This is a genomic window from Glutamicibacter soli, from assembly GCF_052322135.1.
GTDB classification, from domain to species: domain Bacteria; phylum Actinomycetota; class Actinomycetes; order Actinomycetales; family Micrococcaceae; genus Glutamicibacter; species Glutamicibacter soli.
Genome location: NZ_CM125969.1, coordinates 1 through 56,595 on the forward strand (window position 1 = coordinate 1; position 56,595 = coordinate 56,595).

General features: G+C 64.3%; 53 protein-coding genes, 4 tRNA genes and 1 riboswitch (1 of these 58 only partly in view). Of the genes, 38 read left to right on the forward strand and 19 right to left on the reverse strand.

The annotated features are described in order from the left end of the window. The 11 genes from dnaA to ACTX90_RS00055 all read left to right on the forward strand — a co-directional run bounded on the left by dnaA (position 1) and on the right by ACTX90_RS00055 (position 10,988). Positions 1-1,437: a chromosomal replication initiator protein DnaA gene (gene dnaA, locus ACTX90_RS00005; protein WP_047120570.1), complete on the forward strand. Its 1,437-nt coding sequence runs from the start codon at positions 1-3 to the stop codon at positions 1,435-1,437. Positions 1,438-1,903: 466 nt separating this feature from the next. Continuing rightward, positions 1,904-3,031 (forward strand): DNA polymerase III subunit beta, encoded by a 1,128-nt coding sequence (dnaN, locus tag ACTX90_RS00010; RefSeq protein WP_047120571.1) that lies wholly within the window; start codon positions 1,904-1,906, stop codon positions 3,029-3,031. Between the two features lie 55 nt (positions 3,032-3,086). Beyond that, entirely contained in the window at positions 3,087-4,250 is a 1,164-nt protein-coding gene (gene recF, locus ACTX90_RS00015; RefSeq protein ID WP_047120572.1) for a DNA replication/repair protein RecF, read from the forward strand. Beyond that, positions 4,243-4,800 (forward strand): DciA family protein, encoded by a 558-nt coding sequence (locus tag ACTX90_RS00020; RefSeq protein ID WP_082124088.1) that lies wholly within the window; start codon positions 4,243-4,245, stop codon positions 4,798-4,800. The genes recF and ACTX90_RS00020 overlap by 8 nt, the downstream gene beginning before the upstream one ends. A 343-nt stretch (positions 4,801-5,143) precedes the next feature. Then, the gene (gene gyrB / locus ACTX90_RS00025; protein WP_443444054.1) at positions 5,144-7,147 is read left to right on the forward strand and encodes a DNA topoisomerase (ATP-hydrolyzing) subunit B; all 2,004 of its coding nucleotides are present in this window, start codon (positions 5,144-5,146) and stop codon (positions 7,145-7,147) included. Positions 7,148-7,196: 49 nt separating this feature from the next. Next, positions 7,197-9,818, forward strand: coding sequence for a DNA gyrase subunit A (gene gyrA, locus ACTX90_RS00030; protein WP_047120574.1), 2,622 nt, complete (start codon positions 7,197-7,199; stop codon positions 9,816-9,818). Then, positions 9,815-10,411, forward strand: a complete 597-nt coding sequence (locus ACTX90_RS00035) for a DUF3566 domain-containing protein (protein WP_047120575.1) — start codon at positions 9,815-9,817, stop codon at positions 10,409-10,411. Before gyrA ends, ACTX90_RS00035 begins: the two co-directional genes overlap by 4 nt. A gap of 120 nt (positions 10,412-10,531) precedes the next feature. After that, positions 10,532-10,605: transfer RNA gene (locus ACTX90_RS00040), tRNA-Ile, on the forward strand. 31 nt (positions 10,606-10,636) lie between these two features. After that, positions 10,637-10,756: a DLW-39 family protein gene (locus tag ACTX90_RS00045; RefSeq protein WP_209550362.1), complete on the forward strand. Its 120-nt coding sequence runs from the start codon at positions 10,637-10,639 to the stop codon at positions 10,754-10,756. Between the two features lie 7 nt (positions 10,757-10,763). After that, positions 10,764-10,836, forward strand: a tRNA-Ala gene (locus ACTX90_RS00050). Between the two features lie 79 nt (positions 10,837-10,915). Next, positions 10,916-10,988 (forward strand) — tRNA-Ala (locus tag ACTX90_RS00055). Between the two features lie 44 nt (positions 10,989-11,032). On the opposite strand, the gene ACTX90_RS00060 is transcribed toward ACTX90_RS00055, so the two are convergent. Beyond that, positions 11,033-12,223 (reverse strand): glycosyltransferase family 4 protein, encoded by a 1,191-nt coding sequence (locus ACTX90_RS00060; RefSeq protein WP_443442661.1) that lies wholly within the window; start codon positions 12,221-12,223, stop codon positions 11,033-11,035. 143 nt (positions 12,224-12,366) lie between these two features. Between ACTX90_RS00060 and ACTX90_RS00065 the strand changes: the two genes are divergently transcribed. Together ACTX90_RS00065 and ACTX90_RS00070 are read left to right on the forward strand one after the other, a co-directional pair. Further along, on the forward strand, positions 12,367-13,335 hold the full coding sequence (locus tag ACTX90_RS00065; protein ID WP_047121025.1) for a bile acid:sodium symporter family protein: 969 nt from the start codon (positions 12,367-12,369) through the stop codon (positions 13,333-13,335). A 117-nt stretch (positions 13,336-13,452) separates the two neighbouring features. After that, entirely contained in the window at positions 13,453-14,322 is an 870-nt protein-coding gene (locus ACTX90_RS00070) for a DMT family transporter (RefSeq protein WP_047120576.1), read from the forward strand. Between the two features lie 5 nt (positions 14,323-14,327). On the opposite strand, the gene ACTX90_RS00075 is transcribed toward ACTX90_RS00070, so the two are convergent. Next, the gene (locus ACTX90_RS00075; protein WP_047120577.1) at positions 14,328-14,534 is read right to left on the reverse strand and encodes a hypothetical protein; all 207 of its coding nucleotides are present in this window, start codon (positions 14,532-14,534) and stop codon (positions 14,328-14,330) included. A 170-nt stretch (positions 14,535-14,704) separates the two neighbouring features. Here ACTX90_RS00075 and ACTX90_RS00080 point away from each other — a divergent pair, with 170 nt between their 5' ends. Then, positions 14,705-15,250, forward strand: a complete 546-nt coding sequence (locus tag ACTX90_RS00080) for a peptidylprolyl isomerase (protein ID WP_047120578.1) — start codon at positions 14,705-14,707, stop codon at positions 15,248-15,250. A gap of 263 nt (positions 15,251-15,513) precedes the next feature. After that, complete coding sequence (locus tag ACTX90_RS00085) at positions 15,514-16,215, forward strand: rhomboid family intramembrane serine protease (RefSeq protein WP_052772560.1); 702 nt, start codon at positions 15,514-15,516, stop codon at positions 16,213-16,215. 481 nt (positions 16,216-16,696) lie between these two features. Here the strand turns inward: ACTX90_RS00085 and ACTX90_RS00090 are convergent, their stop codons facing one another. After that, positions 16,697-17,314, reverse strand: coding sequence for a LysE/ArgO family amino acid transporter (locus ACTX90_RS00090; protein WP_443442662.1), 618 nt, complete (start codon positions 17,312-17,314; stop codon positions 16,697-16,699). 71 nt (positions 17,315-17,385) lie between these two features. Here ACTX90_RS00090 and ACTX90_RS00095 point away from each other — a divergent pair, with 71 nt between their 5' ends. Both ACTX90_RS00095 and ACTX90_RS00100 read left to right on the forward strand, forming a co-directional pair. Continuing rightward, positions 17,386-18,270: an ArgP/LysG family DNA-binding transcriptional regulator gene (locus ACTX90_RS00095; protein WP_047120581.1), complete on the forward strand. Its 885-nt coding sequence runs from the start codon at positions 17,386-17,388 to the stop codon at positions 18,268-18,270. Between the two features lie 2 nt (positions 18,271-18,272). Beyond that, positions 18,273-18,341: riboswitch (guanidine-III (ykkC-III) riboswitch) on the forward strand. A 14-nt stretch (positions 18,342-18,355) separates the two neighbouring features. Further along, positions 18,356-18,673: a DMT family transporter gene (locus ACTX90_RS00100; protein ID WP_047120582.1), complete on the forward strand. Its 318-nt coding sequence runs from the start codon at positions 18,356-18,358 to the stop codon at positions 18,671-18,673. Between the two features lie 7 nt (positions 18,674-18,680). Here ACTX90_RS00100 and ACTX90_RS00105 read toward each other — a convergent pair whose 3' ends face one another. Continuing rightward, positions 18,681-18,935, reverse strand: coding sequence for a cell division protein CrgA (locus ACTX90_RS00105; protein WP_047120583.1), 255 nt, complete (start codon positions 18,933-18,935; stop codon positions 18,681-18,683). A 212-nt stretch (positions 18,936-19,147) separates the two neighbouring features. Between ACTX90_RS00105 and ACTX90_RS00110 the strand changes: the two genes are divergently transcribed. The 3 genes from ACTX90_RS00110 to ACTX90_RS00120 are packed head-to-tail and all read left to right on the forward strand — an operon-like array spanning position 19,148 to position 20,745. Further along, positions 19,148-19,924, forward strand: coding sequence for a class E sortase (locus tag ACTX90_RS00110; RefSeq protein WP_235359958.1), 777 nt, complete (start codon positions 19,148-19,150; stop codon positions 19,922-19,924). A 9-nt stretch (positions 19,925-19,933) separates the two neighbouring features. After that, a complete protein-coding gene (locus tag ACTX90_RS00115; protein ID WP_047120584.1) occupies positions 19,934-20,104 on the forward strand; it encodes a hypothetical protein in 171 nt (56 codons plus the stop codon). After that, the gene (locus tag ACTX90_RS00120) at positions 20,101-20,745 is read left to right on the forward strand and encodes an anthranilate synthase component II (protein ID WP_047120585.1); all 645 of its coding nucleotides are present in this window, start codon (positions 20,101-20,103) and stop codon (positions 20,743-20,745) included. Before ACTX90_RS00115 ends, ACTX90_RS00120 begins: the two co-directional genes overlap by 4 nt. Positions 20,746-20,802: 57 nt before the next feature. Here ACTX90_RS00120 and pknB read toward each other — a convergent pair whose 3' ends face one another. The 7 genes from pknB to ACTX90_RS00155 are packed head-to-tail and all read right to left on the reverse strand — an operon-like array spanning position 20,803 to position 30,115. Further along, entirely contained in the window at positions 20,803-22,737 is a 1,935-nt protein-coding gene (gene pknB / locus ACTX90_RS00125; protein WP_047120586.1) for a Stk1 family PASTA domain-containing Ser/Thr kinase, read from the reverse strand. Then, positions 22,737-24,554 (reverse strand): protein kinase domain-containing protein, encoded by a 1,818-nt coding sequence (locus ACTX90_RS00130; RefSeq protein ID WP_047120587.1) that lies wholly within the window; start codon positions 24,552-24,554, stop codon positions 22,737-22,739. Before ACTX90_RS00130 ends, pknB begins: the two co-directional genes overlap by 1 nt. Beyond that, entirely contained in the window at positions 24,551-26,014 is a 1,464-nt protein-coding gene (locus tag ACTX90_RS00135; protein WP_047120588.1) for a peptidoglycan D,D-transpeptidase FtsI family protein, read from the reverse strand. The genes ACTX90_RS00130 and ACTX90_RS00135 overlap by 4 nt, the downstream gene beginning before the upstream one ends. Then, the gene (locus ACTX90_RS00140) at positions 26,011-27,408 is read right to left on the reverse strand and encodes an FtsW/RodA/SpoVE family cell cycle protein (protein WP_443442663.1); all 1,398 of its coding nucleotides are present in this window, start codon (positions 27,406-27,408) and stop codon (positions 26,011-26,013) included. Before ACTX90_RS00140 ends, ACTX90_RS00135 begins: the two co-directional genes overlap by 4 nt. Next, positions 27,405-28,802, reverse strand: coding sequence for a PP2C family protein-serine/threonine phosphatase (locus ACTX90_RS00145; RefSeq protein ID WP_443442664.1), 1,398 nt, complete (start codon positions 28,800-28,802; stop codon positions 27,405-27,407). The genes ACTX90_RS00140 and ACTX90_RS00145 overlap by 4 nt, the downstream gene beginning before the upstream one ends. Before the next feature lie 3 nt (positions 28,803-28,805). Continuing rightward, on the reverse strand, positions 28,806-29,285 hold the full coding sequence (locus ACTX90_RS00150) for an FHA domain-containing protein FhaB/FipA (protein ID WP_047120591.1): 480 nt from the start codon (positions 29,283-29,285) through the stop codon (positions 28,806-28,808). Further along, positions 29,282-30,115, reverse strand: coding sequence for an FHA domain-containing protein (locus ACTX90_RS00155; protein WP_047120592.1), 834 nt, complete (start codon positions 30,113-30,115; stop codon positions 29,282-29,284). Before ACTX90_RS00155 ends, ACTX90_RS00150 begins: the two co-directional genes overlap by 4 nt. 282 nt (positions 30,116-30,397) lie before the next feature. On the opposite strand from ACTX90_RS00155, the gene ACTX90_RS00160 reads away from it, so the two are divergent. After that, a tRNA-Leu gene (locus tag ACTX90_RS00160) sits at positions 30,398-30,481 on the forward strand. Between the two features lie 315 nt (positions 30,482-30,796). On the opposite strand, the gene ACTX90_RS00165 is transcribed toward ACTX90_RS00160, so the two are convergent. Then, positions 30,797-31,054: a Pr6Pr family membrane protein gene (locus ACTX90_RS00165; RefSeq protein WP_052772561.1), complete on the reverse strand. Its 258-nt coding sequence runs from the start codon at positions 31,052-31,054 to the stop codon at positions 30,797-30,799. Between the two features lie 422 nt (positions 31,055-31,476). Between ACTX90_RS00165 and ACTX90_RS00170 the strand changes: the two genes are divergently transcribed. Next, positions 31,477-32,013, forward strand: coding sequence for a YdeI/OmpD-associated family protein (locus ACTX90_RS00170; protein ID WP_120991615.1), 537 nt, complete (start codon positions 31,477-31,479; stop codon positions 32,011-32,013). Here ACTX90_RS00170 and ACTX90_RS00175 read toward each other — a convergent pair. Continuing rightward, positions 32,010-32,174, reverse strand: coding sequence for a hypothetical protein (locus ACTX90_RS00175; protein ID WP_157359268.1), 165 nt, complete (start codon positions 32,172-32,174; stop codon positions 32,010-32,012). The two genes, ACTX90_RS00170 and ACTX90_RS00175, sit on opposite strands and share 4 nt — an antisense overlap. A 2-nt stretch (positions 32,175-32,176) precedes the next feature. After that, positions 32,177-33,226: a LacI family DNA-binding transcriptional regulator gene (locus ACTX90_RS00180; protein WP_047120594.1), complete on the reverse strand. Its 1,050-nt coding sequence runs from the start codon at positions 33,224-33,226 to the stop codon at positions 32,177-32,179. 139 nt (positions 33,227-33,365) lie between these two features. On the opposite strand from ACTX90_RS00180, the gene uriH reads away from it, so the two are divergent. The 9 genes from uriH to ACTX90_RS00225 all read left to right on the forward strand — a co-directional run bounded on the left by uriH (position 33,366) and on the right by ACTX90_RS00225 (position 40,429). Then, the gene (gene uriH / locus ACTX90_RS00185; RefSeq protein ID WP_443442665.1) at positions 33,366-34,349 is read left to right on the forward strand and encodes a uridine-preferring nucleoside hydrolase UriH; all 984 of its coding nucleotides are present in this window, start codon (positions 33,366-33,368) and stop codon (positions 34,347-34,349) included. Positions 34,350-34,484: 135 nt separating this feature from the next. Then, the gene (locus tag ACTX90_RS00190; protein WP_424573416.1) at positions 34,485-35,183 is read left to right on the forward strand and encodes a dienelactone hydrolase family protein; all 699 of its coding nucleotides are present in this window, start codon (positions 34,485-34,487) and stop codon (positions 35,181-35,183) included. Between the two features lie 56 nt (positions 35,184-35,239). Beyond that, complete coding sequence (locus tag ACTX90_RS00195; protein ID WP_443442666.1) at positions 35,240-35,671, forward strand: universal stress protein; 432 nt, start codon at positions 35,240-35,242, stop codon at positions 35,669-35,671. Positions 35,672-35,770: 99 nt separating this feature from the next. After that, positions 35,771-36,493, forward strand: a complete 723-nt coding sequence (locus ACTX90_RS00200; protein WP_443442667.1) for a LysR family transcriptional regulator substrate-binding protein — start codon at positions 35,771-35,773, stop codon at positions 36,491-36,493. A 53-nt stretch (positions 36,494-36,546) separates the two neighbouring features. Next, a complete protein-coding gene (locus tag ACTX90_RS00205) occupies positions 36,547-37,335 on the forward strand; it encodes an enoyl-CoA hydratase/isomerase family protein (RefSeq protein ID WP_047120597.1) in 789 nt (262 codons plus the stop codon). 2 nt (positions 37,336-37,337) lie between these two features. Then, the gene (locus tag ACTX90_RS00210) at positions 37,338-38,003 is read left to right on the forward strand and encodes an alpha/beta hydrolase (RefSeq protein ID WP_113607264.1); all 666 of its coding nucleotides are present in this window, start codon (positions 37,338-37,340) and stop codon (positions 38,001-38,003) included. A 9-nt stretch (positions 38,004-38,012) separates the two neighbouring features. Next, entirely contained in the window at positions 38,013-38,912 is a 900-nt protein-coding gene (locus ACTX90_RS00215; protein ID WP_443442668.1) for a carbohydrate kinase family protein, read from the forward strand. Then, a complete protein-coding gene (locus ACTX90_RS00220; protein ID WP_053797116.1) occupies positions 38,913-39,707 on the forward strand; it encodes a Cof-type HAD-IIB family hydrolase in 795 nt (264 codons plus the stop codon). Beyond that, the gene (locus tag ACTX90_RS00225) at positions 39,704-40,429 is read left to right on the forward strand and encodes a glycerophosphodiester phosphodiesterase family protein (RefSeq protein ID WP_047120600.1); all 726 of its coding nucleotides are present in this window, start codon (positions 39,704-39,706) and stop codon (positions 40,427-40,429) included. The genes ACTX90_RS00220 and ACTX90_RS00225 overlap by 4 nt, the downstream gene beginning before the upstream one ends. On the opposite strand, the gene ACTX90_RS00230 is transcribed toward ACTX90_RS00225, so the two are convergent. Beyond that, a complete protein-coding gene (locus tag ACTX90_RS00230; RefSeq protein ID WP_443442669.1) occupies positions 40,426-41,385 on the reverse strand; it encodes a hypothetical protein in 960 nt (319 codons plus the stop codon). The genes ACTX90_RS00225 and ACTX90_RS00230 overlap by 4 nt on opposite strands. Before the next feature lie 114 nt (positions 41,386-41,499). Between ACTX90_RS00230 and ACTX90_RS00235 the strand changes: the two genes are divergently transcribed. Then, a complete protein-coding gene (locus ACTX90_RS00235; RefSeq protein ID WP_052772563.1) occupies positions 41,500-44,688 on the forward strand; it encodes an HAD-IA family hydrolase in 3,189 nt (1,062 codons plus the stop codon). A gap of 7 nt (positions 44,689-44,695) precedes the next feature. On the opposite strand, the gene chcB1 is transcribed toward ACTX90_RS00235, so the two are convergent. Next, complete coding sequence (gene chcB1, locus ACTX90_RS00240) at positions 44,696-45,472, reverse strand: trans-4-hydroxycyclohexanecarboxylate dehydrogenase (protein ID WP_047120602.1); 777 nt, start codon at positions 45,470-45,472, stop codon at positions 44,696-44,698. A gap of 94 nt (positions 45,473-45,566) precedes the next feature. On the opposite strand from chcB1, the gene ACTX90_RS00245 reads away from it, so the two are divergent. From ACTX90_RS00245 to chcB2, 6 genes are all read left to right on the forward strand, one after another. Then, positions 45,567-46,364, forward strand: a complete 798-nt coding sequence (locus ACTX90_RS00245) for an IclR family transcriptional regulator (protein ID WP_047120603.1) — start codon at positions 45,567-45,569, stop codon at positions 46,362-46,364. Positions 46,365-46,485: 121 nt separating this feature from the next. After that, positions 46,486-48,156, forward strand: coding sequence for a 4-oxocyclohexanecarboxylate 2-dehydrogenase (gene chcC1 / locus ACTX90_RS00250; protein WP_443442670.1), 1,671 nt, complete (start codon positions 46,486-46,488; stop codon positions 48,154-48,156). Then, positions 48,153-48,470 carry a Dabb family protein gene (locus ACTX90_RS00255; RefSeq protein ID WP_047120605.1) on the forward strand — a complete coding sequence of 106 codons (318 nt, stop codon included), beginning with the start codon at positions 48,153-48,155 and terminating at the stop codon, positions 48,468-48,470. The genes chcC1 and ACTX90_RS00255 overlap by 4 nt, the downstream gene beginning before the upstream one ends. 9 nt (positions 48,471-48,479) lie before the next feature. Continuing rightward, positions 48,480-49,844 carry an MFS transporter gene (locus tag ACTX90_RS00260; protein WP_047120606.1) on the forward strand — a complete coding sequence of 455 codons (1,365 nt, stop codon included), beginning with the start codon at positions 48,480-48,482 and terminating at the stop codon, positions 49,842-49,844. A gap of 9 nt (positions 49,845-49,853) precedes the next feature. Further along, positions 49,854-51,572, forward strand: a complete 1,719-nt coding sequence (gene chcC2 / locus ACTX90_RS00265) for a 4-oxocyclohex-2-ene-1-carboxylate 5-dehydrogenase (protein WP_113607259.1) — start codon at positions 49,854-49,856, stop codon at positions 51,570-51,572. After that, entirely contained in the window at positions 51,569-52,303 is a 735-nt protein-coding gene (chcB2, locus tag ACTX90_RS00270) for a cis-4-hydroxycyclohexanecarboxylate dehydrogenase (RefSeq protein ID WP_443442672.1), read from the forward strand. The genes chcC2 and chcB2 overlap by 4 nt, the downstream gene beginning before the upstream one ends. A gap of 71 nt (positions 52,304-52,374) precedes the next feature. Here chcB2 and ACTX90_RS00275 read toward each other — a convergent pair whose 3' ends face one another. The 3 genes from ACTX90_RS00275 to thiD form a co-directional block, all read right to left on the reverse strand. Further along, entirely contained in the window at positions 52,375-53,781 is a 1,407-nt protein-coding gene (locus tag ACTX90_RS00275; protein WP_047120609.1) for a sugar porter family MFS transporter, read from the reverse strand. Positions 53,782-53,926: 145 nt separating this feature from the next. Beyond that, on the reverse strand, positions 53,927-55,198 hold the full coding sequence (locus ACTX90_RS00280; RefSeq protein ID WP_120991606.1) for a uracil-xanthine permease family protein: 1,272 nt from the start codon (positions 55,196-55,198) through the stop codon (positions 53,927-53,929). Between the two features lie 33 nt (positions 55,199-55,231). After that, on the reverse strand, positions 55,232-56,595 hold the 3' portion of the coding sequence (thiD, locus tag ACTX90_RS00285) for a bifunctional hydroxymethylpyrimidine kinase/phosphomethylpyrimidine kinase (protein ID WP_047120611.1). The gene runs 61 nt beyond the window's last position; 1,364 of the gene's 1,425 nt are visible here — the last part of the coding sequence; the start codon falls outside the window, past its right edge — the gene reads right to left on this strand; the stop codon is at positions 55,232-55,234.

A 56,595-nucleotide genomic window follows, 5' to 3' on the forward strand; every position in this document is an offset into this window, starting at 1 on the left:
GTGAGCAGCGACGAAACCAATAGCATTGGTAGCTCATGGCGCCAGGTAATCCGGAAGATCGAGGACGACGACCGAGTCAAGGCCCGCCACCGCGCCTTCGTCTCCTTGGCCAAGCCTCAAGGATTGATCGGGACCACCCTGCTGGTCGCTGTGCCCAACGACTTGACCCGAGACATGCTGCAGACCCAGCTCCGAGAGCCGCTGGATGATGCACTGCGGGCAGTCTTCCAGGACGATATCCGCTGCGCCGTCAGCGTCGATCTGTCGTTGTCCGATGAATTGGAAGCCGAAGAGCCCGAAGTTCAAACAGCTCCGGCAACACCACCAGCGGTGACTGAAGCCCCAGGTCCGCGCCCGCAGCCGGCACCGCAGCCCACTCCCCCATCGAACTCGCAGGAATTCGGCCGTCTGAACCCGAAGTACATTTTCGACACTTTTGTCATCGGCTCATCGAACCGATTCGCCCATGCTGCCGCCGTCGCAGTAGCCGAGGCACCGGCCAAGGCGTACAACCCCTTGTTCATCTACGGCGACTCCGGACTGGGCAAAACCCACCTGCTGCATGCAATTGGGCATTACGCTCGCCACCTCTACAAGGGCATTCGTGTGCGCTACGTGAATTCAGAGGAGTTCACCAACGACTTCATCAACTCCATCCGCGATGACGAAGGCGCCAGCTTCAAGCAGACTTACCGCAACGTCGACATCCTGCTGATCGACGATATCCAGTTCTTGGCAAACAAGGACGCCACCCAGGAAGAGTTCTTCCATACGTTCAACGCCCTGCACAACCACAACAAGCAGGTTGTGATCACGTCGGACCTTCCGCCCAAGCAACTTCAGGGCTTCGAAGACCGCATGCGTTCGCGTTTCGAGTGGGGCCTGCTGACCGATATCCAACCGCCTGAGTTGGAAACCCGTATTGCGATTCTGCGCAAGAAGGCCGATGCGGAGAATCTATCCGCGCCCAGCGATGTCATGGAATACATTGCTTCGCGCATCTCAACCAATATCCGCGAGCTCGAAGGCGCCCTCATCCGTGTCACCGCCTTCGCGTCGCTGAACAATCAGCCGGTCGACCTGGCCCTAGCGGAAACCGTGCTCAAGGATCTGATCAGCGACGACGGCGCGCAGGAAATTACGCCCTCGACCATCATCAAGCAGACCGCTGAGTACTTCGGGCTGAGCATTGAAGAACTGAACAGCAAGTCGCGTACCCGCACGCTGGTCACCGCGCGGCAGATCGCCATGTACCTGCTGCGTGAACTGACCGAGATGTCCTTGCCGAAGATCGGTGCGGAACTTGGCGGGCGCGACCACACCACCGTGATCCACGCTGACCGCAAAATCCGTGAATTGATGGCCGAGAGACGCGCGATCTTCAACCAGGTGACGGAATTGACAAACCGTATTAAGCAGAGCCAGCGGGAGCATTAAAAGCTGAAATCACAGGTGTGGATAAATCTGTGGAAGATCTGGTGACGATCTGCGCATAAGTACGGCATCGCATGTGGACGACAGAAATCATGGAACTGAGTTTCAACAAGCGCATGGAACTCAGTGTCAGCTTCAATCACATCTTGTTCACATGCACAATCTGCACCAGATCTGACGCTATGGCGGTTATCCACAGTATCCACAAGGGTTATTAACACTTCTACCTTTAAGACCTATTCATCCAAATAACGAGTCCACTCCCCGCCCAGGACTTCGGAACTGTGCAGAACCCAAATTTTTGTTGGCTGTTCCACACTTTGACCCCTTCGCTGCGACAGCGTCGGAGGGACGTGGCAAAATTATTTGCAGAGAACGTGCAACTACCTGATCTATGCTTAAGAACTTGGCGGGAAACTACCTTCTTGGCCTGACTTAAGACTTATGGGTTTCGAAAGGCGGATTTTTCGTGAAGTTCAGCGTTGAAAAGGATGTTTTGGCAGACGCCGTATCTTGGACCGCCCGGTCCTTGGCGCAGCGGCCCCCTTCGCCTGTATTGGCTGGCATTCTGATCACTACCCACGAGGGCATCGTTCGCCTTGAGGGATTCGATTACGAAATTTCGTCCCACATCGAGATTCCAGCGGACATCTCCGAGCAGGGATCTATCCTGGTCTCCGGCAAGCTGCTGGCAGAGATCACTCGTTCACTTCCGAATTCCACGGTCACCCTCGAAACCGAGGGTTCGAAGATTTCCCTGACCTGCGGCCGTTCGCGCTTCCATCTGGCAACCATGCCAGTTGATGAATACCCGACCTTGCCGGCCTTGCCTGAAATCGCAGGCACCATCGACGGACAGGCATTCGCCGAAGCCGTTTCGCAGGTCATCGTGGCCGCATCGAAGGATGACACCCTCCCGGTGCTGACCGGTATCAAGGTTGAAATCGAAAACGATCTCATCACCTTCCTAGCCACCGACCGCTACCGTCTGGCCATGCGCGAGCTGAACTGGACTCCAAACCAGTCGGAAATCTCGACTTCGTTCCTGATCAAGGCCAAAACCCTCAGCGAGGTTGCCAAGACCCTCTCAAGCTCAGGTGAGCTCAAGCTGGCCATCAGCCAGAATGGCGAAATGATCGGCTTTGAAAGCACGAACCGTCGCACCACGTCGCTGTTGATTAACGGCGAATACCCGAAGATCCGTTCGCTGTTCCCTAGCGACACCCCAATCCATGCCACCGTGCGAACCAGTGAATTGATCGAGGCCGTACGCCGTGTCTCCGTCGTTGCCGAACGCAATACCCCGGTACGCATGGCATTCACCGACGGCCAGCTGACCTTGGACGCCGGCACCGGAGAGGATGCACAGGCGGAAGAAGCCATTGTCGCCGCCCTGCGGGGTGAAGACATTGTGGTGGCGTTCAACCCGACCTTCCTTTCCGAGGGCCTGAACTCCTTCAACACTGATTTCGTTCGTTTCTCCTTCACCAGCGCACCCAAGCCGGCCATGTTGACAGGCCAGGAAAAGCTGGACGAAGAGGATCAGGACCAGTACCGCTACCTGGTCATGCCAGTTCGACTGCCGAACTCCAACTAGCAAATTCTCGGTGGGCGGCAACTGCCGCCCACCGCTTCTTCCTGTCAGGATTCCGGTGTATATCTCGCAGCTTTCCCTCACGAGCTTCCGCTCGTATGCGCAAGCCGACGTGCACCTTGTTCCCGGAATCAACGTCCTGGTGGGGCCGAACGGCGTGGGCAAGACCAACATCGTCGAATCCATCGGTTATCTGGCAAATCTTGCTTCCCATCGGGTCAGCAACGATGCTCCGCTCTTGAATTTCGGCGCCGACCGCGCGTTGATCCGAGGCACGTTGCATCGCGGAAACCAGCAAACGCAGCTCGAGGTGGAGATCACCAGCGGGAAGATCAACCGCGCGCGCATCAACCGGGCGAATCCGGTGCGTGCCCGGGAAATCCTTGGCATGGTTCGCACGGTGCTGTTCGCACCGGAAGATCTTGCGTTGATCAAGGGCGACCCATCGAACCGCCGCCGTTTCCTCGATGAACTGCTGGTGGCCCTGCGCCCGGTCGAGGCCGGAACCAAAAACGACTACGAACGCATCGTGAAACAGCGCAACGCGCTGCTCAAGTCGATCCGCGGCAAGTCCAAGCTGACTGCCTCGCAGGAAAATACGCTGCAGGCGTGGGATCTGCAACTGGCAGCCTGCGGAGCGCGGCTGATCCGCGGAAGGCTGAACGTCCTGTCGCTGTTGCGCCCCTACATGCAGGCCGCCTATGCGGATCTTGCAGACGGCGCGAAGGAAGCCAGCGCGGTATACCGTTCGTCGCTCGAAGGCGAAGTGGAAGATGCCAGCCTGCCGGCCCGGGACCTCGAATCCCTGGACCAAGAGGAAATCCAGGATCTGCTGCTGTCTGCGATCGAAGCGAACCGCTCCCGCGAGCTGGACCGCGGCATTTCCCTGTTCGGACCGCACCGAGACGATCTGGTCCTCACCCTCGGCGCGGCGCCGGCCAAGGGGTACGCCTCGCACGGTGAAACCTGGTCCTTTGCGTTGTCGCTGCGTCTGGCTGCCTACCGGGTCTTCGGCGACGACGACCCCCGTCCGGGCTCCGGGCCGATCCTGATCCTTGACGACGTGTTCGCCGAGCTGGATGCAACGCGCCGCAACCGCTTGGCCCATATTGTCGCCGGAGCCGAACAGGTGCTGGTCACCGCTGCCGTGGTGGAAGACGTTCCCGAGGCCTTGAAGGGGCATTTCTTCCAGGTCTCCCCTGGGCAGGTTGTCGATGCCTAGCCACAACTTCGACGACGAGCATCGCCTGGATCCGGAAATCGACGCCGCCAAGGCGTTGCTCAACCGAATGCGCAAGCTCGCCGAGGAGCGCGGCGATTCGCGTCTGGACGCGGCCCGCATGGCCAAGGTGCGCAAACGCCAGCTCTCCCGCAATACGCTGGGGTCCGCCAAGAAAACCACGGACGAGGACGCTCCTCGCGACCCGAGGTCCATCGGCGCAGTGGTGGCCAGGATGTCCAAATCCCGGGGCTGGAGCACCCAGGTGGCCGTCGGATCGGTGCTCGGCCGCTGGAACGAGCTGGTCGGCGAAAACATCGCCAAGCACTGCCGCCCCGAGTCGTTCGAGGACACCGTGGTCGTGGTGCGCTGCGATTCCACGTCCTGGGCGACCCAGCTGAGGCTGCTGAGCCACCAGCTGCTGAAGAAATTCGATGCCGAGCTCGGCCCCGGCATCGTGACAGTGATCCGGGTGCTCGGTCCGAATGCCCCGACGTGGCGCCACGGCTCGAGATCGGTGGCCGGCCGCGGCCCCCGGGACACCTACGGCTAGAAATGCTGGCATGGCATATGGCGGTCTAACGCACCTCCCGGCTGGACCCCCCTCAGATGATCACTCAAACTCGCTCAGATGGTCGATTCTGTGCCTTCTGCGGCTGATTTAGGCCACAGAATCCCCGATAATTTTGCTATAGGCGGTAGAATTAGGGGTAGTGAATTGACTGTGCCGTGGGTTAACCCGCGTCTAGGTCGCTCCAGACCAAGATCGCTGAACGCGTCCGGGCTCGGACCGCGCATGGTGGTCGCGCGCCAAATTCGAGGAGTTCGTAGCACCCGTGTCTACCGAAAACGCTTCACCGCAGGAACCGGACAACATCCCAGTACCTGCTGAATCGATGACTTCCAAAGTCGAGCACACATACGGCGCCCAGGATATTACCGTCCTCGAAGGACTCGAAGCGGTACGCAAACGCCCGGGCATGTACATCGGTTCCACCGGCCCCCGCGGCCTGCACCACCTGGTTTATGAAGTCGTTGACAACTCCGTCGATGAGGCGCTGGCCGGCTACTGCGACACCATCAACATCACCCTGCAGGCCGACGGCGGCGTACGCTGCGAAGACAACGGCCGCGGCATTCCCGTGGACATCCACCCCACCGAGGGTAAGCCCACCGTCGAGGTTGTCATGACCATCCTGCACGCCGGCGGCAAGTTCGGCGGCGGCGGCTACGCGGTTTCCGGCGGCCTGCACGGCGTGGGCATCTCCGTGGTCAACGCGCTGTCCCGCAAGGTCGACACCGTGGTCCGCCGGCAGGGCCATGCCTGGCGCATCGGCTACTCCAACGGCGGGCACACCACCACTCCGCTGACCCAGGGCGAGGCCACCGAGCAGACCGGCACCACCCAGACGTTCTATCCGGATCCGGAAATCTTCGACACCATCGACTTCGACTTCGAGACCCTGCGCGCCCGCTTCCAGCAGATGGCGTTCCTGAACAAGGGCCTGCGCATCACCCTCACCGACGAGCGCGTGCCGGAGGTCGCCGAGCCGGAGGCCGAGGTCGAAGAGGAGATCGAGAACCAGGTCGTCAAGCCGCGCCGCGTCGACTACCTCTACAAGGACGGCCTGCTGGACTACGTCAAGCACCTGAACGCCGCCAAGAAAGTCGAGCTGGTCCACGACGAGGTCATCGCCTTCGAAGCGGAGGACACCACCCGCGGCATCAGCCTGGAAATCGCCATGCAGTGGACCACCGCCTACGCGGAGTCGGTGCACACCTACGCGAACACCATCAACACCCATGAGGGCGGAACCCACGAAGAGGGCTTCCGCGCCGCGCTAACCAGCCTGCTCAACCGCTACGCGCGCGAGAACAAGATCCTGCGCGAAAAGGACGACAACCTCACCGGCGACGACGTGCGCGAAGGCCTGACCGCGGTGCTCTCCGTGAAGCTTTCCGAGCCGCAGTTCGAAGGCCAGACCAAAACCAAGCTGGGCAACTCGATGGCCCGCGGCTTCGTGCAGGGTGTGGTCAACGACGAGCTCGGCGACTGGTTCGGCCGCAACCCGAACATCGCCAAGGACATCATCCGCAAGGCGCAGCTGGCGTCCCAGGCCCGCATGGCCGCGCGCAAGGCCCGCGACAACGCGCGCCGCAAGTCCCCCATGGAATCCTTCGGCATGCCCGGCAAGCTCTCGGACTGCTCCTCGAAGAACCCAATGGAGTGCGAAGTGTTCATCGTGGAGGGCGACTCCGCAGGCGGCTCGGCCAAGCGCGGACGCAACCCGCATACCCAGGCGATCCTGCCGCTGCGCGGCAAGATCCTGAACGTTGAACGCGCCCGCCTGGACCGCGCGCTGGGCAACGCCGAGGTACAGGCGATGATCACCGCCTTCGGCACCGGCATCGGCGAAGAATTCGACATGTCCAAGCTGCGCTACCACAAGATCGTGCTGATGGCCGATGCGGACGTGGACGGCCAGCACATCACCACGCTGCTGCTGACCCTGATCTTCCGCTTCATGCGCCCGCTGATCGAGCAGGGCTACGTCTTCCTGGCCAGCCCGCCGCTGTACCGCATCAAGTGGTCCAATGCCCCGCACGACTACGTGTACACCGACAAGGAACGCGACGCAGCCCTGGTCGCCGGCGCCGCCGCCAACAAGCGCCTGCCGAAGGAAAACGGGATCCAGCGCTACAAGGGCCTGGGCGAGATGGACTACTCCGAGCTGTGGGACACCACCATGGACCCGGACCGCCGCACGCTGCGCCAGGTCACCATGGATGATGCCGCCGCCGCGGACGAGATTTTCTCCGTGTTGATGGGCGAGGACGTCGAGTCCCGCCGCAACTTCATCCAGCAGAACGCGAAGGACGTCCGCTTCCTGGATATCTAGGCGATACCACCCGCGGACCGTAGAACTTTTTGATGTGTAAGGGAAGAAATTGAGCGACGAGCAGACCCCTGAGAACGAACCGCTGGACGGCGAGGTCATAGCGCACGAGGGCGGGCGCATTGACCAGATCGACCTGCAGGCAGAAATGCAGCGGTCCTATCTTGACTACGCCATGGCCGTGATCGTCGGCCGCGCGCTGCCGGATGTGCGCGACGGCCTGAAGCCGGTGCACCGCCGCGTCATCTATGCGATGTTCGACGGCGGCTACCGCCCCGAGCGCGCGTACAACAAGTGCGCCCGCGTGGTCGGCGAGGTCATGGGCCAGTACCACCCGCATGGCGACACCGCGATCTACGATGCGCTGGTCCGCCTGATCCAGGACTGGGTCATGCGCTACCCGCTGGCCCTGGGCCAGGGCAACTTCGGTTCCCCGGGCAATGACGGTGCGGCCGCCCAGCGTTACACCGAGACCAAGATGGCCCAGCTGGCCATGGAAATGGTCCGCGACATCAACGAGGACACCGTTGATTTCCAGGACAACTACGATGGCAAGAACCAAGAACCCACCGTCCTGCCGGCGCGTTTCCCGAACCTCTTGGTCAACGGCTCCTCCGGCATCGCCGTGGGCATGGCCACCAACATCCCGCCGCACAACCTGCGTGAGGTCGCCGAGGGCGTGCAGTGGTACCTGCAGAACCCGGAAGCGTCGCGCGAGGAACTGCTGGCGGCGTTGATGCAGCGCGTGAAGGGCCCGGACTTCCCGACCGGAGCCATGATCCTTGGCACCAAGGGCATTTCCGATACCTACCGCACCGGCCGTGGCTCGATCACCATGCGCGCTGTGGTCAACGTGGAGGAAATCCAAGGCCGCACCTGCCTGGTGGTCACCGAGCTGCCGTACATGGCCAACCCTGACAACCTGGCGGTGAAGATCGCCGAGCTGGTGCGCGACGGCAAGATCTCCGGCATCGCGGACATGCGCGACGAGACCTCGGGCCGCACCGGCCAGCGCCTGGTGATCGTGCTCAAGCGCGATGCCGTGGCCAAGGTGGTGCTGAACAACCTCTACAAGCACACCGAGCTGCAGTCCAACTTCTCCGCCAACATGCTGGCGATCGTGGACGGGGTGCCGCGCACCCTGCCGCTGGATGGATTCATCCGCCACTGGGTCACCCACCAGATTGAAGTCATCGTCCGACGCACGCAGTACCGCCTGCGCAAGGCCGAGGAAGAGGCGCATATCCTGCGCGGCCTGCTCAAGGCACTGGACGCATTGGACGAGGTCATCGCCCTAATCCGCCGTTCCTCGACCACCGAGGCGGCACGCGACGGGCTGATGGAGCTGCTGGACATCGACGAGGAACAGGCCCGCGCCATCCTCGACATGCAGCTGCGCCGCCTGGCCGCCCTGGAACGCCAGAAGATCCAGGACCGCCATGCAGAGCTCGAGCGCATGATCTCCGAATTCAAGGCGATCATCGCCGATCCGCAGCGCCAGCGCACCATCGTCTCGGAAGAGCTGGCCGAGATCGTGGACAAGCATGGCGACGACCGCCGCACCAAGATCCTCATGGGCTTCGACGGCGACATGAGCGTCGAGGACCTGATTCCCGAAGAGGAAATGGTCGTCACCATCACCCGGGGCGGCTACGTCAAGCGCACGCGCATCGACAACTACCGTTCGCAGGCCCGCGGCGGCAAGGGCATCAAGGGCGCGTCCCTGCGCGGTGACGACGTGGTGGAGCACTTCTTCGTTACCTCCACGCACAACTGGCTGCTGTTCTTCACGAACCACGGCCGCGTCTACCGCACCAAGTGCTACGAGTTGGCCGAGGCCGGCCGCGATGCCAAGGGGCAGCACGTGGCCAACGTGATGGCATTCCAGCCGGACGAGCACATCGCCCAGGTGCTTGACCTGCGCACCTACCAGGATGCGCAGTACCTGATGCTGGCTACCCGCAACGGCCTGGTGAAGAAGACCCGCCTGGAGGACTACGACACCAACCGCACCGCCGGCGTGATCGCCATCAACCTGCGCGAGGACGACGAACTGGTCTCCGCGCAGCTGGTCAGCGAATCCGATGATGTGATGCTTGTCTCGCGCAAGGGCCAGTCGGTGCGCTTCACCGCCACCGACACAGCGCTGCGCCCGATGGGCCGCGCCACCTCCGGCGTGACCGGCATGAAGTTCCGCGACGGCGACGAACTGCTCGCCGCCGACGTGGTCCGCGAAGGCTCCTACATGTTCACGGTGACCGACGAGGGCTACGCCAAGCGCACCACGGTCGAGGAATACCGCGTGCAATCCCGCGGCGGCTTGGGCATTAAGGTGGCCAAGCTCAACGAGGAACGCGGCGAACTGGTCGGCGCCATGATCGTCGACGAGACCGACGAGGTGCTGGTGGTCATGGGCTCGGGCAAAGTGGTCCGCTCCGCGGTTTCGCAGGTTCCTTCCAAGGGACGCGACACCATGGGCGTGATCTTCGCGAAGCCCGACAAGAAGGATTCGATCATCGCGGTCGCCAAGAATACTGAAACCGAGCTTGAAGAGAACTCGGAGGAAGATACCGTAATCTTGGATCCGGAAAACATCACCAATGAGTCATCAGGCACGTCGGAAAGCATTTCCGAGTCCGCAGAAGATGACACCACTAACGGAGGTAACGCATGAGCACGCCCTCGACGCCACGCCCCAGCGGCAGTGCCCCGAAGAGCGCAGCGCCGCGGCCTACCCAGGTAAAGCGACCTGCGACCGCCGGCAGCCGCCCAGCACCGGGCCAGCGCCCGGCCGCCGGACAGCAGCGTCCGGCCGGAGCGCCCCGCCCATCCGCTCCACGCCCAACCGGCCAGCAGCGTCCCGCTGGAAGTCAGGAGCGCCTGGTGCGTCCTGCGCCGAAGGCGAAGGTCCGCAAGGCCCGCCTACTGGTTTCCAAGGTTGAACCGTTCTCGGTCCTGAAAATCGCCTTCCTGCTCTCGGTGGCCTTCGGCGTCATCACCGTGGTCGCCGCGGTGGGCATCTGGGCCGTGCTGGACCTGAGCGGAACGTTCGATGCCTTCAACCAGCTGATGCGCGATGCCATTGGCGCTGAAGACAGCTTCGACCTGCGCGATTCGATGTCCCTGGGCCAGGTGGCGTCCTATGCAACCATTCTTGCCGTGGTCAACGTGGTCGTGATTTCGGTGGTCGCCATGCTGGGATCGGTGTTGTACAACATCGCTTCCTCGCTGGTTGGCGGCGCCGGAGTGACCCTCACAGACGACTAGAATCACCCAAGTCGAGCCCGGGATTCATGCTGTGACGCATGACACCCGGGCTCGATTTGTATCTTCGTAAAAACCCCGGTAAAGTTTTATTTCGTTCCGAAGGGAACAAAACAAAAGCAAGGGCGTATAGCTCAGGCGGTTAGAGCGCTTCGCTGATAACGAAGAGGTCCCAAGTTCAAGTCTTGGTACGCCCACCGAATCCTTGCTGGAGGGAAAGAGGAAGTAATGAAAAAGTTCCTGGTTCTCGCAACGATCGCAACTGCAGCGGCAGTTTTGATCAAGAAGGTCAAGGCTTCTTCGGAAACCAAGGATACCTGGCACCAGGTAGCCGATAAAGTTTCCTAATGCTTTTGGGGCCTTAGCTCAGTTGGTAGAGCGCCTGCTTTGCAAGCAGGATGTCAGGAGTTCGAATCTCCTAGGCTCCACAAAAAGGAAAAATGGAAAGCGGAAGCTTTCCGTTTTTGCTTTAACCCAGATCGGCCGGTAAGTTTATTCCGGCCATCGGGGGCCTTAGCTCAGTTGGTAGAGCGCCTGCTTTGCAAGCAGGATGTCAGGAGTTCGAATCTCCTAGGCTCCACACCAGAAAACGACGGAAAGCAAAGGCTTTCCGTCGTTTGTTCGTTAACCCCTGCCCTTGTCCAAGCGCCGGCTCCCAACCAGAGCCGGGCCCGTTGCGCTGCCCTGGCGCCTGAGCACCGATTTGTAGTGCTTGAGCAGCTCGTCGCCGATCTTCTGCCAGCTCCTTCCCTGCACGCTTCCCAGCGCGGCAGCGGCGAACGCCTCGCGCTTGCCATCGTCGAAGACCAGGTCGCTGACGCGGTAGGCGAGCTCGTCGAGTTGTCCTGGCTCATACAGCCACCCCGTTCGCGAAGAATCCACCAGATCCAGCGGGCCGCCCCTGCCCACGGCAACCACCGGGACGCGGCTGGCCATCGCTTCCTGGATGGTCTGGCAGAAGGTCTCCGACTCCCCCGGGTGCACGAAGACGTCAAGGGATGCCATGATTTCGGCCAGCCGGATGCCGGACAAGAACCCGGTGAAATGGGCTTTAGGCATCAGTGCCCGCAGCTCGAGCGACTGGGGGCCCGAACCCACGACCACCAGACGCGCTCCAGGCAGCTCGCTGAGTGCCCGAAGGTCCTCGACCTGCTTGTCGGCCGACAAGCGGCCTACATAGCCGATGAGGCGCTTTCCGGATGGTGCAACGGTTTTGCGGAAGGCCTCGTTCCTCCGGCCGGGCGAGAACAGCGCGGTATCGACTCCCCTGCGGAACAATTCCAGGTTGCGGATCCCGAGCGAATCCAGCTGGGCCATGGAAAAGCTGCTGGGGGCCAGCGTCAGGTCCGCAGCGCTATGGACGGCCCTGACATGCTCCCAGAGCCTGTCGGCCAGCCAGGGGAACTTGTAGCGCGCCGCATAGGTGGGAACTTCCGTTTGGTATATCGCAACGGTCGGCAATCCGAGCTCGCCGGCCGCACGCAGCGCACTCCAGCCCAGGAGAAACGGGCTGGCCAGATGAACCAGTTCCACCTGCTCCCGGCGCAGGATTCTTCGCAGCCTATGCCACGAGGCAGTGGACAGCCGTACGTCGGGATACTTCGGCAGCGGTATCGAAGGTACGGTGATGACGCGGAACCCTCGGTAGCGCTTGGGAACTGCCTTCCCACTGAACTCGTTGGCCAGCGAGCCTGCTGGGGCGATGACGACGGCTTCGTGGCCCCTAAGAGCCAGATGCTCAAGGGTCCGCAGGATCGAATTGGTAACCCCGTTGACGTGTGGAAGAAAGGATTCAGCGATGATTGCTACTTTCACACCTACAGCTTCGGCCCTGCAGATGGCCATGAAATGAACTGGAATTGCAGGACGCATGAACAGGAATATTCGGCTGGTGCTGTCCCCAGTTGAAACCAAGCGCCAATAGTTGGCAGGATGTCAGGGTGCTGAATGACGATGCAATGCGCCGAGACATCGACGCGACCCAGACGAAGACCGAGAGCAATTCGCGAATCGCGGTGTTGCTCTTCCCTGCTCTGATCCTGCTCGGCGGCGTCGCCGGAGTCCTGGTCCCCCATGCTTTTTCCGGGCTGTCGTCGTGGATCAATCCACTGCTGATGATCATCATGTTCTGCATGGGGCTAACGCTCACCCTGCCGGACTTCGGACTGGTTTTAAAGAATCCGCTTCCGGTGCTCGGCGGCGTCGCTGCCCAGTTTGTCGTGATGCCGGCGATGGGCTGGCTGGTGGCGTGGGGGCTGAACCTGGATCCTGCCCTGGCTGCCGGTCTGATCCTGGTTGGCTGCGCACCAGGCGGTACCGCTTCCAACGTCGTCGCCTACCTGGCAAAGGGGAATGTGGCGCTCTCCGTGGCGATGACGTCGCTGTCCACTCTTGCTGCACCCGTTCTCACTCCGTTGCTCGCGTTCTGGCTTGCCGGCCAGTATCTGCCGGTGGACGCCCGGTCCATGGCAGGAACGGTCCTCCAGGTCGTCTTGATTCCAGTGGTACTTGGCATCGTGCTTCGGATGCTTCTCAACAAAGCAGTGCTCAGGATCTTGGCGGCCCTGCCCTGGCTCTCGGTCACGGCCATCACCATCGTGGTGACCATCATCGTGGCTGGCAGCTCCGAGGCGATCCTGTCCGCAGGGCTGCTGATCTTCGTGGCAGTTGTCCTGCACAACGGTCTCGGACTGCTGCTCGGCTACGGCATCGGAAAATTGCTACGGGTACCTGAGGCTTCCCGGCGGACGATCGCCATCGAAGTCGGGATGCAGAATTCCGGTCTTGCCGGCGGGCTGGCGAAGCAGTATTTCACGCCCGAAGCAGCTCTTCCCGCTGCAGTATTCTCCGTGTGGCATAACTTGTCAGGAGCCATAATCGCAGCCTTCTGGCGAAGGAAGCGACGCGCGCAATATAGCCTAAAATAGCTTATGACATATATATATGCATATAAAAGAATGTATTTTCTGGACCCGGTTCGCAGGCTACATCGGGATTGCGGCAAACGATTTAAGAGCGGTATCAACAACGGGTAATCTTAGCCTGTGACATTTTTGCTTGCTGCACTGGGAATCCTGGGGATTTCGGCCTCCGGCCCGATCATCGCTGCATTTCCCCAAGTTCCCGTGCTGTCCATGGCTTTGTGGCGCAATGGCGCAGCTGCCGCCGTTCTGTCAGTTCCCGTGCTCAAGAGGAACCGGCAGTCCTATCGGCAGATCACGAGCCGTGAATGGTTCTTCACCAGCGTCGCCGGTGTCGCCTTGGCACTGCATTTCGTGTGCTTCATGTACTCGATGCGCCTGACCAGCGTCGCCGCCGGCACCGCCCTAGTGTGCATCCAAGGTGTATGGATCGCGCTCTTCCAGGCATCGCGCGGGGTCCGGTACCGCAAGCCGGTTTTCTTCGGGATGGGCATTGCGATCTTGGGAGTCGTGCTGATTACCGGTTTCGATCTGGGACAGGGCTGCGATGCAATTATCGGAGACCTGCTCGCCCTTGCTGGCGGTGTGCTTGCCGCCATTTACACACTGGCGGGTGCCACGGCACGCAAGACCATGGGCACGGCAACGTACTCCTCCAGCTGCTACGGCATCACCGCGGTGATTCTGCTGGTGCTTTGTCTGGTGGCCGGCCAGCCGGTCTGGGGTTTCAACGCCACCGGATGGCTTGGAATCATCCTGCTTACCGTCTGCGCCCAGCTGCTCGGGCACACGGCCATGAACCACCTGCTCAATGTGCTGGGCCCGCTGACAGTTTCCACGCTGATCCTGCTCGAGATTCCAGGCGCCGCTCTGCTTGCGGCGCTGGTACTAGGGCAAGTCGTGCCGACGGCGACCTATCTGGGACTTGCAGTGATCCTGTTGGGGCTGGTTCTCGTGGTCAGAGGCCAAGTACCGCCTAAAACCGCGGCGTGACCCAGTTACTGGTCTTCGCTCAGAATTTCGCGTACTTCGTCGACAGTCGCTTCGCGCGACGCGACCGGCTGCTGCGGCTCGGCGCTGGCAGGCTCGTTTTCCCATGGGTCCTCAACCGGCTTGGACGCTTTCCAAGCGGCCACCAGCAATGCGACGAGTCCGGCAATTAGGCCTACGGCTAGTAGCTTTCCAGCATTGCTCTTCTTGCTCATGTTTGCTCCCTCTTGATTCAAGCTGTTGTCGAACAGACACCTCCAGCCTAGGCACATGCCACTGCCGGAGCCAGCGTTTGGCCGCCGTGCATCGAAAATTGCCCGAAATTTTCACTGACCGCGTAGGCCGCTTTTCGCGGCTCGGGCCGTGCTCATGGAAGAATAAGAGCATGACCGCAAACGCAACGCACAAAGCCACGATTCACACCTCTTTGGGCGACATCGTTGTCGATCTTTTCGGCAACCACGCTCCAAAGACTGTCAGCAACTTCGTCGGCCTTTCCACCGGTGAGCAGGAGTGGGTTCACCCGGAATCCGGTGACAAGAAGACCAACACCCCGCTGTACAGCGGAACCATTTTCCACCGCATCATTGCAGACTTCATGATTCAGGGCGGCGACCCACTGGGCCAGGGCTTCGGTGGCCCAGGCTACCAGTTCGATGATGAGATCCACCCGGAACTGAACTTCAACGAGCCTTACAAGCTGGCCATGGCCAACGCAGGCATCCGCATGGGCCGCGGCACCAACGGTTCGCAGTTCTTCATCACCACCGTTCCAACCACCTGGCTGCAGGGCAAGCACACCATCTTCGGTGAAGTCACCGAAGCCGAGTCCCGCAAGGTTGTCGACGCTCTGAATGCTGTTGCCACCGATGGCCGCGACAAGCCACTGGAAGACGTAGTTATCAACTCGATCGACATCGAGACCCTGTAACTTCTTCGTCCCGCGATTCGAAGGCTCCGGCGATTCCCTTAGTGGAGTCGACGGGGCCTTCGATGCTTAACCACGACTGTTCAACCCAACGCTAGGTAGAAAACCAAATGTCTTACGGGCAAGTGAATCCTCAAGGCCACTCCCAGCCAACCTGCTTTCGGCATCCAGAGACGGTCTCGTATGTCTCATGCAACCGCTGCGGGCGTCCAGTTTGCCCGCAGTGCCAAGTCCCTGCACCCGTCGGTGTTCAGTGCGTTGAATGCGTGAGGCAGGCGAATCAGAATATTCCGACGCAGAAGACGCAATTCGGCGGCCGTCTGCGCACCGGCGCACCCCTGGTCACGATGATTTTCATCGGGCTGAATGTGTTCGTCTACCTGCTGCAGTGGATTATTCCCGGCTTTACCAAGGATCTGGTGCTGATCCCGGCCATCGCGGCCTACGAACCATGGCGCCTGCTCACCAGTGCCTTCGCGCACTCCACAGGATCGTTCCTCCACATTCTCATGAACATGTACGGCGTCTACATTTTCGGCATGCTTCTCGAACCTCGGCTTGGCAGGCTTCGATTCACATGGCTGTACCTTCTCAGCGCATTGGGCGGTTCGTTGGGAGTCATGCTTCTGAGCCCGGCCACGACGGCAACACTGGGCGCTTCCGGCGCCTTGGCGGGCCTCTTCCTGGCTACGTTCGTAGTTCTGCGAGGCAACAAGCAGGCGCTGCGCCAAATGGCGATTATTCTGGCGCTTAACGTCGTCCTCGGCTTCGTTGTTTCGGGAATCTCATGGCAGGCCCACCTCGGCGGCGCGGTGGCCGGCATTGTCGCCGCTTCTTGCATCATGTTGATTCCTAGGAGTAATCCACAGCGTTCGAAGATTCAGCTTTCGCTCTTGGGTGCATTGAGCGTGGTCATGATTGTTTCAACCTATCTCGCCGTCGAATCGGCTAAGTGGCCTCTGGCCTGATTCGAAAACACGCCAGCAAAGATATCCACACCGCTTATCCACACTGTTAATAACTTACACCCGTGTAACTCTGCGTCGGCGAAGTTATTAACAGCCCGGATTGACTGCAATCCCAGGGAATAAGCCTCCCGAATCGTAGATACTCACACCTTTCTCCCCAGCTGTGGATAACTTTTAAACACGGCTGTAGATATCGCGTCTACGAACGGGAAACCTGTTAATAACCTGCGGTTCGAATCTTTAAACGAAACAGGTGAGTGCTACCGCTTGCTCGGTAAAATGGGTATTTCCACAAGAGGGATCCACAGTGTTAATAACTTTTGTACACAACTAATTTGTTGCATAAAAACCCTCTGACTTGGAGCTTTGCTCTAAATTAAACACAAATGCCCATGTTGTCCCCATCTGTGGATAACGTTGTGAACAAGTTGTAACTATGGGCTATCCACAACGCCTGTGGATAGGTGTGGATAGTTGTTGGTTAACTGGTGAAAAGTGGTGCCAAGAGCATGATGGCGAATGTCGACATGAAGATGCAGATGAGGCCATCCAGAACCCGCCAGGCGGTGGGCTTGGCGAAGAATCTGGACAGGAAGCGCGCTGCATACCCCAGCGCGGTAAACCAAAGCACGCTTGCCAGCATCGCTCCCACCGCGAAGGCGCCAGACGCTTCGCCCTGGGATGCGCCGATGGAGCCGAGCAGGAGCACCGTGTCGATGTAGACATGGGGGTTGAGCCATGTCAGCATCAGCGCCGTCGCGGCAACCGACCATGCAGTGGTTGGTGCTGAGGTGCTCGACGAATCCATGCCCGATGGAGCGATGGCGCGTCGCAGTGCAAAAAAAGCATAGCAAATCAGGAAGATTGCTCCGCCGATGCGGGCAATCGTCAGGATCCATGGAGCTCGCTCCACAACCATGCCCACGCCGGTTATGCCCGCGAAAATGAGTACTACGTCGGACAGTGCGCAAAGCACCACCGTCAGCAGGATGTGTTCGCGGCGAATTCCCTGTCGCAGGACAAACGCGTTCTGCGCTCCGATGGCAACAATGAGCGATAGTCCCGTCGAGAGTCCGAGAAGGAGGGAAGCGTTGATCATGGAATGACAGTACGAAAATCAACAAGATGATGTCGAACTTAAGTTTCTGATTCTGCATTAGGGTATCTAATGTGAAATTCGATGTGGAACACCTGCAGACGCTGTTGGCCGTCGTGGATGCTGGAAGCTTCGATGATGCATCCATTGATCTGGGGATTACTGCCTCTGCCGTGAGTCAGCGGATTAAGGCACTGGAGAACAGGCTGGGGGCCGTGCTGGTCGTGCGCAGCCGTCCTGTGGTTCCGACGGAGCAGGGAATCAAGGTGTTGCGGTATGCGCGGCAAATTGCGGCGTTGAGCGCAGAATTCTCCTACGAGATCTCCCTGACAGGCCACCAGCAGATCGCCGTGGGAGTGAATGCCGACTCGCTATCGACCTGGTTTACGCCGGTTTTCGACGAGCTGGCCCGCTGGACCGATGTTTCGGTCGAGATCCTGCGCATGGATGAGAGTCGATCCCTCGACACCTTGCGCAGCGGGCGGGTCAGCGCGGTGGTCACCAATAGCTCGGTTGCCGCCCAAGGATGCACTGTCCGCAAGCTCGGCGCGTTGCGCTATCGAGCAGCGTGCACCCCCGGGATGGCCCGGGAGCACTTCGCCCGTGGATCCTCCGATGGATTCCTAACCGCCCCCATGATGATTTTCGACCGCGAAGATCGGTTGCAGCACCATTTGCTGGAGCAGCTGGGGCTGGATCCGGGCCAGCGGCACGGGGCAGTGCACATGGTTCCGGATTCATGGCAGTTCTTGCGCGCGATCCAGGCGGGCATGGGATGGGGGATGGTCCCCGAACAACAACTCGCTCAAGTTCACGGGCTCGAAGAGCTCGATGATCGGTGGTTCATCGACGTCCCGTTGTATTTTCAGCGCTGGTCCGTGGATTCGGAGATTCTCGGACGCTTGGAATCCACACTGCTTCAGGTGGCCAGCGAGAGCGGCCTGGATTTGCTAACCTGAATGCCAAGCGGGCACTTCGGTCCGCATCCGGACGATGGAGCCGTACCCGGGATCACGACAAGACGGCCAGAGAAGGAATCTGGCGATGTACTGGCTTGTCTTGATTGTTTCCGGGATTTTTGAAGCCGTCTGGGCGACTGCGCTGGGGCTCAGCGACGGATTGTCGCGGCTGGTCCCCACCGTCGTATTCTTCGTGGCACTGCTGCTTTCCATGGGCGGACTAGCCTACGCAATGAAAGAAATCCCCACCGGAACCGCCTACGCGGTCTGGGTGGGGATCGGTGCATCGCTGACCGTCATCTACTCGATGGCCACGGGGCAGGAGCCGGTGACCATTTTGAAGATGGTTTTCATTCTCGGCCTGGTTGGATGCGTGATCGGCCTGAAAGCCGTCAGCCACTAATGTGGGTCTATTTCCAGCCTGTGGTCATGAAGAATCCAACCATGGCAATGCCGAAGCCGATGACGATGTTCCAGCCGCCGATGTTCGGGATCGGGAACAGGGTCTGGGAAATGTAGTAGACCATGATCCACACCAGGCCCAGAAGCATCAGGCCGAACATCACCGGCTTGTACCAAGCGGGCATCGGCTTATCCACGGCATGGGATCCCTGGTTCTCCTGGGACTGTGGCTTGTTCTTGCGTCGTGGCTTTGACTCCGGCACTCGAATGCTCCCTTAGCTTCTTCCGCATAATGTAGTACATGTGGGAGACGATTGGATCCTCCCGGTACGCTAGGTGCAGGAGAACGTTCGCATCGTTCCAGTTTTCCTGCGTAGCTTCCATACTAACGGTAATGCGTCCTGCCCAGAGAGTCGGAACGACTCCTCGCCAAGGAGCTTGCGCCTTTACCGATGCCCGCCCTTAAACAAGGAGCATGATCGACGTGAACCGTGCCGCAACCGCGACAGGCCGCCGAGCGACCCGCCCTCGGCAGTCAGTGGGTAGCCGGATCGCCGGGTTCTTCGGTGAGCTGCTGATTACCCTCGGCATCGTGCTCATGCTCTACGTGGCGTGGGAACTGTGGTGGACAAACATCGATTCGGCCCAGGCCCAGCAGGAAGTCACGAACAATCTGGTTCAAAACCTCGGCGAAGTGGTCATTCCGGAGGTCAAGGACGACGGCAAGGACTACGGCCCGGCGCCGGTGTCCGAATTCGGGTCGGGGGAGACCTTCGGCATCATGTATTTCCCGACGTGGGGATCGAACGGAACCTACCATCCGGTCACCAACGGGGTGGGGGACGACGTCATCAACAACCTGGGCATCGGGCACTACCCGAACACCCAGCAGCCCGGAGAAAAGGGAAACTTCGCGGTGGCGGCGCACCGCCAGACGCATGGCCAGGTGTTCTGGGACATCGACAAGCTCCACGAGGGCGACAAGATCTACCTCCAGACCAAGGACGGCTATTACACCTACACCTGGTCCAAGACGGAGATCGTGAATCCCTCCGATGGGGAGGTCCTGCTTCCCGTGCCGCACGAGTGGGGTGCCGAACCAACGGACTCCATTCTCACCATGACCACCTGCCACCCGAAGTACACGACGCGCCAGCGCATGATCGCATACTCGGAGCTGACCGATTGGCGGCCGCTTGATGCCGGGCCGCCATTGGCAATTCGCGATCTTGTTGCCAAGGCAACCAGCTAGGGGAGAACAATGTACGCCTGGATTTTCCGCAACCTGCCCGGTCCTATGTGGCTTCGTATTATCGAATCATTGATCCTCATTGCCGCCGTCGTGCTATTACTGATGATGTATGTCTTCCCGTGGCTGAATGAGTACATCAGCCCGTTCACCGACTCGACGATTGGCCAAAGCACCCAGTGAGCAGCATCAAGATCCTCGTGATCGACAATTATGACAGTTTCGTCTACACCTTGGTGGGGTACTTGCAGGAGCTGGGCGCGCAGACAACCGTCTACCGCAACGACGACCTCTCCTTCGCACAGGCGGCCGAATTGGCCGCCCAGCATGACGGGGTGCTGGTTTCCCCCGGCCCGGGCGACCCGGCAGGCGCCGGCGTGAGCATCGAGCTGATCAAGTGGTGCGGCGAGCAGTCCAAGCCGATGCTCGGGGTCTGCCTGGGCCACCAGGCGCTAGCCGAGGCCTATGGCGGGGTCGTGACCCACGCCGAGGAACTAATGCATGGCAAGACCTCGCTGGTCTCCCACGACGAGCATCCGGTGTTTGCCAAGGTGGCGAATCCGTTCACCGCCACCCGCTACCACTCGCTGGCTGCAGTGCGCGAGAGCATCCCCGACGAACTTGAAATCATTGCCCAGACCGAGGGAGGCGTCATCATGGGGCTGGCGCACCGTGCTGCGCCGCTGTGGGGCCTGCAGTACCACCCGGAGTCGGTGCTGACCGAGCAGGGCTACCAGATGCTCGGCAATTGGCTGGAATTCGTCGGTCTGGCCGGGGCGGCCGAGAAGGCGTCAACACTCAGCCCGCTATTCAGCGGCGAATAAACAGCGGTCAAACGCATCGCGCCGGACCTTGGTCCGGCGCGATGCGTTTAATGGCGGTTATTCGGTCTGCGGACCGGTGGTAGGCCGGGTTCGATCTCGTCCATTATTCGACGAGTTGCTGTTGTTTCCGTTATTTCCACCGTTTCCCTTGCCATTATCATCGTCAGATGCGGAAGGCTGGTCTTGGGGGTCTTCGCTGACCGTAGCGCTCGGCGAAGGGGTCGGCGTCGGGGTCGGAGTCTGCTCGGGCTTCTCCTTGGCCACCGAGATCTTGACCAGGCTGCCTTGCTCAACGTCGGTGCCAGCGGCCGGATCCTGCGCGAAGAGCGTGCCTGGCTCGTGGTCGTCGGTCTCCACATCGATGAACTGGACCTTGAGCTGGAAGTCCTCGGCGGTCAGGGCCTTGGTCGCTTCATCCTGGGACATGTTGGTCGCGGCGGGCACTGTGACCTGGCCGGTGGACAGGATCAGGTCGACCTTGGAACCGGCCTTGACCTTTGCTCCCAGCTCCGGGCTGGTGCCGATGACCCAGTCGGTCGGAATTGTCGCCGAGTTCTCGCGGCTAACCTCGCCGACCTCGAGCCCGGCCTGGCGCAGCGCATCGCGCGCCGCGGTTTCGGACTGGTTTTCAAGGTTCTTCGGGATCGTGCGCTGCTCCGAGCCGTCGGAGATGTACAGATCCACGGTGGATTCCTTGGCGATCTCCTGGCCGGTGACAGGGTCGGTGCGGGTCGCGTTGCCCTCGTCGACCTCGTCGCTGAATTCGTGTTTCACGCTCACATTGAACGTCGCGTTGCGCAGCAGGCTGGTGGCGTCCTGTTCGGACATGTTCAGCACGCTCGGCACGGCGACCGGGGCCTTGCGCTCCTGGTCCGCCTGGATTGAACGGATCACCAGGAAGCTGGCGATGCCCACGGCGAGTAGCGCGATGATGGTCAGCAGCACGATCAACCCGCGGTTGGTCTTGTGCCCGGGCTGGTCGTTGGCACGTGCTTCGGACCGGGTGGCGAATACCGGGTGCTCGTTGGTCAGCGGGGCCGGTTCGGCCGCGTAGAGCGTCTCGGTGGAGTCGTGTGTGCCGTAGATCGGCATGGTGTAGGTAGGCACCGTGGATTCGTGGAATTCCACGCCGCGGGAGGCGTCCTCCAAGGCGTCGGCAAAGGCGCCGGCGGACTGGAAGCGCTCGTCACGGTCCTTGGACAGCACCTTGAGCACGATCGGATCGTAGATCGGGTTGATGTCCGGGTTGGCCTCGCTGGGCGGGACCGGTGCTTCGCCGACGTGCTGATAGGCCACCGACACCGGCGAATCCCCGGTGAAGGGCGGCTTGTGGGTGAGTAGCTCGTAGAACAGGCAGCCGGCCGAGTAGATGTCCGTCCGGTAGTCGACCTGTTCGCCACGCGCCTGCTCGGGGGAGAAGTACTGCGCGGTGCCGACCACCGCGGCGGTCTGCGTCATCGTGGCGGAGTTGTCCAGCGCCTGCGCAATGCCGAAGTCCATCAGCTTCACATGGCCCGACTCGGTGACCATGACGTTGGCCGGCTTGATGTCGCGGTGCACCACGTTCTTGGAATGCGAGTGGTCCAGGGCGGAGCAGACGCCGCGGATCAGCTCGACCGCATGGTGGTCGTCGACGTCTCCGTCGGCGATGACCTGCTTCAGGGTGCGGCCGGTGACGTACTCCATGACCATGAAGGGCAGCGCCTCCGCAGACTGGTCGGTCGCCGGCAGCAGTCCGGTGTCGTAGACCGCGACGATGTTCGGGTGGCTGAGCCCGGCCACGGCCTTGGCTTCGCGGCGGAAGCGGTTCACGACCATCGGATTGCCGGCAGTGTCCTGGCGCAGCACCTTGACCGCGACCTGGCGGGCCAGCACGTGGTCGGTCGCGAGGTAGACGTCGGCCATGCCGCCGCGGCCGATCAGCGACTCGATTTCATAGCGCTCGTTGATCAGGCGCGGAAGTCCCGCAGGCAGCGGTTCAAATTCGCTCATTACTCGCCGCCTGGCGCCTCATCCTGCGCAGCGTCCGTCGAATCGGAGGTCTGCGTTGGAGTCGCGGTCGGGGTGGCGGTCGGGGACGACACCGGCTCCGGGCCCTTGGAAACCGTCAGGCTCACGCTGGTCCCGGGGGCGACTTCGCTCTTGGCGGGGACGCTCTGGGAGATCACGGTGCCGGCCACGGACTCGTCGAAGGTTTCCGAACCCTTGACCGCGGCCAAGCCTGCGGACTGCAGCAGCTGCTGCGCGGCGCTGAAGCTCATGCCGGACACCGATGGAACCTGCACGGTTTGCGCGGCCATGGCGTAGACGACCTTGATGGTCGAACCGGCCTCGACGCTGCCCGAAGGGCTCACGGAGAGCACGGTGCCCGGATCGGCGTCCGAGGTCTCCTGGGCGACGTCGTTGACCTCCAAGCCCAGCGACTTCAGCTCGGCGATGACAGTGTCGATGTCCTTGCCCACGAGCGAGGAGCTGACCTGGACGAATTCCTTCTGGGTCTCGCTCGGCGAAGCGGTGGGGGAACTCTGCGTGGGAGCAGTGGTTTCCACGCTGGATTCGGTGGTTTCCGCAGTGGTTTCGGTGGCTTCGGTGCTCTGCGTGGTTTCCGTCGTCGGGCTCTTGCCATCGTTGTTGCCGGTGAACGCGGGGATCAGCCAGGCGGCCAGGCCGATGAGCGCGGCGAGCACGATGATCGCGACCAGCGGGATCACCCACGGGCTGCGCTTGCGCTCCGGGTCCTCGTGGTACTCCTGGACGTCGGCGTCCTCGTCGTCGAACCCCTCGCCGTCGCCGGCGCTGGAGACGGTGAATTCGTCCTGCGCCGGGTTGGCCGGGGCCACCACGGTGGGCATGGCGTTGGTCATCGCCGGCGCGGAATCCGCGGCGGAGAAGGCCTGGGTCGCGTCGTCCTCGAGGTTCAGCGCCTGGGTCGCGTCATCGGCGACGCCGGCAGCCAGCATGCCGGGCACTGCCAGCGTCGCGGTGTTGGTGTCTCCCGCGCGCAGGGCGTCGGCAGCCTTGGCCAGCGCCGTGGCGTTTTCCGGGCGGTCGGCGGGGTTCTTGGCCAGCATCGACATGATCAGCTGGCGCACCGGGGCCGGGATGGTCTCCGGCAGCGGCGGCGGCGCGTCGTTGACCTGGGCCAGGGCGATGGCGATCTGCGATTCGCCGGTGAACGGGCGGCGCCCGGCGAGGCATTCGTAGCCGATGACGCCCAGCGCGTAGATGTCCGAGCTGCCGGTGGCGTTCTGCCCGGTGGCCTGCTCCGGGGCCAGGTACTGGGCGGTGCCCATGACCTGTCCGGTGGCGGTCAGCGGGACCTGGTCGGCAAGGCGGGCGATGCCGAAGTCGGTGATCTTCACGGTGCCCGAGGGCATGACCAGGATGTTGCCCGGCTTCACGTCGCGGTGCACCAGCCCGTGCTCGTGGGCGGCGGCCAGAGCCCGCGCGGTCTGGGCAATCAGCGACAGCGTCCGGTCCACGTCGAGCTTGCGCTCGCGCTCGATGATGGTGGACAGCGGCGGGCCTGGAACGAGCTCCATGACCAGATAGGCCGAGCCTTCCTCCTCGCCGTAGTCGAAGACGCCGGCGATGCCGGAGTGGTTCAGCAGCGCGGTGTGCCGGGCCTCGACGCGGAAGCGGGTCAGGAACGACTCGTTGTTCGTGTATTCCTCTTTGAGGATCTTGATCGCCACGAGGCGTCCAAGAACCTGGTCCCGCGCTTTCCATACTTCGCCCATGCCGCCGATTGCAATGCGATCGGTCAACTTGTAACGCCCGCCCAAGGTGGTGCCGGTTATTGGCCTCACTTGTTGAACACCGCCTCTACCATCTTCTTCATGATTGCCCCGGCCGTGTTGTGGCCAGTGTTGTAGTCTACTTGCTGGATTGTCACCGTGATGGCGACCTGCGGATCATCCGCCGGCGCGAAGCCGGTGATCCAGGAGTTCACGATCGGCGTGCCGTCCTCCAGGGTCTTCACCTGGGCCGTGCCGGTCTTGGCACGGAGGTCGACACCCGGAACCGCAGCGTTCATGGCGGTGCCCGACTGCACGGGGCCCTTCATCAGGGACTTCAGGTCCGCCGCGACCTCCGGGGTCGTCGCCGTGGAGAACTTCTCCGGCTTCGGTTCCTCGATGACCCGCAGATCCGGAGCGGTGACCTTCTTGACCATGTTCGGCTTCATGATCACCCCGTCGTTCGCGATGGCCATGGCGGCCATGTTCATCTGCAGCGGGGTGACCTTGTTGTTGTATTGGCCGATGGCCATCTGGGCCAGCTGCGCCGCAGTGATGTCCTTGGTCGGGAACTGGCTCGGGGTGACCGACTGCGGGATGTCCAGCTGCTGGCCGAAGCCGAAGCGTTCGGTCACGTCCGCGAACTTCTCCAGGCCGAGCTTCTGGCTGATCTCCATGTACGGGGTGTTGCAGCTCTGCGCGAAGATGAACTCCAAGGTGGCCTCGGAACGGCGTCCGCAGATGCCCTCGTAGAAGTTGTTCATCGTGTTGCTGGATCCCGGGTAGTTCACCGACGCGGGGTTCTTGATCACGGTGTTCATGTCGTAGTGCTCGGACTCGAGCGCGGCAACCGTGCTCAGGATCTTGAATGAGGAGCCGGGGGAGACCAGGTCGCCGATCGCCGGGTTGACGTAGGGGCTCAACCCGTCGATCTCGCTGATCTTCTTCATGTTCTTGGCCGCTTCGGAGGTCGAGTGGACCGCCAGGTCGTTGGTGTCGAAGGTCGGCTTGGAGACCATGCTCAGGATTTCGCCGGTCTTCGGGTCGGTGACCACCACGCTGGCGCGCAGGCCGTCAGGGATCGCGTCATAGGCTGCCTGCTGCAGCTTGCCGTCGATGGTCAGCTCCACCGAAGCGCCCTCGGCCTTCTGGCCGGTGAACATTCCGGCCAGGCGGTCGAAGAGCAGGTCGGAGCTCGAGCCGGTCAGCCAGTCGTTCAGCTCGGACTCCAGCTGGGTGGTGCCGTTGGCCAGCGAGTAGTAGCCGGTCAGGTGCGCATACAGCTCGGGATCGGTGTACTTGCGCTGGTAGTTGAACTGGCCGTCGTCGGTTTCCACCGACTCGGCGATCGGCTTGCCGTCCACCAAGATGGCGCCGCGCGGAAGATCGAACTCGCGGAACAGCTGCCGCTTGTTCAGGGCGTTGTCGTTGAGGGTTTCGGCGTTGAAGAACTGGATGTAGCTCAGCGCGCCGAGGCAGATGAGGAACATTGCGGTCAGGGCGACCCATACGCGCTTGATTGCCTGATTCACTGATTGGTCACCGCCTTCCGGTCCTTGAGCCTGCTGGTGGAGGGAGTTGCGATTTCATCGGTAGGTCCTACGGTGCCGCTCATGGGGCGGCGGGCATTGTGCGAGATGAGCAGGAGCAGGGCGATGATGATCCAGTTGGCCAGCAGCGAAGAGCCGCCGGCGGCCATGAACGGGGTGGCCAGGCCGGTCAGCGGGATGAGCCGGGTGACGCCACCGATGATGACCACGCACTGCAGGCCCAGGGTGAAGGCCAGGCCGCTGGCCAGCAGCTTGCCGAAGGTGTCGCGGGCCCCCAGCGCGGCGCGCAGGCCGCGCGAAACCAGCAGCATGAACAGCAAGACGATCGCGGTGACGCCGATCAGGCCGATCTCTTCGCCGAAGGAGGCGATGATCATGTCCGAGTTGGCCAGCGGGACGCGGTACGGGGAACCCCCGCCGAGCCCGGTGCCGAACAGGCCGCCGTCGGCCATGCCGAACAGGCCCTCGACAATCTGCGCGCTGCCGCCCCGGGCCTGGTAGATCTCCGGGTCGAAGGCATTGAGCCAGACGCTCACGCGGCGTTCGACGTGGCCCATGGTCAGCGCGGCGAATACGCCGCCGACCACCACCATCAGCAGGCCGATGATGACCCAGGAGATGCGGGCCGTGGCCACGTAGATCATCAGGATGAACAGGCCGAAGAACAGGATGGCCGAGCCGAGGTCGCGCTGCACCACCAGCACGCCGATGGACAGCAGCCAGGCGATGACCATCGGAGCCATGTCGCGCATGCGCGGGAGCTGCAGCGGCCCGACCTTGCGGCCCGCCATCAGGATCAGGTCGCGGTTCGACGAAAGATATCCGGCGAAGAAGATCGACAGGGTGATCTTGGCCAGCTCGCCGGGCTGCAGCGAGAACGGGCCGACATGGATCCAGATGCGCGCGCCGTTGATCGTGGCGCCCAGGAACGGAATCAGCGGTAGCAGCAGCAGGACGATGGATGCCAGCAGCGCGATATAGGTGAAACGCCGCAGGATGCGGTGGTCCTTCACCGCCCACAGCACCAGGGCCGCGACCAGGATGGCGATGGCCGTCCACATCAGCTGTCGGCTGGACTGGGACGTGCCCTTGGCCAGGTCGATGCGGTGGATCATCGCCAGGCCCAGGGAGTTCAACGCCACGGTGATCGGAAGTATTACCGGATCGGCATACTTGGCGAAAATCCGCAGAAGTACGTGGATGATCAGGGCCAGGGCGCCCATGATCCCCATCTGGATCAAAAAGTTCTTGCTGTCGTTGTCCTCGGTGGCGCTGCCGACCAGGAAGAAGGCGGCACCGCCCACGCACAGGGCCAGCAGCAGCAGCAGGAGCTCGAGATTGCGCCGAGGCACCGGTGCGGTTTGCACTTCGGTCATTGCATGATCTCCTGACAGTAGCTTGGCAACGGCGTTTGCGTGGATTGGTTGTCCGCATTGCCCGGAACCTGGACCGGGCAGTTCTGCTTCGCGGTGACCAGAAGCTCCTGGATGATTGACTGGGCGTGCTCCCGGCTGTCGGCCGGAATGGTGGACTCAACACGCTGGCGCGAGTACTCCGGCAGCGCCTCGAGCGGAACCGAGCTGACGGTGTCGATTTCCGAGAGGGAAATCGGGCCGAGCTCCTGCGGCACGCCCTTGTAGATGGCGACCTTCCCGTCCACCGGGCCGACGAAGTACTGGGTCTGTGTCCACATGTAGCCCCAGGCCCCCAGGATCACCACCAGCACGGCCGTCAAGGTCAACAGGATCGGCATCAGCCAGCGTCGATGCGGCAGCGATTCCTCGATGGGATCCAGCACGCCGCTGGCCGCGGGGGAGCGGTGCGTGAGCAGGGCGGCTGCGCGGCGTTCCCCGGTGTGCTGGGTGACGACAGGGATCTGGCCGGTCTGCGTGGCCAGCTGGGCGGCCCCCACCAGCAGGTGCGGGCGCTGGGAGATCTCGTGGCGCAGCAGCGAGGCGCTGGCCTCGACATCGCCTTCCGCGGCGATTGCCAGCTGGCCGGTATCCGGAGCTGGCTCCAGCGCTTCCGGTTCATCGCCGTCCGGGGCCTGGTCTTCCACGATTTCGAACATCACCACGGTGACGTTGTCAGGTGCGCCGTTGTTCAGCGTGATCGCGACCAAGTCGTTGACCGCCTGATCCATGTCCGGGGTCGAACGGATGATTTCCTCGATGACCGGCAATGGCACTGCGTCGGTCAAGCCATCCGAGCAGAGCATCCAGCGTTCGCCGACGCTTGCCTCGAGCTGCTGGACGTCGAGCTCGGGGGAAGCATCCGAATCGCCCAACACGCGCAGGAGCACGTTCTTGTGGGGGTGGATTTCCGCTTCCGCGCGGCTGATGCGCCCCTCTTCGACGAGGCGCTGGACGAAGGTGTGGTCGGTGCTGATCTGCTCGAAAACGTCGTTTTTCAGGCGGTAGGCGCGTGAGTCGCCGATATGGGCCATGTGCAGCGTCGAGCCGGACAGGAGCAGCGAGGTCACGGTGGTTCCCATGCCGGAAAGCTTGGGATTGGCGCCGACCAGTTCGTTCAAGACGAGATTGGCGGCCTGGATTTCATCCGGCAGCGCATTTTGCGGATCGGCCGTCACTGGACGGTCCAGATGCACCAGATCCAGCACGGTGGAGGCCGAGGCGACGTCGCCTCCTACATGGCCGCCCATGCCGTCGGCCAGGACCGCGAGGTGCTGACCCACATAGGCGGAGTCGTCATTCTTCTTGCGGATTCGTCCGACGTCGGACTTGGCGGCAAATTTAAGCTTCAAAGCCATAGGCTAAGCCTTCAATTCCAAGACAGTCTTCCCAATGCGGATGCGCTGCCCCGGCTCAACTGCCTGGGCACGGGTCAGCTGGCTGTCTCCTACGAAGGTTCCGTTGGTGGAACCGAGATCTTCAATGAACCAGCGCGAGCCCTGTGGGAACAGGCGGGCGTGGCGTCCCGAGGCGTAGTCGTCTTCCAGGACCACCGTCGCATCCTGGGCACGGCCGAAGAGGATCGGCTGCCCCTGCAGGGTGATGGTGCGTCCGGCCAGGGGGCCCTCGAGGATCTGCAATGCGCTTGCGGGTTTGCGGGTGGTCGGTTCCGGCTCGGCCAGCTCGGGGTTCTTCTTCAGCGCCCGGGCGCTCGGCTTTCCGGTGCGCGACCGCGAGCCGATGGCCAGATCGCGGCGCATCGACCCGACCACGCTGAGAACGAGCAGCCAGATCAGGACAAGGAAGCCCAAACGGAGCAGGCTCAGAACGAGGTCATTCATGCATGGTCTCCGTTGTTCGTGGTAATCAGTCGGAAGACGATCTTCGTCTGTCCGATATTGATGATTGAACCGTCAAATATACGGGTTTCAGAGGAAATTTTCTTTCCATCGACGTAGGTTCCGTTGGTGGAACCGAGGTCGGAGACGACATAGGTATTCTGTCCGCGGGTCTCGACGCGGACGTGCTGGCGCGAAACTCCCGAGTCGTCCACCGGGATGTCGGTGCTGGCCGAACGGCCGAGAACGATTGAGTGATGGTGCAATGCGAAACGTTCGCCGTCGACTTCCAAGATCGCCTGCTTGGGGATGGAAGGTGCCGCGGGCTCGGGCTTCGGGCGGCTGGTTGGGCGCGGCTGGGCGGTGGTCTTCGGGGAAGCTGGCTCGCGGGGGATTGCGGCGGCGCCCGATGGCTTGGGCTCCGGTTCGCGAACCGGGGCAGAGGCGGCCGGTTTGGAGCTGGCATCCTTGATGGAACCGTTGATCTCCATCTCGCCGACCTTGAAGTTCGGGTCGGAGACGAAATGGATCATGATGTCGCTCTGCACCGAGTAGCCCTGGGTGCTTGCGTGTTCCGCGGTAACCTTGGCCAGCTCGTTGACGACGGATGAGCCCCATCCCTTGGCGGTCTCGAAGTCCTTCTCGCTCAGGGAAACGACAAAGTCATTCGGCGCCAGGCTGCGGCCCTCGCTAATTGGCAGAATGCCGCGATCCATCTCATTGCGCAGGGCGGTGGTCAGCTCTACGGGTTTGATCTCGCTGGTGCTGGTGCCCCGGAAGAAGCTGGTGACGACCTTCTCCAAGCCTCGTTCGACCTTGTCGAGAAAGCCCATTACTCGCGCTCCTTCCTACCTTTTTGGATATCTATCGAGCCCCGATTGAGGTGGCCATTACGACCAGAACACGGAACTTCATTGTCGATCTTACTGTTTTCAGCTGTGCAATTGCCGGAAATTTGCTGGCGAACACGTGGTGCAATAGGCCAACGGAGCGGGCATTAAAAAAGTTGCAAATGTGTTGCTGACCACAAAGTACCGTTTCGATTAGGTGATCGGTAAAAGTGTGTGTAAGCTAATTCTTGTTGCCGCGAGAGTGGGCAGCGAAAAAGTAAATATGCGCGAGTGGCGGAATTGGTAGACGCGCTGGCTTCAGGTGCCAGTGATCGCAAGGTCGTGGGGGTTCAAGTCCCCCCTCGCGCACAAAATGGATAACCTCCGGTTTGAGATCTGAATCTCGAACCGGAGGTTATTGCTTTGCCTTGGAACAGCTGTTTCGCGGCCCAAGGCCGTCTGCAAAAACACCTTCTTGCGTCGTGCAGATCTCACCCGGCGCGGACTACTCCGGCGGGCGCCTCGTGTCGGCTATCAAGAAGCCGCCTTCCGGGCGTGCCGCCAGCGGCCCCGCGCATTGACGGCGCAGGCGCGGACCGCGATGGCCACGGCGATGCCGGTGACGTATCCCGCGACCGGGCCGAAGCCGCCCTGCGGATGAGGGTCGAGGAAAGGGTACGGATATCACCCCGGAGTTGTCGCCGGGGTTGTCGCGAACGGAGCGCCGATCCAGGTGTATCCGGGCCAGGCCAGGGGGAAGGTGAGCGCCAAGGCCACGGATTTCCAGGGCAGCGCGCGGGGCTTGTGGTCGAAAAGCGCATCGAGAAGCGTGACGACCGGACCGAAAAGGTGCATGACCTCGTTCGACCAGAGCACGGTGATGCCCTGATCCAGCATGATGCCCCTGAGCAGCAGGTTGTAGGCCACGCCGGTGACGTGCATATAGGTCGTTGCGCAGGCAAGCAGGCCGGCCGTGCGGTGTCACGCGGCCTCGAGCCCTGGCTGGTCATCGGCCATGCGGCAAGCAGCAGCACCACGGCGCAGAAGATATTGGACAGGATCGTGCAGTAGTTGAAGAAATTGGCCATTGTGGTGACCGGATCCCGGTCGAGCGCTACGGTCCTTTCGATGGTGGCCCGGGTCTGGCCGCGAAGGCCGCGGGAAGCAGTAGGCCCATCACGCCGCGCACGGCAGCCCAGGCAAGCCACGAAGCGTTGGTTGATCCGGTCGAGCCCTGGGGCCGCGCGCGTGATCCCCACGGGAAAAGAATCCTGGTAACGCGGAGTGTTCCAATGCCGGGGCGTTCCCGACGGTGGTCAGGTGGCATAAAATCAGTCTCGGGAATTCACCGAAGGGATGGGCTGATGGCTGCCAAGGGCGAAGCATTTGAACTGACCGGAATCGTGCGGCTGATCGCCGACCGGCGAATCGTCGCATTCGACCAGGAATCCAGCGATCGGCTGCCCAGTCGCGGCCAGGTTGCGGTGGAACTGTCGGGTGCCTGCGACACGGTCACAGTCGTGCTCGACCCGGACGGGCGCAAGGGGCACTGGCTGTCCATCGACGGCAGCGGACCGGTGGATATCGACGCTGAACCAGGCTCGAAGCTGGCCTTCACCGCCCAGCTCTGCGGCAGCTGGCCGGAAACCGAGGTGCCGGGGGATCTTTCCGCGGCGCTGAAGGACACCCCGGAGTTGGACGGGACCTGGGCAGGGCTGACCCCGATGGCGCGCTGGGAGTGGGTGCGCTGGGTCGGCGCGACCAAGAATCCGCAGACCAGACAGCGTCGCGTGGAGGTCAGCATCTCCAAGCTGCTGGACGGCAAGCGCCGCCCCTGCTGCTTCGACCTGTCCTCTTGCACCGACCCGGAGGTCGCCAAGGGCGGAAAGCTGATCGTCTAGGACCAGCCGGGCAGTGCGGCCTTCAGCAGATAGTAGGTGTCGAGCTCCGGCTCGGGATCGAAGATCAGGCCCAGCACGCCGCTGCTCATGACCACCATGCCCAGCACCACCAGCAGGGCCACGACCGCGGTGGCGACGGTGAAGAACCGTGAATTGCGCACTCCTACAGCCCGCCGTCGGCGGTAGTGGAGCCGCGGACCACAAGGGAGCTTGGAAGCATCGACTGCAGCGACTGCGGCGCCTGGCCGTCGATCAGTTCGCGCAGCTTGAGCGCGGCCTGCCGGCCGACCTCGGTGGCGTGGAGCTGGACGCTGGTGATCGAAGGGCTCGAGGTGGCCGAGTACGGCAAGTCGTCGAATCCGGTGACGGCCAGGCGGTGGGGGATTCGGATGCCCAGGTGGCGCGCCGCGTGCAGCACGCCGAAGGCCTGGGTGTCCGTGGCGCAGGCCAAGGCGGTCACCCCGCAGGACTCCCACATCGGCCAGTTGCGGCTGAATTCATCGGATGCCGCGCCGACGTCGATCATTGAGCTTGCCACATTGCCTGGCAGGACCTCGATGCCGTAGTGCGCGGCGGCGTCGAGGAAGGCTTCGCGGCGAACCATCAGGGTGTCGGTGCCGGTGCTGCCGTCCAGATAGGCGGCCTTGGTGTGCCCCAAGCTGGCGAAATGGGCCACAACTGCCTCGGCGCCCTGGGCCACATCCATGTTCACCGCGGGAATCGAAGGGTCGATGCCCGGCGCATCCAAGGCCACCAGCGGAAGCGGACCGGCCAGGTCTTCCAGAAACACCTTGGTCGGCGCATGGACCAGCAGCCCGGCCGGGCGCAGCCCCAGCAGGCGGCGGGTCTCGGTGGCGCTGGGGGAGATGCCCGCATCGGTCACTGAGAGCAGCAGCTGGTAGTCGTTGCCCAGGACCGAGCGAACGCCGGCGATCACCTTGGCGAAAAACGGGTTCGAAATATCAGGCGCCACCAGGATGACCAGCGAGCTGACTCCCTTGGCCAGCGAGCTGCCGATGCCGTCCACGAAGTAGCCGAGTTCGCGGATCGCCTCCCGGACGCGTTCCTCGTTGTGCTTCGAGACGCGGCCGGCGGACTTGCCGTTGGCCACCAACGACACGGTGGCGGTTGAGACCCCGGCGTGCTCGGCGACCATCGCGGCGGTCACGCGGCGCGGAGGCTGCTTGCCCGCAGATTTTTCCCCAATGTTCATGGATCCATACTAGTGCGCATTCCCGCGTTTGAAAGGCAATAGTTAAGCGTTTGACGATCGTGGTGGTTGCCGGGAGAATCAAGGAAGAACCGTAATCCATGCCGGCGGCCGCCGCCCGGCGCCCGAAGGACAGCACACCATGACTCATGAGGCACCTGCCGCTCGCAAGATCATCCTCGACTGCGATCCAGGCCATGATGATGCTGTCGCGATGCTCCTGGCCCACGGCAGCCCGAAGATCGATCTGCTGGGGGTCACCACCGTGGCGGGCAACCAGACCCTGGACAAGGTGACCGCTAATGCGCTCGCCGTCGGGACCATCGCCGGGATCACAGGCGTCCCGTTCGCCTCGGGTTGCGCCCGCCCGCTGGTGCGCGACATCGAAACCGCAGGCGACGTGCACGGGGATTCGGGCATGGACGGCCCCGCCCAGCCCGTGCCGAACATCGAGCTCGATCCGCGCCATGCCGTGGACCTGATCATCGACACGATCATGGCCCACGAACCGGGCGAGGTCACCCTGGTGCCCACCGGAGCCCTGACCAACATCGCCCTGGCCGTGCGCAAGGAACCACGGATCGTCCAGCGGGTGCGCGAAGTGGTGCTCATGGGCGGCGGCTACCACGTCGGCAACTGGAGCGCCGTGGCGGAATTCAACATCAAGATCGACCCGGAAGCCGCGCACATCGTCTTCAACGAACCGTGGCCGGTGGTCATGGTTGGACTGGACCTGACCCACCAGGCGCTGGCCACCGCCGAGGTCGTCGAACGCATCGAGCAGATCGGCACCGGCCCGGCCCGCTTCGTGCGCGAACTGATGGATTTCTTCGCCCAGGCCTATCGCGACAACCAGGGATTCGACGCGCCCCCGGTGCATGACCCGTGCGCCGTGGCCTATGTGATCGACCCCGACGTCGTGCGCACGGTCAAGGCCCCGGTCAGCGTGGAGCTGCGCGGCGAACTCACTCTGGGCATGACCGTTGCGGATTTCCGGGCCCCTGCGGCAGAGGATTGCCATACCTCGGTGGCGGTAGACCTGGACCACGCAGGATTCTGGAATCTGGTCATCGACGCGCTCGAGCGCATCGGTGATGTCGAGCTCCCGCAGCCCGCGTCCCGCTGAGCTCCGCGCCGCCACGGAGAAGTAGCCGTCACCACACCGCTGATTCACTGATATGTGACTAGGGTCAATGCAATTTCTGCCATCCGTTTTATAGACTGAAATCAACGCGGTATTCATTGAAACGAAGGTTGTGAGATGGCAGTACAAACCCCGCACCAGAACGTGGCATTTGAATCCTCCGGGACCGAAGCGCACGGATACCTCGCGCTGCCTGAATCAGGCAAGGGGCCCGGGGTCATCGTGATCCAGGAGTGGTGGGGATTGACCGACCACATCCGCGACGTCGCAGACCGCCTGGCCGCCCAGGGCTTCGTGGCGCTGGCCCCGGACCTCTTCGGCGGCAGCATCACCCATGACGGCGAAGAGGCAAAGCGCATGATGTCCGAGCTTCCCGAGGAAAAGGGCGCCGAACTGCTGGCCGGTGCAGTTGACTACCTGCTGGCGAGCGACAATGTCACCAGCGAGAAGCTCGGGGCCATCGGCTTCTGCATGGGCGGCGGGTTCGTCCTGCAGCTGGCGGCGCAGCAGGGCGAGAAGATCGCGGCGGCCGTGCCATTCTACGGCGTCGGCCAGGGCGTGCCCAACGACTTCAGCGGCGTGAGCGCCGCGGTCCAAGGCCACTACGCGAACTTCGACGACTTCTACCCGGTCGACCAGGCGCGCGAGCAGGAACAGCAGATCCGCCGCGAATCCGGTACCGAAGTCACCTACTTCTACTACGACGGAAAGCACGCCTTCCACAACGACGAGAATCCGGCCGGGAACTACGATCCTGCGCTGGCCGACACCGCCTGGAAGCGCGCCGTGGAATTCCTGCAGGAAAAAGTCGCTTAAAACCCATAAAGTGGTATCCATCACAGCAAGCAGCATCATTACATAGAGGAGAAAATATGTCTGAGACCATCATTGTCGGCGTCGACGGTTCCGAAACCGCCCAGCGCGCCGCACGCCGCGCCGCCAGCCTCGCAGTCAAGCTGGACGCCGAACTGGTTGTCGTCACCGCGCACGCATCGGACAACACCGAAGTCGTCTCCATCGGTTCCGACACCTGGATCCTGGACGACGCCGAGCAGGCCCGCAAGCTGGCCCAGCGCGTCGCCAACGACGTCAAGAGCGCAGTTCCGGACGTGAACATCACCGCGGCAGCAGGCCACGGCAAGCCGGGCGACGTCCTGATCTCCGAGGCCGAGGGCCGCAACGCATCGCTGATCGTCGTCGGCAACGTGGGCATGAAGGGCCTGGGCCGCGTGCTCGGCTCCGTCGCCTCTTCGGTAGCCCACTCGGCTCCATGCGACGTGCTGGTCGTCAAGACCGACAAGTAAGCAGCAGACTTCACCCGCTGGCGGGCGCCGGATTTCCCCGGCGCCCGCCAGCGGCGGTTAACCCAAACGACGAAGATCAAAGACAAGTAGGCTTTAACCGTGCAAAAACTTCGAGTTTCCTACGTCGCAGGCGTCACCCCGGGCAAATGGATGGACCGCTTCGCCGAACGCTACCCGGATGTCCAGCTGGTGGCCGCGCGCCACGACGAGGGCGACATCCTCCAGCTGCTGGCCGACGGCACGGCCGACGCGGTGTTCGTGCGCTACCGCGGTGACTCGCCCAAGGACGCAACCCGCCACGTCATCCCGCTGTACGAGGAACTGGAAGTGGTCTGCGCGGCCAAGGACCACGACGTGGAGTACTACGAGGAATCCATCCCGGCCTCGGTCGTTCGGAGCTTCGCGCAGCTGGACCTGGCCGACTACCCCGAGGAAGTCGGCGGCATTCCCGTTGCGATGGAGGTCGTCGCCTCCGGAGCTCAGGTGGTCCGCGTGCCGCAGAGCATCGCCCGGCTCTTCCACCGCAAGGACGTCATCTACCGCCTCATTGAGGACGGCAACCCGACCCAGATCGGCATCGCCTGGCCCGCCGCCATGGAAGACACCGCCCTGGTGGATGAATTCATCGGCATCGTGCGCGGGCGCAGCGCCAACTCCTCGCGCCAGGCCTCGGTGCGCCAGGACCAGCAGCAGGCGAAGAAGGTCAACGACCAGGCGAAGGCCAAGGCCAAGGCCAAGGCGCAGGAAGCGGCCAAGAAGGCAAAACAGCAGGCCAAGAGCAAAGCACGGGCCTCAGGCTCCAAGCCGCGCAAACGCCGCTAGACACCCGCGCAATCTCCTAGGACGTGATCCGCAACTCATGAGAGAGTTTGGGTATGAAGCAATTCGATACCCTCACCCTGTCCGTCCAGGACCATGCCCTGATCCTCACCATCGACCAGCCCAAGAGCCTGAACGCGCTGGCCCGCGAGGTGGTCAACGACCTCGAGGCGTTCCTCGACTGGTTTGAAACCACCGGCTACGAGTACCGCGGCCTGGTCATCACCGGCGCGGGGGAGAAATCCTTCGTCGCCGGGGCGAACATCGTGCAGATGAACTCCATGGACGAAGCGACCTTCCTGGCCTATGCCCGCCAGATGCACGTGGTCACCGAACGCTTCGAATCCCTGCAGGTCCCGGTCATCGCCGCGGTCAACGGCTTCGCCCTGGGCGGCGGCTGCGAACTCGCGCTGGCCTGCGACTTCATCTACGCTTCCGAGCGCGCCAGCTTCGGCCAGCCGGAGGTCAACCTGGGCCTGGTCCCGGGCTTCGGCGGCTCGGTGCGCCTGCCGCAGCGCGTGGGACGCGCCATGGCCCGCGAACTGATCTTCACCGGACGGCGCATCAAGGCCGACGAGGCGCTGCGCATCGGCCTGGCCAACCGCGTGACCGCGCCGGACGAGCTGCTCCCCGCGGCCATCGCGACCATCGCGGAGATCGCCGCCGTGTCGCCGACCGCCGTCACCATCGCCAAGCGCGCCATGGTGCAGATGGACGGGCTGGACACCCACGACGCCTTGGCCAAGGAAGCCGACGCCTTCATGAGCGCCTTCCACACCGAGGACTCGGTGGAAGGCCGGGCCGCCTTCGTGGAAAAGCGCGCGGCGAACTTCCCGGGCAAATAGGCATGCACTACGGCGCCCACCCCGACCAGTGGCTCCAGTACTACGAACCGGAGGCAGTCACCGCCCGCGGGGCCGTGATGATCATCCACGGCGGGTACTGGCGCGAAAAATACACCGCCAGCCTGGGTGCGCCGCTGGCCGCGGACCTGGCCGCGCGCGGCATCCCGGCCTACAACCTGGAATACCGCCGCGGCCCGGGCAGCGCCGCGCAGATGCTGGCCGACGCCAAGCTGGCCGTGGGGCTGATCAAGGAGGAAGGCCCCATCACGGTCATCGGGCATTCGGCCGGCAGCCAGCTGGGCTGCGTGCTCGCCGCCCATGACGAACGCATCACTCAGGTGATCAGCCAGGCCGGGCTGCTGGACCTGGGCCTGGCCCAAGCCCTGGCGCTCAGCGACGGGGCAGTGGACGAGCTGCTCGGCCCGCTGCCGCGCGCCGCCTACGACCCGGTGGAATTATGGCCGGTGCGCGCCCGTGTCATAATCTTTCATGGACGGGATGACGCGGACGTGCCGGTGAAGATCGCGCGGCGCGCCGCCCAGCGGGCCGCGGCCCTGGGGCAGGAACACGCCTTCACAATCTTCGAGGGCGACCACTACACCTGGATCGACCCGAGCAGCAGCCAGTGGGACGCCTGCGTGCGGGCGTTGTCCCCCGCGCACTATTAAAGGAGCAACATGAACCCGACCGTCATCGGCGAAGCGCTCGTCGATGTCCTGGCCTCAGGCATCGCCCCGGCCCAGGAATTCGTGGGCGGATCTCCGCTGAACGTGGCGGTTTCGCTGGCCCGGCTGGGCTACCCGGGCACCCTGATCTCCCGCTGGGGGGACGACGAGAACGGCCGCAAGATCGAGTCCTACCTGGCCGGCAACGACGTGCGCTACATCGGCGGCAAGGACAGCGAACCGACAGTGCTGGCTCACGGCATCCTGGACCCGGCCGGCGGGGCCAGCTTCACCTTCAACGCCTACTGGCAGATGCCGAAAATCGGCCCCGAGCTGCCGCAGGACACCGAGCTGGTGCACACCGGCTCCATCGCCACGCTGTTCAGCCCCGAGGAGCTGCTGCCGCTGCTCGCCGCGGCCCGCGCCCATGCGACCATCAGCTACGACCCGAACCTGCGCCCCTCGCTGGTCTCCAGCCACGCGCAGACCGTCGCCCAGGTGGAGCAGTTCGTCGGCCGGGCCGACGTGGTCCGCGTCTCCGGCATCGACCTGAAATGGCTCTACCCGATACGCTCGGTGCAGGATTCGGCCCGCGCCTGGCTGGCGCTGGGACCGGCGCTGATCGTGGCGACCTCCGGCTCGCGCGGCTCCTGGGGCGTGGTGCGCGCCGGCGACACCGCCCATGAATCCTCGGCCGTGGAGGTCGCGGACACCGTGGGCGCCGGCGACACGTTCACCGCGGCGCTGCTGTGCTGGCTGGCCGAGCACGGCACGCTCGGCGCGGCAAACCGCGCCAAGCTGGCGGACCTGCAGGTCGGCCAGCTGGCCCAGGCGCTGGACTTCGCCTCGCGCGCCGCTTCGGTGACGGTGCAGCGCGCAGGCGCCAACCCGCCGCGCCGCGAGGAGCTGTAGATGATCAAGCTGATTGCCTCGGACCTGGACGGAACCATCGTCAACCACGACGGAACGATCAGCGGCCGCACCCGGCAGGCGTTCCTCGCCGCCAGGGACGCTGGCATCCAGATCGTGTTCGTCACCGGGCGCCCGTTCCGCTGGCTGACCCCGGTGATCGAGTCCTTCGGGGAGATGGGAACCGTCATCTGCTCCAACGGGGCGCTGCTCTACGACCTGGAGCACGACCAGGTCATCTGGTCGCGCACGCTGCCGGTGGAAACCGCCAGGCAGGCCGCGCGCATCATCCTCGACCACGAGCCCCACGCGGCGTTCGCGGCGGAAACCACCAAGGGGCTGCACCTGGGCGAGGGCTTCGCCGACCGCCACCACAACTTCGGCGTGCAGGCTCCGCTGGACCTGTCCAGCGACGAGATCGAGGCCGAGGGCATCGTGAAGTTCCTGGCCCGCTCCCCGCGCATGGCGATGGACGACTTCTACGCCGCGGTCGCCCCGCAGCTGGGCAGCCTGCTCTCGGTGACCCACTCCGCCTTCGACGTCTCGCTGCTGGAGATGGCGCACGTGGACATCCACAAGGCCACCACGCTGGACGAATACTGCCGCCGGCTGGGCATCGGGGCCCACGAGGTGATGGCCTTCGGGGACATGCCCAACGACATCGAGATGCTGCAGTTCGCCGGCCACGGCTACGCCATGGCCTCCGGGCACCCGCTCACCCTGGCCTCGGCCCGCCACGTGGCCCCGCCGCTGGAAGAGGACGGCGTCGCCCAGGTCATCGAGGGCCTGCTGCCATGACCCGCGCCTTCACCCACCGCGGGGTGCGCACCGGGCTGGAGGAGAACACCCTGATTGCCTTCCAGCGGGCGGTGGAGCTGGGAATCGACCACCTGGAATCCGACGTGCATGCCTCCGCGGACGGCACCGTCTACCTGTTCCACGATCAGACCCTGGACCGGGTCACCGACGCCGCCGGGCGCTTCAACGACCACTCGGATGCGCAGCTGGCTCAGGTGCGCGCCGGGGGCCAGCCGCTGTGCACCCTCGAGACGCTGCTGGACGCCTTCCCGCACGCCCTGCTGAACCTGGACGTCAAGGACGATCACGTCATCGGCCCGCTGGCACAGCTCATCGAGCGGCGCCGGGCGCACGGCTCCATTGCGCTGGCGTCCTTCGACACCCGGCGCAGCGCCGCGGTCGCCGCGTTGCTCTCCAAGCCGGTGAGGCGCTCGCCGGGGCGGCGCCAGATGGTGCTGATCTGGCTGTGCGCGCACCTGTTCGGGCGTGTTCCGCGCCGGCTGGTCAGGGATTTCTGGGCCGTGCAGGTCCCGCTGAAACAGGGCGCCATCCCGGTGGCCACATCCCGCTTCGTGCGCGCGGTGCAGCGCGCCGGGGCGCAGGTGCACGTGTGGGTCGTCAACGACGAGCCGACCATGCGGCTGCTGGCCGCCCGCGGCGTCGACGCCATCATGAGCGACGACGCGGCGCTGCTGGTGAAGGTGCTCGGCGCGCAGGCCTAGGCCAGCGCGAGCGTATCCAGCACCAGCGCGGCATTCTCCTTGAGCTGCTCGTCCCCGGCGTCCAGCAGCAGGCGCAGCCAGGTTTCATGCTGCGACAGCGGAGCTACCAGGCAGGCCGGGGCCACCAGGTCGTAGAGGTCGTCCGCGCTGCCGTAGGCGGAGAACTCGTTCAGGTAGGCCGCCAGCGCGCGCATGACCCGCTCGTCCTCCAGGCTGCAGTTCCACGCCTCGCTCATTGCCGCCAGCGCGGCTGCCAGCGAGGAGAACGGGTGCGCCCAATGGGCCGCGCCCAGGTTCAGGATGCGTCCGTGCTCGCCCGGCTCGGCCGGGACCACGACCTGCGCCAAATCGAAGCCGCCGTGCTCCAGGCTCAACGGCACCGGACCGGCATGCAGGGCCTGGGCCGCGCGGGAGAGCGCGTCGACGTTGGCGACCAGCGCATCGGCGCGGGCGGGATCCAGGTACAGCGGGTGGGCGGGGTCCAGCGAGACGTGCAGCATCAGCGCCTGCTCGAACTGCTCGGGCAGGAACTGCGGATCCACCACGGTCACCCCGGCGTTGAAGAAATCCTCCTCGTGGCCCATGAGCGCCACCTGGAAGGAGCCGAGCGAGGCCAACGCCAGCTCCCAGTTCTCCACCGAATTGCCCAGCTCGATCAGGGTGTGCCCGAAGTCGGGGCTGAGCATGTACCCGGCCATGCGGTCGATCGCCAGCGGCATGACCACGCGGTCCGGCAGCAGTTCACCGGCCTTCACGGTCGCCGCCGCCTCGGCGGCCAGCCCCGGCGCGTTGGCGCTGAAGATCAGGTCGGCCGCGTCGGTCTGCACCAGCGCCGAGATCTGGTGCAGGCTGGCAGGCCAGAAGTCCGGGCCGCCAACCCGCGAAATGTTGTAGGCGCTGCACGCCTGGTCGATCCATTCGGCGGCAGCTTCACGCCAGTCTTCGCTATTCCACACATCTATCCACTGAGCCACGTTCTTAATCGTAGTATGCCGGGTCAAGTGCGCAATGAGTTGCTACCGTAGGAATCACGGCCAGCAATTCGCCCCCTCTGTCGAAGGATTTCGATCGTGAACGATTTTCGCCCCAGCTACCGGCACCGTGACTACAAGGCCGTCCTGTTCGACCTGGACGGCGTCCTGACGCCGACCGCGCTGCTGCACCGCTCGGCCTGGCACGAGCTCTTCTCCGGCTACCTCGCGGCCGAGCACCCCGAGCTGGACCCCTATACCGAGTCCGACTACTTCCGCCTGCTGGACGGGCGCCCCCGCTACGACGGGGTCGCGGCGCTGCTCGGTTCGCGCGGCATCGAGCTGCCCTGGGGAACCCCGGACGACGCGCCGGGCTACGGCAGTGTCTGCGCCCTGGGCAACATGAAGAACAGCGTGTTCACCGCCGTGCTGGAGCGCGACGGCATCGAACCCTATGCCGGGTCGCTGGCCTACCTGCGGCAGGTGCTGGCCGCGGGCCTGGACGTCGCGGTGGTTTCCTCCTCGCGCAACGCCAAGGCAGTGCTGGCAGGATCCGGCCTGGGCGAACTGATCCCCACGGTCATGGGAGGCACCGAGGCCGCCTCCCGCCAGCTGGCCGGGAAACCCGAGCCCGACACCTTCCTGGCCACCGCCCGCGACTTGGGCTGGCGCCCGGAGGAATGCGTGGTCATCGAGGACGCCTCCAGCGGGGTCAGTGCGGCCCGGCGCGGCGGCTTCATGGTGGTCGGCGTGGCCCGCGAGGACAACGAGGCCGACCTGATGGCCTCCGGCGCGCACTTCGTGGTCGGCGACTTGTCCGAGCTGGTCTCCGAGCAGGCGGCCGACGCCTGGGAATACGACCCGTGGTCCATCACCCGCGACGCCGGGCGCGACGAGAACGGGGCCCAGGACACCGTCTTCTCGCTGGGCAACGGCTTCCTGGGCTGCCGCTCCGCGCAGATCGGGCTGGGCGAGCAGGTCGGCGGGACCTTCATCAACGGGCTGCACGAGACCTGGCAGATCCGCCACGCGGAGGGCGCCTTCGGTCTGGCCGAGACCGGACAGACCATGATCAGCGCCCCGGACTTCCGCACCCTGCGCGTATTCATCAACGACGAGGCGCTGGAAATCGGGCGCACCGAAATGCTGCGCGACGACCTGCGGCTGGACTTCCGGGACGGCACGCTGGTGGCCACCAGCCTCTGGCGCACCGCCGAGGGGCACCGCGTCGCGGTCACCGCGCGCACCATGATCTCCTTCTCCGACCGGCACCTGGCCCTGCAGGACCTGCATGTGCGCTTGCTGGACGCCCCGGCCAACGTGATCGTGCAGTCTTCCTTGATCGGCTACCGCTCCCAGCGTGCGGTGGCCTCGCCAGGCGAGCTGGACGCCTCGGGGCCGGCCTTCGACCCGCGCCGCGCGGACGAGGCCAGCGTGAACCCGCTGAGCTCGGCAGGGCACCGCCGCGACGGGGCCCGCATGGGCATTTCCTATGACGTGGCCGGATCCGGCATGTCGGTAGCCGCCATGGTCGAGCACCAGGTCACCACCACCGGGGGCGGGGCACCACTGGTGGACCTCACCCGCACGGTGAACGAGGAACGCGCCGAAGAGGTGGCCACCGCCCGGCTGGATGCCGGCCAGGGGGTGCGCGTGGCGAAGTTCGCGGTCTTCCACTGCTCGCGGCGCCACCCCGCCGAAGAGATGCTGCAGCGCGCCAACCGCGCGCTGAACCACCTGGTGCCGCGCGGCATTGATGCGCACTTCCGGGCCCAGCGCGATTTCATGGCAGCCTACTGGGAGCGCAGCGATGTCGTGGTGGACAGCAAGGACAAGTCCCTGCAGCGCAAAATCCGCTGGAACCTGTTCCAGCTGGCCCAGGCTTCGGCCCGCGCGGACGGCATGGGAATCAGCGCCAAGGGGGTCAGCGGCAACGGCTACTCGGGGCACTACTTCTGGGACACCGAGATCTACGTCCTGCCGTTCCTGACGTACACCAACCAGCAATGGGCCCGGAACACGCTGCGCGCGCGTGTGGCGATGATCCCGGCGGCCAAACGCCGTGCGCGGATCATGAACGAGGACGGGTTGCTTTTCCCGTGGCGCACCATCAACGGCGAGGAAGCCAGCGCCTACTACCCGGCCGGCACCGCGCAATACCACATCAATGCGGACGTGGTGTATTCGATGAACCGGTACCTGACGGCGATGGAGGACGACGAATTCCTGATCGGCGGTGGCGCGGAGATCCTGGTGGGCACCGCACGCATGTGGTCTTCGTTGGGCTTCTGGCGTGGCAGCGGGGAGAACGAACGCTTCCACATCCATGGGGTGACCGGCCCGGATGAATATACCGCCGTGGTCAACGACAACCTCTATACCAATGTCATGGCGCGCTTCAACCTGCGTCGCAGCGCCCAGTTGCTCGGAGAGTTCGCGCAGCGCCATCCCAAGGCTTTCAAAGATTTGTCCAAGCGTCTGAATCTGCACCCAGAGGAGCTCTCCACTTGGGAACATGCAGCTTCATGCATACATATTCCGTATTCGGAAAGGGTGGGGATCCACCCGCAGGACGAGCATTTCTTGAACCGCGAGGTATGGGATCTGGAGAACACCGGCGCCGACAAGCGTCCGCTGCTGCTGCACTACCATCCCTTGGTGATCTACCGCTTCCAGGTCATCAAGCAGGCCGATACAGTGCTCGCCCTGTGGCTGCGCTCCAGCGATTTCACCGCGGAGCAGAAGCTCGCCGATTTCAACTACTACGACCCGCTCACCACGGGCGACTCGACCCTCTCTGCCACGGTGCAGTCGATCCTCGCCGCCGAGGTGGGATACCGCGATTTGGCGTGGGAATACTTCGAGCATGCGCTGAACGTGGACTTGGAGAACCTGCACGGCAATACGGCCGACGGGGTCCATGTCGCCTCCACCGGCGGGGTTTGGGCCGCACTGGTGTACGGCTTCGCCGGACTGCGGGACGACGACGACAGGCTCTGCTTCGATCCCCGGCTGCCGCAGGAGTGGAATTCCATGAGCTTCAGCCTGGCTTGGCACGGCACTCGCATCTACATCACGCTGCGCCAGCGGTCCATCGACTTCACGCTGCGCGGGCCGCATTCGCGTCCGGTCTGGGTGCGCGGCGAGCAGCTGGATCTGCCGGTGGACGAAACCGTCACGGTGCCGCTAGACGACCAGGGACCGTTGCGCGAGGGGCGTCCAACCTTGGACCACGTACTCTCGCTGCAGGCCGAGGCCGGAGCCGAGGTGCCGATCAAACCCTGGTAGCCGGGACTCAGGAATCCTGGCGCAGGTTGTTGCCCGCGGTCTCGCCGCCATCGATGGCGATCGAGGAACCGGAGACGAACCGGGACTCGTCGCTGGCCAGGTACAGCACCAGGGAGCTGATCTCCTCGACCTGCGCCGCACGCCCGGCCGGCACCTGGCCGAAACCGCGTTGGAGCCCGGCGGTCAGCGGCGTCTGCACGCTGCCCGGGTGGATCGAGTTCACGCGGATGCCGTCCGGGCCGAAGTCCAGCGCCGAGGTCTTGGTCAGCCCCTGTACCGCCCATTTGGAGGCCGAGTACGCCGCCCGGTTCTTGAATCCGGTCAGGCCGGCGATCGACGAGATGTTGATGATGGACGAGGTGTCCTGCTTGCGCAGTTCGGGTACCGCCGAGCGCATGCCGTAGAAGGTGCCGTTCAGGTCGATGTCAAGGGTGCGGTGCCAGTCGTCGAGGCTGGCGCTTTCCACTGAGCCGGGGGTGTAGATGCCCGCGTTGTTCACCAGCACGTCGAGGCGTCCGAAAGTTTCCACCGCGGTGCGCACCGCCAGTTCCCAGTCCTCCAAGCTGGTGACGTTCAACGGCGCGAAGACCGCCGCCTGGCGCCCGGTCTCCTTGTTGATCGACGCGGCAAGCTCGCGCCCGGCCTGCTCCTGCAGGTCGCCGATCACGACGCTCGCGCCATGGCTTGCCAGCACCCGGGCGTGCGATGCACCCATGCCTTGGGCGGCTCCCGAAATGAGGACTACTTTGCCGGCTGCGCGGCCGGCGGAAATCTGTGCATTCATGCGACTCAGGCTATGAGCCGGTGCGGCCAGCAGAACCCGATGTTCCGTTCAACGGTATATTCTTGAGGATCGCAGGCAGAGAGGCAGGTGCGTCATGGCGAACTCGCCATCTGGAGAATCGGTAATCCACCGCGTGGTGCGGATCCTGTCCGCCTTCGGCGAGGATTCCCCCGCCCTGGGCCTCCGGGAGCTCGCCCGCTCGGTCGACCTGCCGGTATCCACGGTCTACCGGCTGGTCAGCGAGCTGGAGCTGGAAGGGCTGCTGGTGCGCGATACCGCGGGCCGGCTGCGCCACGGGCACCGGCTGTGGGAGCTGGCCTCCCGCGGATCCCGGGCGTCCTCTTTGCGCGAAGCTGCCCTGCCGCCCATGGAAGACCTGATCAACCACGGGTTCAGCCACGTCTCGTTGGGCGTCCTGGAGGGCAACGACGTGCTCTACATCGAGCGCCTGGCGGCGGACGACGCCACCGTGAACATCACCAAGATCGCGGGGCGGTTGCCGGTGCACGGCTGCTCGGCCGGACTGGTGTTCATGGCCTATGCGCAGGAGGTGGTCCAGGAGATGTTCCTGTCCCGGCGGCTGGAAAAGCTGACCGAAGACACCGTCACCGAGCCGGAGAAGCTGCGTGCCATCCTGGCCGAGATCCGCGGCCGTGGCTACGTGAGCATGCGCGGCATCATCGTCCCTGAATCCAGCGGCATCTCGGTGCCGATCTTCACGGAGAAGAACCATGCGGTGGCCACCTTGTCGGCCATCGTGCCGCGCGGCGAGGAGTCGCTGAACCTGATTGTTCCGCACCTGAAAATCGCCTCCAGCGCCATCACCCGCCGGCTGGGCTATGAGCCCTCCGGGCGCGAGATCCAGCGCCGCAGTACGCCTGCTGCGTTCTAGGTGTTTCATTCAACGGAGCGCGGTGCTCCGTTGAATGAAACACCCCGCCCAGCCCTTGGTGTGACCCATGTCATGATCTTCTGCATCCCAGCAATGCACCTGATCGAAGGGGATCATTTCCATGCGCATCCTGAACCCGCAATCCCGGCAGCCGCTGCCCGGCTACGACGTCGTCGTCGTAGGCTCCGGAGCCGGCGCGCTGACCACCGCAGCCACCGCCGCGAAGGCCGGCCGCTCGGTCATCGTCCTGGAAAAGAGCGAGCTGCTCGGCGGCACCTCGGCGGTTTCCGGGGGCATGCTCTGGGTGGTCGACAACCACCATGCCCGCGAAGCGGGGATCGAGGATTCCAAGCAGGCCGGACGCGAGTACGTGCAGGCCGTAGCCCGCGGCCGCGGGCGCGCCGAATTGCTGGATGCGGCGCTGGACTACGGAGATGCGATGTTGCGATTCGCCGAAACAGAACTCGGCGTGAAATTCATCTTCCTGGACAACTTCCCCGACTACCGCCAGGACCTGCCCGGCGCGGTGTCCGGCGGACGCACCGTCGAACCGGAGCTGTTCAACTTCCGCGAAGCGCTCGGCGAGCTGGCCGCGCATGTGCGCACCGACGGCCGCCACCCCTACACCATGCAGGAATACGAGGACTGGGGCGCCTTCACCAAGTTCCCTTGGGAGGAACTGACCGCCCGGCAGGATGCCGGCGTCGCCGCCAAGGGCCACGCGCTGGTTTCCATGTTGCTCAAGGCCTGCCTGGACAACGGGGTCACCCTGGCCGTCGAGGCCTCCGTGGCCGGACTTGAAACCAGCGAAGGCCGCGTATCCGGCGTGCGCCTGCAGGACGGCACCCGCATCGAGGCCGCCCACGGCGTGATGCTGGGAACCGGCGGCTTCGAATGGGACAAGCCGTTGGCCGACTCGCTGCTGGCCTCCCGCCTGTACACCATGTGCTCCCCGCCCACGAACACCGGCGACGGGCTGAAGATGGCCCAGCGCATCGGCGCCATGACCCGCGGCACCCGCGAAGCCTGGTGGGCCCCGATGTCGGTCACCGGAACGCTGCGCGACGGCGAGCCGGTGGGATCCCTGCTGCGCTTCGAGCGCCAGGGCCCGGGATCCATCATGGTCAACCGCCACGGACAGCGCTTCGCCAACGAGGCGCAGAACTACAACGACCTGGCCCGCGTGCTGCAGTCCTGGGACTCGCCGAACAACCAGACGCTGAACACCCCTGCCCACGTCGTCTTCGACGAGTCGTACCTGCAGCGCTACGGCATCTTGGACTACCGCGCTGGCAAGCCGACCCCTGACTACCTGGTCCAGGCCGACACCCTGGAAGAGCTGGCAGTCAAGATCGGCGTCCCCGCCGGGAACCTGGCGGCCACCGTCGAGCGTTTCAACCAGCACGCGGTGCGCGGCGAGGACCCGGACTTCGGCCGCGGTTCCTCGGCCTACGACCGCTACTGGGGCGATGCCGGGAACCAGTGGCCCAACCCCTCGCTCGGCCCGTTGCAGTACGGACCGTACTACGCGATGGAGGTACTCAACGGCGCCTTCGGCACCTGCGGCGGCATCGGCACCGACGGCCGCGGCCAGGTGCTGGATGTTGACGGGATCCCGATTGAAGGACTGTACGCCGCCGGCAATACCGCCGAAAGCGCCTACTCCGCCGGATACCCTGGCGCCGGAGCGACCCTCGGGCCGCTGATGACCCTCGCCTACCTGGCTGGACGGGCCATCGCCGGCCAGCCGTCCGAGTACTCGGCGCAGAACCTGAGCGCGGTGGCCCTATGATCCGCCACATCGTGATGTTCCGCTTCTCCGAGGGATTCACCCCGCAGATCCGCGAACGCTGGATCGCCGGCCTGGAAGCCATGAAGGGCAACATCCCCGGCATGCTGGATCTGGTCCACGGGCCGGATGTCATGAAGACCGACCGCTCCTGGGACCACGTGATCGTCGCGGACTTCCGCAGTGCCGGCGACATCGCCGTCTACAACACCCACCCGCTGCACGAAGCGATCAAGCCGCTGTCCCTGCCGAATGTGCTGGACCTGGCTTACGTCGATTTCGAGCTGGATTCCTCGCTTCTCCCCTCGCACAGCTAAGGACGCACCATGAGCACCTCACCCGACGTGGCGCCGCAGTCGCCCACCGAGCACGGCGGATCCGTGCCACGGCGCACCCCGGTCAAGGCCGCGCTGGCCTCTTTCCTGGGATCGACCCTGGAGTACTACGACTTCTTCATCTACGGCACCGCCGCCGCCCTGGTTTTCCCGCAGCTGTTTTTTCCGGCGGGCAATCCGGCCATCGCCACCATCGCGGCCTTCGCCACCTTCGGCGTCGCCTATGTCGCCCGTCCGCTGGGCGGACTGGTCATGGGACACTTCGGCGACAAGCTGGGACGCAAGAACGTCCTGCTCTTCACGCTGATGCTGATGGGCCTGGCTTCGCTGGGCATCGGCCTGCTGCCGACCTATGAGCAGATCGGGGTGTGGGCCACCGTGCTGCTGGTGATCGCCCGCCTGGCCCAGGGCTTCTCCGCCGGTGCCGAATCGGCCGGCGCCTCCTCCTTGACCCTTGAGCATTCTCCGGAGGGCCGCCGCGGTTTCTTCACCTCGTTCGTGATGACCGGGTACGCCTCCGGCATGGTGCTCTCTACGCTGGTGTTCATCCCGGTTACTGCGCTGCCCCAGGAGCAGCTGATGAGCTGGGGCTGGCGCATCCCGTTCCTGCTTTCGGTGCTCGTGCTGGCGCTGGCCTTCTGGGTCCGGACCCGGCTGGATGAAACCCCTGCCTTCGAGGAGCAGGTCGCCGAGGACCAGCCGCGCAAGCTCCCCTCACGCGAGGTGCTGCGCTATCAGCGTTCCGACGTGCTGCGTGTGCTGCTGATGTCGATCTTCTCGGTCATGCAAACCATCTTCACCGTTTTCGGCCTGTCCTACGCGGTGCAGCACGGCGGGATCGAGCGCACTTCCATCCTGGCCGTCAACGCGGTGGCCATCGGACTGTCCATGGTGGCGATGCCGCTGTGCGGCCGGCTCTCGGACCGGATCGGGCGCCGCCCGCTGATGCTGACCGCAATGATTGGCAGCACCGTGAGCCTCTACCTGTACTTCCTGGCGCTGGGCACCGGGAACATCTGGCTGGTCTTCGCCGCGAGCTTCTTGTTCATGACGGTGTTCTACTCCGGATTCAACGGGATCTGGCCGTCGTTCTTCGCCGAGCTGTTCGCCACCCCGGTGCGCTACACCGGCATGGCCATGGGCAACCAGCTGGGCCTGCTGGTGGCGGGCTTCGGCCCGATGATCGGCGGACTGCTGCTCACCGAAGGCGAATTCGGCTGGGTTCCGGTCGCGGTCTTCGGCAGCGTCTGTGCCCTGCTGGCCGCCATTGCAGCCTTTTCCGCCCGCGAAACCGCCCACACGAACATTGCCGAGCTCGGCGAGCCCTACCTGCGGGCCGTCGCCTCCAAACGATAGGACCAGCACATGACTACCACCTACAACTGCGACTTGCTGATTGTCGGATCCGGAGTGGCCGGCCTGGCCGCCGCCATCCGCGCCGCCCACGACGGGCTGAACGTGATCGTCGCGGAGAAGTCCCCGCACTTCGGCGGCACCACCGCCCTCTCTGCCGGCTGGTCCTGGGTTCCGGGCAACCGCAAGGGAGCCGCCGCCACCGGCGACACCCGCGCCGAAGCGGAGGAATACCTCAGGGCGCTGGCCCCGGACAGCTACAACGCCAAGGGTGTCGCAGGATTTCTGGATACCGTGCCGGAGGCCATCGACTTCTTCGAGAACGACACCGACGTGGTCTTCTCCTACCCGGAGAAGGCGCCGGACTACCAGATGGACCTGCCCGGGGCGAAGCTGGGGGGCCGGGCGATCCTGCCCTCCGACGCCGATGTGCGCATGCTGGGCGACCGGCGCAAGGAAATCCAGCCCTACCTCAGCTCCTACACGGTCTTCGGCTACATGCCGCAGGTCGGGCCGGACCTGACCCAGTTCCTGCACGCCAACCAGTCCCCTAAGTCCTTCACCTACGTGGCCGCCAAGCTGCTGAAGACCTGGAAGGACATCGCATTGCACGGCCAGCCGATCAAGCGCACCAACGGCTCGGCGCTGATGGTGCGCATGGTCCGCTCCGCGCTGGATGCCGGGGTGCGGGTCTGGACCGGCACCCCGGTGCAGCAGCTGCGCACCGCTGCGGACGGTTCCGTGACCGGCGCGGTGCTCGGCGGCAAGCACGCCGGTCTGGTCAACGCCAAGCTGGGTGTGGTCCTGGCCGGCGGAGGGTTCTCGGCCGACGACGAGCTGCGCCAGAAGTACTTCGCCCATGACACCCTCGGCGGCCAGCACTTCACCCCTACCCAGGGGCATGACGGCTCCTCGGCCCGCATGGCCATGGCCGCCGGCGGCCGGATCAACGACAACGTCTCCTCGGTGGCCTCCTGGGCTCCGGTCACGGTCTTCAAGTACCTTCGCGGCGGCGCGCAGCGGCTTTTCCCGCACCTGCGGCAGATCGGCCTGCCGGGCATGATCACCGTTGACCGCGACGGCAAGCGCTTCGGCAACGAGGCACTGAGCTACCACGACTTCGGCCGGCAGATGCTGGACCACCACGCCAACGAGCAGGACGTCTACGCCTGGATCATCGGCGACAAGCGGCTTATGGACAAGTACGGCATCGGCTACGCCAAGCCGTGGCCGGTGCCGCGCGGCTTCTTCCATCGGATCGGCTACCTGCACAAGGGACGCAGCATCGCGGACCTCGCGGCGAAGATCGGTGTGGACCCCCAGGGCCTGGAGCAGACCATCGAGCGCTTCAACCGCGATGCGCTCGCCGGGAAGGATACCGAATTCGGCCGCGGCTCCACCGCCTACAACCACTTCCGCGGGGACATGGAGCACAAGCCCAACCCGAACCTCGCCCCGCTGGCCAAGGGCCCGTTCTATGCCGCGAAGGTGCAGATGGGGGACATCGGCACCTTTGCCGGCATTGACGTGGACGACCGGTCGCGGGTCATCCGCGAGGACGGAAGCCGCATTGACGGCCTGTACTCGGTGGGCGCCGCCGCGGTGTCGGTGTTCGGGGGAGGCTACCCGGGCTACGGCTCGCACATCGGCCCCGCGCTGGTGTTCGGCTACCGGCTGGGGCGTGACATCCTCGAGCTGGTCGGTGAAACCCGCGAGGTGCGCCAGCGGTGAGCCCCGATGCCGCAGTGGTCACCGGTGCGGCAACCGGCATCGGGGCCGCCACCGCGCGGCTGCTCGCCTCGCGCGGGTATCGGGTGGTCATCGGGGATGTCGATGCCCGGGCTGAGGATGTCGCTGCCGGGATCCGGGCCGAAGGACACCACGCGCTGGCGGTCTGCTGCGATGTCTCCGACGAAGATTCAGTGGCCGGGCTCTTCGCCTCGGCACGGGACATCGGCCCGTTGCATGTACTGGTCGCCAACGCCGGCATCGCCGAAACCAAGGGGCCGCTGCATGAGCTGGACAGTTCCTCCTGGAACCGGGTGCTGGACATCAACCTCGGTGGTACCGCGCTGAGCATGAAGCATGCGCTGCGCCATATGGTTCCGCAGGGATCCGGCTCCATCGTGGCCATCTCATCGATCCTCGGGCTGGTCGGCCAGGCGAATTCCGCCGCTTACTCGGCGGCGAAGGCCGGGGTGGTGAATTTGGTGCGCTCCACGGCATTGACCTACGCCGCGCAAGGGGTCCGGGTCAATGCCGTAGCCCCGGGCTACGTGGACACCGAACTTCTGCGGAGGCTGCCGCCGGAAGTGCGTTCCCGGATGACCAGCCGGCAGCCGCTGGGCAGGCTCGGCACCCCTCAGGAAGTCGCGAACGTCATCGGGTTTCTCGCTTCGCCTAAGGCGAGCTTGGTCACCGGCGCGGTCTGGGCCGTGGATGGCGGCTACACGGCGCAGTAGGTTTTAACGACCCAAGGAGGCGGGAACTGTGCTGGGTTCCCGCCTCCTTGCCTGCGCCGTGATGCCGGCCGCTACAGCGTCATGTCCTCCAGTGTGCGCCCCTTGGTCTCGCGGATCAGGAAGGCTACGAACACCAGGGACAGCAGCGCGAAGAACGCGTAGATGCCGTAGGCCAGGGCCAGACCCGCCTCGGCCAGCGCCGGGAAGGTCGTGGATACGACGAAGTTGGCGATCCACTGCGCGGAGGCCGCCACGCCCAGGGCCATGGCGCGGATGGAGTTCGGGAAGATCTCGCCCAGCAGCACCCATACCGCCGGGCCCCAGGTGGCGCCGAAGCCGATCACGAACAGGTTCGCCGCGACCAGCGCGACCATGCCCCAGGAGCCGGGCAGCGAGACCGCGCCGTCCACGGTGACCGCCTGCGCGAAGGCCAGGCTCATCGCGCCCAAGGAGAGCGTCATGATGCCGGAGCCGATCATCAGCAGCAGCTTGCGGCCCAGCACGTCGATCAGCAGCACCGCCACGATCGTTGCCAGCACGTTGATCACCGAGGTGATCAGGGAAATGGTGAAGGAATCGGATTCGGCGAAGCCCACCGACTTCCATAGCGTGGTCGAGTAGTAGAAGATGACGTTGATGCCAACGAACTGCTGGAAGACCGAGAGCAGGATGCCCACCCAGACCAGCGGGTGGAAGCCGAAGCGGCCCAGCAGGTCCTTGAACTGCTGGCGTCGCTCCACATGCACGGTGGCGCGGATTTCCTCGATTTTGTCCTCGGTCGGCTTGCCGGGTTCCAGGCCCATATCGCCGGTGAGCACCGAGGCGGCCTCGACATAGCGCCCGCGCTCCACCAGATAGCGCGGGGATTCGGGCAGGCGCAGCGCCATCAGGCCGTAGAGCACAGCGGGAACGGCCAGCGACAGGTACATCCAGCGCCAGGCGGCCAGGCCGAACAGCCCCACCGCGTCCGCCGAGCCCATCACGAACACCAGCAGCGCGCTGACCAGGAAGGCCACGAAGATGCCCAGCACGATGGCCATCTGCTGCATGGAGCCCAGCCGGCCGCGGTGCGCCGCCGGGGAGATCTCGGCGATGTAGGCCGGGGCGATCACCGAGGCGAAGCCCACGCCGATGCCGCCGACGATGCGCCAGATGACCAGGTCCACGGCGCTGAAGCAGAGCCCGCAGCCGATCGCGGAAACGAGCAGCAGGATCGAGGCGATGAGCATGGTGCGCACGCGGCCTACGCGTTCGGAGACTACGCCGGCCACCCAGGCGCCCAGTGCCGCGCCGAGCAGCGCGCAGGACACGGTGAAGCCGACGGCTACCGCGTTCAGCGAGAATTCATGTTCCACGGCGTCGACCGTGCCGTTGACGATCGACGAGTCGTAGCCGAACACGAAACCGCCCAGCGCCGCCCCGAGGGCGACGAAGATCAGGCGTGCAGAGATCTTTCCATCAGATGTGGTCGCAGTCATAGTTGCTCATCGTAGCGGAATTACGGGCCCGCGTCACTTTTTGGAAAGTACCCTTACTATAAGCTCAGCTCAGCGGCTTAAGCGGGAACGGCGGCCGGAACCCGATGGGGGATTCCGGCCGCCGCAGCGGTGGAGAAGAGCGGACCTAGGCTCCGGTCTGGGACAGGTCGTTGCCGCGCAGCTTCGCCGCGGCGCTCATCAGGTGGAAGACCACCAGGGTGGCAATGGTGCCCAGGGCGATGCCGCCCAGCTTGAACTGGCCGAAGGCGATTTCGCTGGTCACCGCGATCGCGATGATCAGGCCGGTGCCGGCGGTCATCAGGTTGATCGGGTTGCCGAAGTCAACCTTCGACTCGATCCACAGGCGCGCGCCCACGATGCCAATCATGCCGTAGAGCACGATGCCCAGCCCGCCGATCACGCCCTCGGGGATGGTGCCGATCAGCGCGCCCACCTTCGGCATGAACGCCAGCGCCATCGCGGCGATCGCTGCCACCCAGTAGGCGGCGGTGGAGTACACGCGGGAGGCAGCCATCACGCCGATGTTCTCCGCGTAGGTGGTGGTGGCCGAGCCGCCGCCGAAGCCCGCCACCATGCTGGCGGCGCCGTCGGCCATCAGCGCGCGGCCGTTGAACGCGGTCAGGTCGCGGCCGGTCATCACGCCCACGGTGCGCACGTGGCCGATGTTCTCCGCGATCAGCACGAATACCGCCGGCAGGAACATCAGCGCGGTGTCCAGGTGGAAGCTCGGGGTGTTGAATTCGGGCAGGCCGAACCACGCGGCTTCGCCGACCTTGGCGAAGTCCACCTGGCCCTGGGCCAGCGCGATCAGGTAGCCGGCGACCAGCCCCACCAGGATGGACAGGCGCCCCAGCAGGCCCTTGAACACAACGGTGGCCAGCACCGTGGCGATCACCGTCAGGAACGTGGTGGCCGGGAAGTCCTGCATCGGCTTGAGCGTGGCGCCGGCCAGGTTCAGGCCGATCAGCGCGACGATGGTGCCCATGACCACCGGCGGCATCAGCGCGTGGATCCAGCCGGTGCCGGTCTTCTGGACCACCAGGCCCACCAGGAACAGCAGCGCGCCGGTCATCACGATGCCGCCCAGCGCCGCGGACATGTCGTGGGCCTTGGTGGTCGCGACCACCGGGGCGATCAGCGCGAAGGAGGAGCCCAGGTAGCTGGGCACCTTGTTCCTGGTGATCAGCAGGAAGAGGATGGTCGCCACGCCCGTGAAGAGCAGGGTCGTGGTGACCGGGAACCCGGTGATCGTGGGAACCAGGATGCTGGAGCCGAACATGGCCAGGATGTGCTGCGTGCCGATGGAGATCGTCTGCGGCCAATGCAGCCGCTCATCCGGGGCAACAACCTCACCGGGGGTGATGGTCTTGCCGTTGCCGTGAATGCTCCAACTCATGCAGTCCTCCAGACTCTGCGGCCCCAACGCGTTTTAGGCCGTAGAGAATTCTACGCTCTCGGCATGGGCCTGCGCGAAAAAGGCCAGCTCGTGCTCGCTGGAACGCAGGAACGCCTGGCGCATCCGCTCGCGCTGCGCCGGGTCCGCCAGTTTCCATGCGGCGCGCACCATCCCGATGGCCTGCGCGGTGGATTCGTCGAACTCCTCCGAGGCGTAGGTCTGAAGCCAGTCGCCGTAGGGGTGGCCTTCGTAGTTGGCCGCCGCAAGCCGCTTGCCGATGTCCTGGTACAGCCAGTAGCACGGCAGGATCGCGGCGATCAGCTCCGGGTAGCTGGAATTGCAGGAGGACAGGTGGTTCACGTAGTTCAGCGTGGTGGCCGACGGGTTCGCCAGTCCTTCCACCAGGTGGCTGCGGTGCAGCTGCAGCTCGCCCTCCAGGATTTCCCCGGCGCCCTTGGCCCAGAAGCGCTGGGAATCCAGCTCAGGGGCCAGCGCGCTGGCCTGCGCCAGCACCTGCGCGTAGCGCTGCAGGTACAGGGCGTCCTGCGCCAGGTAGTATTCGAACTTCTCGCGCTCCAGGCTGCCGTCGGCCAGCTGCACGATGAACTCCAGCTCGTCAATGCCCGCGCGCAGCGGTGCGATGTCCTCCCACCAGGCGGCCATCGGATCCGCGGCGCCGAAGAAGTCGACGAAATGGTGCACCGGCCCGTGCCCGGAGCCCACCTGCAGCTCGTCAGCGGCGCCGATGGCGCGCAACAGGTAGCCCTTGGCCTGTTCCAGCGCGGTCGCCCAGTCGCCGGTGGCGGCGAAGCGGGTGGCCAGCGCGCTGGACAGGGTGCAGCCGGTGCCATGGGTGTTTTTGGTAGCCAGGCGCGGGGAGCTGAACTCGGCCAGCACCCCGGCGGCGGAGACCAGCGCATCGGGGCACTGCGCCCCGGCCAGGTGCCCGCCCTTGGCCAGCACCAGCACGTCGTGGGCGGAGGCCAGACGCCGGGCCTGCTCCAGCACGAGCTCCCAGTCCTGCGCGGCGGCTTCGCCGAGCAGCGCGCCGAGCTCGGCGGTGTTCGGGGTGATCACGGTGGCGCGGGCCAGCAGCGGGTGCAGCGCGGCGGCGTCCTCCAGCAGGGCATCGCCGCTGGTGGCCACCATGACCGGGTCCAGCACCACCGGGGCGTTGACGGTATCCAGCCAGGCGGCGACAGCGCCGATGATCTCCTGGTTTGCCAGCATGCCGATCTTCACCGCGTCGATGCGCACATCCGCGCTGAGCGTTTCAAGCTGCGCGGTGACGAAATCCCCGTCGATGGCCTGCACTCCGCTGACCCCGCGGGTGTTCTGCGCGGTCAGCGCCGTGATCACTGCCATGCCGTAGCCGCCGTTGGCGGCAATGGCCTTCA

What these genes read in the sequence shown, in the direction of transcription:
- ACTX90_RS00020 (WP_082124088.1), top strand. Translation starts at nt 4,243, where the DNA reads ATGCCTAGCCACAACTTCGACGACGAGCATCGCCTGGATCCGGAAATC.
- gyrB (WP_443444054.1), top strand. Translation starts at nt 5,144, where the DNA reads ATGACTTCCAAAGTCGAGCACACATACGGCGCCCAGGATATTACCGTC.
- ACTX90_RS00035 (WP_047120575.1), top strand. Translation starts at nt 9,815, where the DNA reads ATGAGCACGCCCTCGACGCCACGCCCCAGCGGCAGTGCCCCGAAGAGC.
- ACTX90_RS00045 (WP_209550362.1), top strand. Translation starts at nt 10,637, where the DNA reads ATGAAAAAGTTCCTGGTTCTCGCAACGATCGCAACTGCAGCGGCAGTT.
- ACTX90_RS00065 (WP_047121025.1), top strand. Translation starts at nt 12,367, where the DNA reads ATGCGCCGAGACATCGACGCGACCCAGACGAAGACCGAGAGCAATTCG.
- ACTX90_RS00075 (WP_047120577.1), bottom strand. Translation starts at nt 14,534, where the DNA reads ATGAGCAAGAAGAGCAATGCTGGAAAGCTACTAGCCGTAGGCCTAATT.
- ACTX90_RS00080 (WP_047120578.1), top strand. Translation starts at nt 14,705, where the DNA reads ATGACCGCAAACGCAACGCACAAAGCCACGATTCACACCTCTTTGGGC.
- ACTX90_RS00090 (WP_443442662.1), bottom strand. Translation starts at nt 17,314, where the DNA reads ATGATCAACGCTTCCCTCCTTCTCGGACTCTCGACGGGACTATCGCTC.
- ACTX90_RS00100 (WP_047120582.1), top strand. Translation starts at nt 18,356, where the DNA reads ATGTACTGGCTTGTCTTGATTGTTTCCGGGATTTTTGAAGCCGTCTGG.
- ACTX90_RS00110 (WP_235359958.1), top strand. Translation starts at nt 19,148, where the DNA reads ATGATCGACGTGAACCGTGCCGCAACCGCGACAGGCCGCCGAGCGACC.
- ACTX90_RS00115 (WP_047120584.1), top strand. Translation starts at nt 19,934, where the DNA reads ATGTACGCCTGGATTTTCCGCAACCTGCCCGGTCCTATGTGGCTTCGT.
- pknB (WP_047120586.1), bottom strand. Translation starts at nt 22,737, where the DNA reads ATGAGCGAATTTGAACCGCTGCCTGCGGGACTTCCGCGCCTGATCAAC.
- ACTX90_RS00140 (WP_443442663.1), bottom strand. Translation starts at nt 27,408, where the DNA reads ATGACCGAAGTGCAAACCGCACCGGTGCCTCGGCGCAATCTCGAGCTC.
- ACTX90_RS00145 (WP_443442664.1), bottom strand. Translation starts at nt 28,802, where the DNA reads ATGGCTTTGAAGCTTAAATTTGCCGCCAAGTCCGACGTCGGACGAATC.
- ACTX90_RS00150 (WP_047120591.1), bottom strand. Translation starts at nt 29,285, where the DNA reads ATGAATGACCTCGTTCTGAGCCTGCTCCGTTTGGGCTTCCTTGTCCTG.
- ACTX90_RS00155 (WP_047120592.1), bottom strand. Translation starts at nt 30,115, where the DNA reads ATGGGCTTTCTCGACAAGGTCGAACGAGGCTTGGAGAAGGTCGTCACC.
- ACTX90_RS00165 (WP_052772561.1), bottom strand. Translation starts at nt 31,054, where the DNA reads ATGCACGTCACCGGCGTGGCCTACAACCTGCTGCTCAGGGGCATCATG.
- ACTX90_RS00170 (WP_120991615.1), top strand. Translation starts at nt 31,477, where the DNA reads ATGGCTGCCAAGGGCGAAGCATTTGAACTGACCGGAATCGTGCGGCTG.
- ACTX90_RS00180 (WP_047120594.1), bottom strand. Translation starts at nt 33,226, where the DNA reads ATGAACATTGGGGAAAAATCTGCGGGCAAGCAGCCTCCGCGCCGCGTG.
- uriH (WP_443442665.1), top strand. Translation starts at nt 33,366, where the DNA reads ATGACTCATGAGGCACCTGCCGCTCGCAAGATCATCCTCGACTGCGAT.
- ACTX90_RS00190 (WP_424573416.1), top strand. Translation starts at nt 34,485, where the DNA reads ATGGCAGTACAAACCCCGCACCAGAACGTGGCATTTGAATCCTCCGGG.
- ACTX90_RS00195 (WP_443442666.1), top strand. Translation starts at nt 35,240, where the DNA reads ATGTCTGAGACCATCATTGTCGGCGTCGACGGTTCCGAAACCGCCCAG.
- ACTX90_RS00205 (WP_047120597.1), top strand. Translation starts at nt 36,547, where the DNA reads ATGAAGCAATTCGATACCCTCACCCTGTCCGTCCAGGACCATGCCCTG.
- ACTX90_RS00210 (WP_113607264.1), top strand. Translation starts at nt 37,338, where the DNA reads ATGCACTACGGCGCCCACCCCGACCAGTGGCTCCAGTACTACGAACCG.
- ACTX90_RS00215 (WP_443442668.1), top strand. Translation starts at nt 38,013, where the DNA reads ATGAACCCGACCGTCATCGGCGAAGCGCTCGTCGATGTCCTGGCCTCA.
- ACTX90_RS00220 (WP_053797116.1), top strand. Translation starts at nt 38,913, where the DNA reads ATGATCAAGCTGATTGCCTCGGACCTGGACGGAACCATCGTCAACCAC.
- ACTX90_RS00225 (WP_047120600.1), top strand. Translation starts at nt 39,704, where the DNA reads ATGACCCGCGCCTTCACCCACCGCGGGGTGCGCACCGGGCTGGAGGAG.
- chcB1 (WP_047120602.1), bottom strand. Translation starts at nt 45,472, where the DNA reads ATGAATGCACAGATTTCCGCCGGCCGCGCAGCCGGCAAAGTAGTCCTC.
- ACTX90_RS00245 (WP_047120603.1), top strand. Translation starts at nt 45,567, where the DNA reads ATGGCGAACTCGCCATCTGGAGAATCGGTAATCCACCGCGTGGTGCGG.
- chcC1 (WP_443442670.1), top strand. Translation starts at nt 46,486, where the DNA reads ATGCGCATCCTGAACCCGCAATCCCGGCAGCCGCTGCCCGGCTACGAC.
- ACTX90_RS00255 (WP_047120605.1), top strand. Translation starts at nt 48,153, where the DNA reads ATGATCCGCCACATCGTGATGTTCCGCTTCTCCGAGGGATTCACCCCG.
- ACTX90_RS00260 (WP_047120606.1), top strand. Translation starts at nt 48,480, where the DNA reads ATGAGCACCTCACCCGACGTGGCGCCGCAGTCGCCCACCGAGCACGGC.
- chcC2 (WP_113607259.1), top strand. Translation starts at nt 49,854, where the DNA reads ATGACTACCACCTACAACTGCGACTTGCTGATTGTCGGATCCGGAGTG.
- ACTX90_RS00275 (WP_047120609.1), bottom strand. Translation starts at nt 53,781, where the DNA reads ATGACTGCGACCACATCTGATGGAAAGATCTCTGCACGCCTGATCTTC.
- ACTX90_RS00280 (WP_120991606.1), bottom strand. Translation starts at nt 55,198, where the DNA reads ATGAGTTGGAGCATTCACGGCAACGGCAAGACCATCACCCCCGGTGAG.